The sequence below is a fragment of the Coleofasciculus sp. B1-GNL1-01 genome, from assembly GCF_040220235.1.
GTDB lineage: Bacteria > Cyanobacteriota > Cyanobacteriia > Cyanobacteriales > Coleofasciculaceae > Coleofasciculus.
In genome coordinates, this window is record NZ_JAVJTO010000163.1 from 1 (window position 1) to 57671 (window position 57671).

The 57671-nt window shown below is 45.7% G+C and carries 54 protein-coding genes (1 of these 54 running past the window's edge); 34 read left to right on the forward strand and 20 right to left on the reverse strand.

Annotated features, from left to right (window positions below; translation table 11 throughout):
* Nucleotides 1-231 precede the first annotated feature (231 nt).
* On the reverse strand, nucleotides 232-756 hold the full coding sequence (locus tag RID53_RS34710) for a hypothetical protein (protein WP_446392423.1): 525 nt from the start codon (nucleotides 754-756) through the stop codon (nucleotides 232-234).
* Complete coding sequence (locus tag RID53_RS34715; protein WP_446392424.1) at nucleotides 746-874, reverse strand: hypothetical protein; 129 nt, start codon at nucleotides 872-874, stop codon at nucleotides 746-748. Before RID53_RS34715 ends, RID53_RS34710 begins: the two co-directional genes overlap by 11 nt.
* Between RID53_RS34715 and RID53_RS34720 the strand changes: the two genes are divergently transcribed.
* A complete protein-coding gene (locus tag RID53_RS34720) occupies nucleotides 873-1760 on the forward strand; it encodes an alpha/beta fold hydrolase (protein WP_446392425.1) in 888 nt (295 codons plus the stop codon). The genes RID53_RS34715 and RID53_RS34720 overlap by 2 nt on opposite strands.
* A gap of 355 nt (nucleotides 1761-2115) precedes the next feature.
* Here RID53_RS34720 and RID53_RS34725 read toward each other — a convergent pair whose 3' ends face one another.
* On the reverse strand, nucleotides 2116-3504 hold the full coding sequence (locus tag RID53_RS34725) for a cation:proton antiporter (protein WP_446392426.1): 1389 nt from the start codon (nucleotides 3502-3504) through the stop codon (nucleotides 2116-2118).
* 488 nt (nucleotides 3505-3992) lie between these two features.
* Nucleotides 3993-5741, reverse strand: coding sequence for a bicarbonate transporter BicA (gene bicA / locus RID53_RS34730; protein WP_446392427.1), 1749 nt, complete (start codon nucleotides 5739-5741; stop codon nucleotides 3993-3995).
* Nucleotides 5742-6090: 349 nt separating this feature from the next.
* Here bicA and folB point away from each other — a divergent pair, with 349 nt between their 5' ends.
* Entirely contained in the window at nucleotides 6091-6453 is a 363-nt protein-coding gene (folB, locus tag RID53_RS34735) for a dihydroneopterin aldolase (protein WP_044208635.1), read from the forward strand.
* Nucleotides 6454-6549: 96 nt separating this feature from the next.
* Here folB and RID53_RS34740 read toward each other — a convergent pair whose 3' ends face one another.
* From RID53_RS34740 to RID53_RS34755, 4 genes are all read right to left on the reverse strand, one after another.
* Nucleotides 6550-6801 (reverse strand): hypothetical protein, encoded by a 252-nt coding sequence (locus RID53_RS34740; RefSeq protein WP_446392428.1) that lies wholly within the window; start codon nucleotides 6799-6801, stop codon nucleotides 6550-6552.
* A 154-nt stretch (nucleotides 6802-6955) separates the two neighbouring features.
* The gene (gene ftsY, locus RID53_RS34745) at nucleotides 6956-8710 is read right to left on the reverse strand and encodes a signal recognition particle-docking protein FtsY (protein ID WP_446392429.1); all 1755 of its coding nucleotides are present in this window, start codon (nucleotides 8708-8710) and stop codon (nucleotides 6956-6958) included.
* 127 nt (nucleotides 8711-8837) lie between these two features.
* Nucleotides 8838-9482: a transcription antitermination factor NusB gene (gene nusB / locus RID53_RS34750; protein WP_446392430.1), complete on the reverse strand. Its 645-nt coding sequence runs from the start codon at nucleotides 9480-9482 to the stop codon at nucleotides 8838-8840.
* A gap of 94 nt (nucleotides 9483-9576) precedes the next feature.
* On the reverse strand, nucleotides 9577-10308 hold the full coding sequence (locus tag RID53_RS34755) for a DUF502 domain-containing protein (protein WP_446380795.1): 732 nt from the start codon (nucleotides 10306-10308) through the stop codon (nucleotides 9577-9579).
* Between the two features lie 514 nt (nucleotides 10309-10822).
* Between RID53_RS34755 and RID53_RS34760 the strand changes: the two genes are divergently transcribed.
* From RID53_RS34760 to psbM, 4 genes are all read left to right on the forward strand, one after another.
* Nucleotides 10823-11689 carry an oxygenase MpaB family protein gene (locus tag RID53_RS34760; RefSeq protein ID WP_446392431.1) on the forward strand — a complete coding sequence of 289 codons (867 nt, stop codon included), beginning with the start codon at nucleotides 10823-10825 and terminating at the stop codon, nucleotides 11687-11689.
* 186 nt (nucleotides 11690-11875) lie between these two features.
* Nucleotides 11876-13342, forward strand: a complete 1467-nt coding sequence (locus tag RID53_RS34765) for a DASH family cryptochrome (protein ID WP_446392432.1) — start codon at nucleotides 11876-11878, stop codon at nucleotides 13340-13342.
* Between the two features lie 259 nt (nucleotides 13343-13601).
* Complete coding sequence (locus RID53_RS34770; RefSeq protein ID WP_446392433.1) at nucleotides 13602-13898, forward strand: 2Fe-2S iron-sulfur cluster-binding protein; 297 nt, start codon at nucleotides 13602-13604, stop codon at nucleotides 13896-13898.
* 174 nt (nucleotides 13899-14072) lie between these two features.
* Nucleotides 14073-14189 (forward strand): photosystem II reaction center protein PsbM, encoded by a 117-nt coding sequence (psbM, locus tag RID53_RS34775; RefSeq protein ID WP_446392434.1) that lies wholly within the window; start codon nucleotides 14073-14075, stop codon nucleotides 14187-14189.
* Between the two features lie 176 nt (nucleotides 14190-14365).
* Here the strand turns inward: psbM and RID53_RS34780 are convergent, their stop codons facing one another.
* On the reverse strand, nucleotides 14366-15214 hold the full coding sequence (locus tag RID53_RS34780) for a universal stress protein (RefSeq protein WP_446392435.1): 849 nt from the start codon (nucleotides 15212-15214) through the stop codon (nucleotides 14366-14368).
* Nucleotides 15215-15594: 380 nt separating this feature from the next.
* Here RID53_RS34780 and RID53_RS34785 point away from each other — a divergent pair, with 380 nt between their 5' ends.
* The 3 genes from RID53_RS34785 (at nucleotide 15595) to RID53_RS34795 (ending at nucleotide 17800) form a co-directional block, all read left to right on the forward strand.
* The gene (locus RID53_RS34785; protein ID WP_446392436.1) at nucleotides 15595-16158 is read left to right on the forward strand and encodes a tetratricopeptide repeat protein; all 564 of its coding nucleotides are present in this window, start codon (nucleotides 15595-15597) and stop codon (nucleotides 16156-16158) included.
* A gap of 329 nt (nucleotides 16159-16487) precedes the next feature.
* Nucleotides 16488-17084 (forward strand): SH3 domain-containing protein, encoded by a 597-nt coding sequence (locus RID53_RS34790; RefSeq protein ID WP_446392437.1) that lies wholly within the window; start codon nucleotides 16488-16490, stop codon nucleotides 17082-17084.
* Between the two features lie 32 nt (nucleotides 17085-17116).
* Nucleotides 17117-17800, forward strand: a complete 684-nt coding sequence (locus tag RID53_RS34795) for a Crp/Fnr family transcriptional regulator (protein WP_446392438.1) — start codon at nucleotides 17117-17119, stop codon at nucleotides 17798-17800.
* Nucleotides 17801-18196: 396 nt separating this feature from the next.
* On the opposite strand, the gene RID53_RS34800 is transcribed toward RID53_RS34795, so the two are convergent.
* Nucleotides 18197-20494, reverse strand: coding sequence for a GumC family protein (locus RID53_RS34800; protein ID WP_446392439.1), 2298 nt, complete (start codon nucleotides 20492-20494; stop codon nucleotides 18197-18199).
* Between the two features lie 607 nt (nucleotides 20495-21101).
* On the opposite strand from RID53_RS34800, the gene RID53_RS34805 reads away from it, so the two are divergent.
* Nucleotides 21102-22409 carry a glycosyltransferase family 4 protein gene (locus tag RID53_RS34805; protein ID WP_446392440.1) on the forward strand — a complete coding sequence of 436 codons (1308 nt, stop codon included), beginning with the start codon at nucleotides 21102-21104 and terminating at the stop codon, nucleotides 22407-22409.
* A 106-nt stretch (nucleotides 22410-22515) separates the two neighbouring features.
* Here RID53_RS34805 and fabG read toward each other — a convergent pair whose 3' ends face one another.
* Together fabG and RID53_RS34815 are read right to left on the reverse strand one after the other, a co-directional pair.
* A complete protein-coding gene (fabG, locus tag RID53_RS34810) occupies nucleotides 22516-23277 on the reverse strand; it encodes a 3-oxoacyl-[acyl-carrier-protein] reductase (RefSeq protein ID WP_446392441.1) in 762 nt (253 codons plus the stop codon).
* A 59-nt stretch (nucleotides 23278-23336) separates the two neighbouring features.
* Nucleotides 23337-24707 carry an RNA-guided endonuclease InsQ/TnpB family protein gene (locus tag RID53_RS34815; protein WP_446392442.1) on the reverse strand — a complete coding sequence of 457 codons (1371 nt, stop codon included), beginning with the start codon at nucleotides 24705-24707 and terminating at the stop codon, nucleotides 23337-23339.
* Nucleotides 24708-24889: 182 nt separating this feature from the next.
* Between RID53_RS34815 and trxA the strand changes: the two genes are divergently transcribed.
* Nucleotides 24890-25207: a thioredoxin gene (gene trxA, locus RID53_RS34820; RefSeq protein WP_446392443.1), complete on the forward strand. Its 318-nt coding sequence runs from the start codon at nucleotides 24890-24892 to the stop codon at nucleotides 25205-25207.
* 72 nt (nucleotides 25208-25279) lie between these two features.
* Here trxA and psb29 read toward each other — a convergent pair whose 3' ends face one another.
* Nucleotides 25280-26008: a photosystem II biogenesis protein Psp29 gene (gene psb29, locus RID53_RS34825; RefSeq protein ID WP_446392444.1), complete on the reverse strand. Its 729-nt coding sequence runs from the start codon at nucleotides 26006-26008 to the stop codon at nucleotides 25280-25282.
* Between the two features lie 178 nt (nucleotides 26009-26186).
* Here psb29 and RID53_RS34830 point away from each other — a divergent pair, with 178 nt between their 5' ends.
* Nucleotides 26187-26801 carry a CpcT/CpeT family chromophore lyase gene (locus RID53_RS34830; protein ID WP_446392445.1) on the forward strand — a complete coding sequence of 205 codons (615 nt, stop codon included), beginning with the start codon at nucleotides 26187-26189 and terminating at the stop codon, nucleotides 26799-26801.
* 95 nt (nucleotides 26802-26896) lie between these two features.
* On the opposite strand, the gene RID53_RS34835 is transcribed toward RID53_RS34830, so the two are convergent.
* The 3 genes from RID53_RS34835 to RID53_RS34845 all read right to left on the reverse strand — a co-directional run bounded on the left by RID53_RS34835 (nucleotide 26897) and on the right by RID53_RS34845 (nucleotide 28878).
* Nucleotides 26897-27265: an STAS domain-containing protein gene (locus RID53_RS34835; RefSeq protein WP_006101536.1), complete on the reverse strand. Its 369-nt coding sequence runs from the start codon at nucleotides 27263-27265 to the stop codon at nucleotides 26897-26899.
* Nucleotides 27266-27675: 410 nt separating this feature from the next.
* The gene (hemF, locus tag RID53_RS34840; protein WP_446392446.1) at nucleotides 27676-28704 is read right to left on the reverse strand and encodes an oxygen-dependent coproporphyrinogen oxidase; all 1029 of its coding nucleotides are present in this window, start codon (nucleotides 28702-28704) and stop codon (nucleotides 27676-27678) included.
* 45 nt (nucleotides 28705-28749) lie between these two features.
* The gene (locus RID53_RS34845) at nucleotides 28750-28878 is read right to left on the reverse strand and encodes a hypothetical protein (RefSeq protein WP_446392447.1); all 129 of its coding nucleotides are present in this window, start codon (nucleotides 28876-28878) and stop codon (nucleotides 28750-28752) included.
* A 29-nt stretch (nucleotides 28879-28907) separates the two neighbouring features.
* Between RID53_RS34845 and RID53_RS34850 the strand changes: the two genes are divergently transcribed.
* The 9 genes from RID53_RS34850 (at nucleotide 28908) to RID53_RS34890 (ending at nucleotide 36223) form a co-directional block, all read left to right on the forward strand.
* Nucleotides 28908-29390, forward strand: a complete 483-nt coding sequence (locus RID53_RS34850; RefSeq protein WP_446392448.1) for an SRPBCC family protein — start codon at nucleotides 28908-28910, stop codon at nucleotides 29388-29390.
* Nucleotides 29391-29590: 200 nt separating this feature from the next.
* The gene (locus RID53_RS34855) at nucleotides 29591-30658 is read left to right on the forward strand and encodes an Mrp/NBP35 family ATP-binding protein (RefSeq protein ID WP_446392449.1); all 1068 of its coding nucleotides are present in this window, start codon (nucleotides 29591-29593) and stop codon (nucleotides 30656-30658) included.
* 201 nt (nucleotides 30659-30859) lie between these two features.
* Complete coding sequence (rodA, locus tag RID53_RS34860; protein ID WP_446392450.1) at nucleotides 30860-32119, forward strand: rod shape-determining protein RodA; 1260 nt, start codon at nucleotides 30860-30862, stop codon at nucleotides 32117-32119.
* Nucleotides 32120-32346: 227 nt separating this feature from the next.
* Nucleotides 32347-32532: an NAD(P)H dehydrogenase subunit NdhS gene (locus RID53_RS34865; protein ID WP_006101398.1), complete on the forward strand. Its 186-nt coding sequence runs from the start codon at nucleotides 32347-32349 to the stop codon at nucleotides 32530-32532.
* A 256-nt stretch (nucleotides 32533-32788) separates the two neighbouring features.
* On the forward strand, nucleotides 32789-33457 hold the full coding sequence (locus RID53_RS34870) for an HAS-barrel domain-containing protein (RefSeq protein ID WP_446392451.1): 669 nt from the start codon (nucleotides 32789-32791) through the stop codon (nucleotides 33455-33457).
* A 173-nt stretch (nucleotides 33458-33630) separates the two neighbouring features.
* Nucleotides 33631-34707 (forward strand): hypothetical protein, encoded by a 1077-nt coding sequence (locus tag RID53_RS34875; protein ID WP_446392452.1) that lies wholly within the window; start codon nucleotides 33631-33633, stop codon nucleotides 34705-34707.
* 24 nt (nucleotides 34708-34731) lie between these two features.
* Nucleotides 34732-35322 carry a Uma2 family endonuclease gene (locus RID53_RS34880; protein ID WP_446392453.1) on the forward strand — a complete coding sequence of 197 codons (591 nt, stop codon included), beginning with the start codon at nucleotides 34732-34734 and terminating at the stop codon, nucleotides 35320-35322.
* Nucleotides 35309-35863, forward strand: coding sequence for a hypothetical protein (locus RID53_RS34885; RefSeq protein WP_446392454.1), 555 nt, complete (start codon nucleotides 35309-35311; stop codon nucleotides 35861-35863). The genes RID53_RS34880 and RID53_RS34885 overlap by 14 nt, the downstream gene beginning before the upstream one ends.
* A gap of 69 nt (nucleotides 35864-35932) precedes the next feature.
* Nucleotides 35933-36223: a DUF2470 domain-containing protein gene (locus RID53_RS34890; protein ID WP_446392455.1), complete on the forward strand. Its 291-nt coding sequence runs from the start codon at nucleotides 35933-35935 to the stop codon at nucleotides 36221-36223.
* On the opposite strand, the gene RID53_RS34895 is transcribed toward RID53_RS34890, so the two are convergent.
* Nucleotides 36210-36950 (reverse strand): DUF554 domain-containing protein, encoded by a 741-nt coding sequence (locus tag RID53_RS34895; RefSeq protein WP_446392477.1) that lies wholly within the window; start codon nucleotides 36948-36950, stop codon nucleotides 36210-36212. The two genes, RID53_RS34890 and RID53_RS34895, sit on opposite strands and share 14 nt — an antisense overlap.
* A 295-nt stretch (nucleotides 36951-37245) precedes the next feature.
* On the opposite strand from RID53_RS34895, the gene RID53_RS34900 reads away from it, so the two are divergent.
* On the forward strand, nucleotides 37246-38034 hold the full coding sequence (locus tag RID53_RS34900) for a DUF4058 family protein (protein WP_446392456.1): 789 nt from the start codon (nucleotides 37246-37248) through the stop codon (nucleotides 38032-38034).
* 718 nt (nucleotides 38035-38752) lie between these two features.
* Here RID53_RS34900 and RID53_RS34905 read toward each other — a convergent pair.
* From RID53_RS34905 to RID53_RS34915, 3 genes are all read right to left on the reverse strand, one after another.
* On the reverse strand, nucleotides 38753-39067 hold the full coding sequence (locus tag RID53_RS34905) for a YkvA family protein (protein WP_446372879.1): 315 nt from the start codon (nucleotides 39065-39067) through the stop codon (nucleotides 38753-38755).
* A 158-nt stretch (nucleotides 39068-39225) separates the two neighbouring features.
* The gene (locus tag RID53_RS34910; protein ID WP_446392457.1) at nucleotides 39226-39405 is read right to left on the reverse strand and encodes a hypothetical protein; all 180 of its coding nucleotides are present in this window, start codon (nucleotides 39403-39405) and stop codon (nucleotides 39226-39228) included.
* Nucleotides 39406-39624: 219 nt separating this feature from the next.
* Entirely contained in the window at nucleotides 39625-41109 is a 1485-nt protein-coding gene (locus tag RID53_RS34915; RefSeq protein WP_446392458.1) for an IS1380 family transposase, read from the reverse strand.
* Between the two features lie 512 nt (nucleotides 41110-41621).
* Here RID53_RS34915 and RID53_RS34920 point away from each other — a divergent pair.
* The 12 genes from RID53_RS34920 to RID53_RS34975 form a co-directional block, all read left to right on the forward strand.
* A complete protein-coding gene (locus RID53_RS34920) occupies nucleotides 41622-42575 on the forward strand; it encodes a MotA/TolQ/ExbB proton channel family protein (protein WP_446392478.1) in 954 nt (317 codons plus the stop codon).
* A 115-nt stretch (nucleotides 42576-42690) separates the two neighbouring features.
* Nucleotides 42691-43452: an ExbD/TolR family protein gene (locus RID53_RS34925; RefSeq protein WP_446392459.1), complete on the forward strand. Its 762-nt coding sequence runs from the start codon at nucleotides 42691-42693 to the stop codon at nucleotides 43450-43452.
* A 267-nt stretch (nucleotides 43453-43719) separates the two neighbouring features.
* Nucleotides 43720-46248: an alpha-L-rhamnosidase-related protein gene (locus RID53_RS34930; protein WP_446392460.1), complete on the forward strand. Its 2529-nt coding sequence runs from the start codon at nucleotides 43720-43722 to the stop codon at nucleotides 46246-46248.
* A gap of 208 nt (nucleotides 46249-46456) precedes the next feature.
* Entirely contained in the window at nucleotides 46457-47872 is a 1416-nt protein-coding gene (locus RID53_RS34935) for an aspartate ammonia-lyase (protein ID WP_446392461.1), read from the forward strand.
* A gap of 10 nt (nucleotides 47873-47882) precedes the next feature.
* Entirely contained in the window at nucleotides 47883-48188 is a 306-nt protein-coding gene (locus tag RID53_RS34940; RefSeq protein WP_446392462.1) for a hypothetical protein, read from the forward strand.
* 28 nt (nucleotides 48189-48216) lie between these two features.
* Entirely contained in the window at nucleotides 48217-49176 is a 960-nt protein-coding gene (locus RID53_RS34945) for a DUF362 domain-containing protein (protein ID WP_446392463.1), read from the forward strand.
* A 1304-nt stretch (nucleotides 49177-50480) separates the two neighbouring features.
* Nucleotides 50481-51002 carry an inorganic diphosphatase gene (locus RID53_RS34950; protein WP_446392464.1) on the forward strand — a complete coding sequence of 174 codons (522 nt, stop codon included), beginning with the start codon at nucleotides 50481-50483 and terminating at the stop codon, nucleotides 51000-51002.
* A 679-nt stretch (nucleotides 51003-51681) separates the two neighbouring features.
* Nucleotides 51682-52533, forward strand: coding sequence for an MBL fold metallo-hydrolase (locus RID53_RS34955; protein ID WP_446392465.1), 852 nt, complete (start codon nucleotides 51682-51684; stop codon nucleotides 52531-52533).
* A gap of 557 nt (nucleotides 52534-53090) precedes the next feature.
* Nucleotides 53091-55208, forward strand: a complete 2118-nt coding sequence (locus tag RID53_RS34960) for a ShlB/FhaC/HecB family hemolysin secretion/activation protein (RefSeq protein WP_446392466.1) — start codon at nucleotides 53091-53093, stop codon at nucleotides 55206-55208.
* A gap of 16 nt (nucleotides 55209-55224) precedes the next feature.
* Entirely contained in the window at nucleotides 55225-56046 is an 822-nt protein-coding gene (locus tag RID53_RS34965) for a sulfurtransferase (protein ID WP_446392467.1), read from the forward strand.
* Between the two features lie 637 nt (nucleotides 56047-56683).
* Entirely contained in the window at nucleotides 56684-57202 is a 519-nt protein-coding gene (locus tag RID53_RS34970) for a LabA-like NYN domain-containing protein (protein WP_006101490.1), read from the forward strand.
* A gap of 70 nt (nucleotides 57203-57272) precedes the next feature.
* Nucleotides 57273-57671 carry the beginning of a 2-isopropylmalate synthase gene (locus tag RID53_RS34975; protein WP_446392468.1) on the forward strand. It continues 1221 nt past the right edge of the window, so only the first 399 of its 1620 coding nucleotides appear in the window; its start codon is at nucleotides 57273-57275; its stop codon lies beyond the right edge, outside the window.

A 57671-nucleotide genomic window follows, 5' to 3' on the forward strand; every position in this document is an offset into this window, starting at 1 on the left:
GCAATTGATTTTAGTCGAACGACTCAAACCTAAATCATCCCAGTCACAGTCTAAGCCTCTATGGTTAGTATGGGTCGGTCAAGAAATGCCTGATTTGGGTCAGATTTGGCGAAAATATTTGCGCCGCTTCGCCGTTGACCAACGGTCGAAAAAAGCATCTTAAACTTTAATTTTTTAGGAATTTTCCTTCTTTCTCAGCATCGGGCTATAGCTGGGTTGATTTTTCGTAGTCTAAACTCCAGGATCCGCAAGCTGGAGAAAGCGCCAGATACGACCCGTGGTTACAGCACCATAGATGCTTTCAATCATTCGGTCTCTGGCTTGGTTAAACCGTTGTGCGGCTACCATCTCGGCAATACACTGTCCTAAACCGACATTAGTACTCTCATTTTTGGCTTCGACAATTGTCACCACTGGGGACTCGATTTCTAATGTAAACGGTGAGGCACTCAAAATATAGTCACAAAAACCATTGAGTCCTTGGCTGGCATCAACATTAAAATCTCGACCCGAAAATAAGCTAACTTTACCATTAAATATCTCTCTAACTTCTATCAACAACGGTGCAATAATCAACTCTGAACGAGCTTTTTCAGTATCGTTATCAAAAGCGACTTTCAAATTACGCTTCAGGGTCGTTTTAAGGTATTCGCTTGGTTCAAATCGTTCGCTTTGAGAAAACAGATTAATCAGATTAATAGTAAGATCGAACTTAGCTTTAACTTGATTGATGGTTTTAAAATCGCTATAAGCCATGACTCAACATTCCTTCTGCTGCTTGGCGCTTCCAGACCATCAAGAGTTGCGGTAAGCGCTGTTTTAATTCGGCAACTTCATTGTATTCCTGATTACTGCTTGACTGATTGAAGCCCATGAACCCAACCCCAGACTTTATTCTATTTGCCCAACATGGCTGGGCGGATACCCATCACGCGATCGCAGCCCTAGCGAACTCCTTAGCCACTCCCCAGTCTCACTTGGTTACACCCAATCTCGGTTGGTTAAAAACCTGGTGGCGAATTGAACCCTTAATTCTACAGGTCGAAGGAATAGCCACTGAAACCATTACCCAATATCCCGATACCCCTATCCGAATTATCGGTCATTCCATGGGCGGTTTAATTTGGTTAGAAATCCTTAATCAACATCCCGAATGGTGGTCTCAAATAGAATCGTTAGTCCTAGTTGCATCCCCCATTGGCGGGGCAGATTTAGCCCGATTAATTGACCCCTTGGGTGTAGGAATTGGGATTGCTGGTGCGCTAGGGATTAACCGCCGCCAGATTGCCCAATCTATCGCCCAAATGGTTCCTACGTTAGTCATTGCTGGCGATAGGGATAGGGGTAGCGACGGCACAATTACCGTTGAATCAACCAAGTTTTGCGGTGCCAAGTTTGTGAGTATCCCCAACTTAGCCCATGCCCAACTCAAAAATCATCCCACAGTCATCGGAATTATCCGGGAATTTTGGGCAAATCCGACAATAACTAACCCTTACCCCCTAGATTTTACCGCTCAGTTAATTGAACGCTTGCAGTCAGTACCTGGAATGACTGATGCTCATCCGCGAGACTTTCCCCGTAGCCAACCTTACATCACTTTAGCCAACGGATTCACGATTCGCATCTGGACAAGTCCGTTACACATTGACCATATTTTTGTTACTAATCCCGAAGGAGAATGTCTTTACAGCGGATTCGTGGGCTGGAGACATCGTGGGGTGTTACATCAAGCGTTAGCTGAAATTAGACATCTGTAAACTCGTTTTCCATAGCCGTAGTGTCGTGGCACACCTTATTTGATGAGTTAGAATTCCGCCCGGAAACTGTAGGGGCGCAAAGACTTGCGCCCGATTCAATGGTCAAATCTATTCCAAAATTTTAGCTGTGTCAGTCCAGTAGGGTGCGTTAGCAAAGCGTAACGCACCGAACCATCACATAAAGACACTTCTGTTATATTCCGCTTCCCTCTCCTTGTAGGAGAGGTTTGGGGAGGGGGAAAGGGGAGGGATCTGACCCCTCACCCCTCAGTTAATGACCAGCAGTATCCACCAGGGGAGAGTAGATTTTGGCTTAAGTTTACACAGATGGGCAGTACCATGCCCCTACAGTTCTCTATCCAAACAAATCTGCTTTTTCCAGAGCTTCTTTCGACTCTTCAACTTCCGCAGCTTCCGGGGAACCTTTAAATGCTACTCGCAAGAACGGTGGGGCTAAGAATGTCGTCAGAATTACCATAATGATAATCGCCGCTTCTAAAGGCTTACTCAAAACCCCACTAGCTGAACCAATCCCAGCAAATACCAATCCCACTTCACCACGAGGAATCATACCAACCCCAATCGCAAAGCGGTTAATTTGGGGTTGACCAATAAACGTCCAACCTGTAACCAATTTCCCGATAATCGCTACCCCAATTAAGAAAACAGCAATCACTAATCCTTCCCGATTTGCCGGAACCGCAGGATTGAGAACGCCTAAATCAGCTTGTGCCCCCACAGCGACGAAGAAAATGGGGACTAAAATATCGGCAATGGGAACAACTTGCTTATCCAGTTCTTTGCGCTTATCCGTTTCATCCAGAACTAATCCTGCTGCAAATGCCCCTAAAATTGCTTCTAATTGAATCACATTCGCTAAGAATGCCATTAAGAAGGCAAAGGTAAACGCCGGAATAACCAATTGTCCTCGCGTTTGTAACTTATCCGCGATCGCGACAAAAGAGCGGTTGAAAAACTTACCCAGGAAAATAGAACCGAGGAGGAAAACACTGGCACTAATAATCAGATAGATAACGTTGAAAACATCAACCTCACCAGTTTTCGCCAGACTCGCAACCACAGCTAAGACGATGATACCCAAAACATCATCAATAACCGCCGCCCCCACAATAATCTGACCTTCTTTTGATTTGAGACGTCCTAATTCCGAGAGAACTTTGGAGGTAATCCCAATACTGGTAGCGGTTAACGCTGCACCTGCAAAAATCGCTGGAATCGCGGCAACATTAAAGAAAAACATTAACCCGGCTGTACCCGCTACAAAAGGGGCGACGACTCCCACCACCGCCACAATTGCGGCTTGGTAACCGACTTCTTTGAGATCCCGTAAGTCTGATTCTAAGCCAATTTCAAATAAGAGGATAATCACCCCAATTTCAGCTAAAACCGAGACCACTTCACTCTGGGTTTCAAAGACATTGTTGACAGCCTCTGGGCTTAAATCACCAATCCATTGCAGTAATTTCATCAGTAGCGAATCAGCCGCAACTGCCCCACTTTCAGGGAAAACGAGCAGATGCAATGCTGAAACACCCACGACAACGCCGCCGACTAATTCACCTAAAACTGGCGGTAAATCAACTGCCCTGGATAACTCTCCACCCAGTTTACTGGCAAGATAAATGATAACTAAACTGAGCAACACACCAGCCAGAACAATAGACGAATTTTCTGGCGCTGTTGCTAATATGGGAATTGGTTGTATCAGGTCTGAAAAAATCATGGTCTGCATCTATGGTTTATCTTCGAGTCTGTGAGATTGATTGATAAGTTACTCTTGAGGTTTAGTGACATTAAAGTAAATTTAACCCCTCAAAGCCTATTCGTTCAAGCCGATATACTAAAACGGCTTCCTAAATCCATGAACATCTGAATCTAAGCGAATTTATGACCAGAGTGTGCTGAAATACAATGAGTATTCATTGCACAACCCTAACTTAATCAATCTATTGTCAGATCGTCTTGATTTGCTTTTTGGTACAGACCTATCCTTATCGGTCTGGACAACGGTTTGTCTTTAGTCAATTAGCCAAAACAAACCTGATTGTACTTCGTTTAATGCTTACTATAATTATACGTCTTTATGACAAAATTAATAAAATTTACAAATTTAATATTTATAATTAATTTTCCTAATAAAAAAAATTCCCCCTTCCCCGATTAGAAACAGGGGATTAGACATCAACCCTATCCTATATTGCTTTATTGAATTTAGTGGCTGATGGCAACATCATCGGATTGAGTGGGATAGGCAGTAGACAATGTACCATTTTCTGGGAGTTCATATCGCTTGACCACAGCAACAGCTTGGCGCAATGCTTCTGTGCGATCAACGTGTAAATTATGGGCAGGTAACATTGACAGAATGCCCAATTTTTGCAGGCGTCGTTCAATCTGACCCGTAGCACCAACAATGAAGACTTGACGACCTTTATCAATGGCTTCTTGGATGGAATTTTCAATCGCCAACGAAGAGGTAACACCCAAGTGAGGGACATCACTTAAGTCTACAATCAGGACATCATGATCTGCCATCGCATTTTGCTGACGGGAGATTGCCTTGGATACCCCAAAGATCATCGGTCCACTTAGGTGGAACAATAGGATGCGACCATCCGTTTGATCAATCAGTTCTTTCTCTTCATCAGTCATCTGGATAGCATCATCGGCATCGGTAATCGTCTTAACATCCTTAGCTTGAAGTTTGGAGAGACGTTCAATGGTCAAGAGATTAGCAACGAATACACCAACGCCAACAGCGACAATCAAATCAACAAATACAGTCAGGATGATCACACCATACATAATCATGGCGCCCTTAATCGAAACCTTATGCGCTCGCTTCAGGAAACCCCAGTCGATAATATCTATACCAACCTTGAGGGCAATTCCAGCCAGAACCGCCATCGGAATCCAAGCCGTTAGACTAGCAGCACCTAAAATGACGACTAGCAAGATTAAGGCACGAGTTAAACCTGATATGGCAGTTCTAGCACCAGTTTGGATATTCACCACGGTTCCCATGGTTGCACCAGCGCCAGCGATACCGCCACATAATCCGGATGCTAAGTTTCCTAACCCTTGACCAATTAATTCTTTGTTCGAGTTATGCTGACTACGAGTTAAGCTATCGGCAACAACGGAAGTGAGTAGAGCATCAATACAACCGAGCATCGCCAAAACCAAGGCATTAATGAGCATGGTTTGGAATTCTGCCGCGCTAAAAGTTGGAACCTGTAAATTAGGTAAAGCTTGAGGGATTTCACCAATGCGGCGAATACCGCCCATCTCAGGGAACATAACCAATGCTACTACCGTTCCGATCACCAGCGCGATTAACTGGGGCGGTGGGAAAAACTTTTTAAAATTAGGCGGCGCAGACTGCAATAACAATGGCTGTACTACCAGAATCGTAACCGTCAAAACCGCCAGAGCCGTTTCACCGGGCTGGATATCGCGTATAAGATCAGGTATGTCTTGGATTGTACCCAGGATGCCACCGGAAGGACTATCCTGTCCCAAAAATGGTGCAAGTTGCAGGATGACCAGGATAAATCCAATCCCAGACATAAATCCAGATACTACGGTGTAGGGCATCAGGGTAACGTATCGACCCAACCGCAATGTACCCATAATAATCTGGAATACCCCTGCCATCATGACTACGGTAAATGCCATAGCCATACCCTTTTCTGTACCCGCCGTCGCCGTCAGGTTAGCGATAACGGCAGTCATGACCACGGTCATTGGACCAGTGGGTTCAGAAATAAGAGTGGGTGTGCCACCAAACAGGGCAGCAAAGAAGCCAACTAAAACAGCACCCCAAAGACCAGCTACAGCGCCTGCACCGGAGGCAACACCGAAAGCCAGTGCCATGGGGAGGGCGATAATCGCAGCGGTGATCCCCCCAAATATGTCACCTTGCAGGTTTCTAAAATGTATACGATTAGCGATTCGCATTAAGCTTGGAGGAGTGAGAGAACGACAGTGTACTCAGAAGGGTTCAGTCTTGGCAACACTTTCTCATACTTTCCGGGAAGAGTTAAGATTTGTAACGCTTCCTAATATTTCTTCAATTAGATTAACTGACGATGCTCCATTCTTTGCATTTGGATTTCCAATAGAAAGCATAGAGAGAATGCTTATAGGGGATGAGGGGATGGTGCATTGGTGTCAACCTGAAGGGGTGACAAGCTCGCGTCAAAGGTAGGCAGGGTGTGGGGTGTGGGGTATGGGGTGTGGGGTGTGGGGTGTGGGGAAGCGGGATGGGGAAATAGATTGGGTATTAGTTGTTTAGTTGGTATTGTCAATGGATTGCATACAGGTCAATAAAATTCGGTCTTATGGCTATACAGGTTATCTGCCAGAAGAGCGGGTACTTGGACAATGGTTTGAAGTGGATCTCACGTTATGGTTAGATTTAGCTCCCGCCGGTGAGAGTGACGACATTAAAGACACTCTGGATTACCGCCAAGCTATTGACACGGTTAAGCAACTGATCGCCAACTCTAAGGTTTCCTTAGTGGAAAAATTAGCCAGCGCGATCGCAGATGCTCTATTAAAGCTCGATAGAGTCGAGCGAGTACAAGTGCGGCTGAGTAAACCTGCTGCTCCTATCCCTGACTTTGGCGGCACAATTACGATTGATATCACTAGACCGGGTGTGGGGTGACTGGGTGCGGGGTGTCGGGTGTCGGGTGTCGGGTGAGTAGCGGAAAATCCTTCGAGGTTGAGAAATCAGGACACCTCACCACGCCTCCTTTCAACGTTACGCGATCGCTAAATCCGTCTCAGTCGGCTTCCCTGGATGAACACCTTGCTCCACCTGCATCCATTCCTGAAACACGTCTTCAATAAATATTCGTGTCTTATTCCCACTCTCATTCACTACCTGTACTTCAACTTTGAGAGTGGGTAAATACACACCATCTACGATTTGATGCCCATAAGCTAAAACTTTACCCACGTTCCCAGTTGAACGATGATGGGCATAGTCGCCAATATTTAGCATGATATTCATAGTTCCAACAAGCATTCGCTAAATGGACAATGCATACCATAGCAATGGGTTCAAGTTATTGCAATATTTCTTAATCTTATGCAGCTATTGTTACATCACTACATATTTTTCTCATTTTTCATTGGTCATTGGTTATTAGTTCTTTAGGGGTAAATCATCCACTCAATAATGCTTCCACAAACTCATAACTTGAGAATGGACGTAAATCTTCAATCCCTTCCCCAGCACCAATAAACCGAATCGGCAATCCCAGTTGCTGTACAATCGCCAAAGCCACACCGCCTTTAGCCGTACCATCCAACTTAGTCAACACCACACCACTGAGTTTTGCCGCTTCCGAGAACACCTCAGCTTGACGCAAACCATTTTGACCGAGGGTAGCATCCAATACCAGCAACGATTCCACCTTCGCCTCAGGTGCTTTTTTGTCAATGATCCGGCGAATTTTTGACAATTCCTCCATCAGATTTTTCTTATTTTGCAAACGCCCTGCGGTATCTACCAAAAGCAATTCTGTATTTCGGGCTTGAGCGGCTGTGATTGAATCGAATACCACAGCGGCTGGATCAGTATTCTTGCCCGGATTAGCAATCACCTCTGTGCTACTGCGTTCTCCCCAAATCTTCACCTGTTCCACCGCCGCCGCCCGGAAGGTATCGGCAGCCCCAATTAAACACTTGTAACCGGATTTATTGGCTAAATGAGCCAGTTTACCAATTGTGGTGGTTTTTCCTGCACCATTTACCCCAGTCATCAACCAAATATTCAGGATGTCTTTTTCCGGGAAAAAGGTGGAACCGTAAGACTCTTGACAGGGTTTATCCAGTAAATCCCGAAGAATTTGTTTCAAATAGGCGATCGCTTGTTCCGGAGGCAAGACTTCCTGGCGCATTTTCGCTTGCAGGGTTTCAATAATGTAATCCGTTGCCTCGATACCCACATCCGCTTGCAACAACAACGCCTCAATTTCCATCACGGCGTCTTGGTTCAACGGACCCTGACCGACAATAGACTTGAGTTGATTGACTAAGCCACGACGAGTTTTGCCCAGTCCAGAGCGAAGCTGTTTGAGCCAGCTAATTTCCTCAGCGGAGACATCCTCAGGGGTACGCCCTTGATCGGCTAAGACTTTGGCTGACCATAAAAATTCTTCATCCAAGGCGACATCCGCCTCGGCTTCGGGTGGGGTTGTGGGTGGCGTTACAGATTCCGGTTCTGGCGTCTCAATTGCCGTTGCTTCGAGCCGTTTAAGTCGTTCTTCCCGTTCAGATTTCCTTGCCCAAATTGGCACAGTTGCTGATTCTTCAGCCGCCCCAGGTTCGGGTTCCTCTGTGTCAGTTTCCACGTCGGCTATGGTATCTGAAGCCGTTGGAGCCTCCGTTTCTTCAGGTTCTACTTGTTCGGTGTCGGTTTCTGCCTCAGTTACAACCGGAGATTCTGGGGAGGTGGCTGTACTACTCTGATCAACTCTAACTTCTGCTTCCTCTGCTTCCTCTGCTCCCCCGGCTTCCTCTGCTTCCTCTGCTCCCCCGGCTTCCTCTGCTTCCTCTGCTCCCCCGGCTTCCTCTGCTTCCTCTGCTCCCACCGTTTCCGGGGCAGTTTCTGTGGCTTCTGTACTCTCTGTTAGTTCAGCCTGGGCAGATTCAGCCGTGTCAGGTTGTACCTCTGGCGCTTCAGTTTCAGCTTCTGAGGGTGCTGACTCCTGCTTTTGCAGGTTTGTATAAGCAGCTTTTGCCCAACTCAGATAATCGTCAGCAACTGTTGATGATTGCTCCTGAGTAGCAGACTCACTCTCCGATTTCGGCGATTCAACCGGGGGAGTGGCTGACTGCTGTTCTTGCTTCTCTTCTTTCTCCTCGGAAGAAGCAGTACTTTTACCAACTTGGCGGCGGAACCAATTAAATACCATTGCACCTAATTAGAAATAGTTGTGAGTTGTCAGTTTTGAGCTTGCTTTTCAAGGGAAGCGAGTATGACAAAGGACAAAGGACAAAGGACGAATGACGATCCTCGTTCACCTGGGCTAACCGACTTACTTATATGAACTTTTCTAGAGCTGGAGACTCTGGCTCATTTATGCAGGTAGTGACGCGACGCAACACGCCATTCACAAATCGATGCCCTTCTTGATCGCTGTAGCGTTTAGCCAGTTCTATGGCTTCGTTAATAGCCACCCGATCAGGAATCCCTAAAAATGCCATTTCTGCCACCGCTATTCGCAAAATATCGCGGTCAATGCGGGGTAAGCGATTGATTTGCCAATCTTTAAGCGATTTAACCAGTATTTCGTCAATTTCGACTTGCCTACGACGAATCGCCTGTAGAATTTCTATCGCATAAGTCCGCACGTCGGCTTGATTAGCAAGCTGAATCATTTCCGGGATTTCTACCGCGACACCGATACGGTTTATCGCCTTCTGAGTTAGTTCAATGGCTTCAGCAACCATCGTTTTGGAACTTCGCACATCGATCGCACGGGTTTCACTACCGAGGAGGCGATCGCTTCCGCGTTTGAGTTCGGCTGAGGCTGTTTCTAAAGCTTCGTTAATTTCATCGGTTAGAGTCCTCACGGCGACTAATACCATCTGGCTCAGTTGTTTTTCATCAAGCTGTTCCGGTTCACGAGACATCTGAGAGAGACCTAAAAGTGCCAGTTCACGAGCAATTCTGCGGGGTTGCATTGTTTTGTCCTTTGTCCTTTGTCCTTTGTTCTACTGGCTCCCGAAAAGAAGCTAGCTATGTCCATCAATAACCCTCTTCCCCAATCCCTAATCGCTAGGAACTTTCTTCTGTGGGTAACATCTGCTGTTGGAGCATATCTGATAGAGGTTGCTCTCGCTTCGTCTTGCCGTATGGCATCTGGAGGGGTACACCCATGGATTCACTCGGTCCCACAATTCCACCAGAGATTAATACCTTAAAGGCATCTTCGATCGACATAGAAAGATTAATCACTTCAGTTTCCGGCACAATAGCATACCATCCGGTGGTCGGATTCGGAGTGGTGGGGATAAAAATATTCAACATGGTGTCGTTGAGTTTGCCTTGAATTTCACCCGTTGCTGTCCCCGTGACGAAGGCGATCGCCCACATTCCCTGACGCGGATACTCTACCAAAATCACCCGCCGAAATTTACTGCTGGAATCCTTAAGCAAGGTTTCCAATAACTGTTTGAGTGTTTTATAGACTGATCCAGCCAGGGGAATTGCCTGCAACACTCGTTCTCCTAAATCCAGCAACCACCGCCCGACAATATTACGTGCCATTAAGCCAATCAGTAGAATGCACAGGAGGGGCACCGTTAGCCCTACCAGTAAATTCAAGAGATTGACCAAAATGGGGTGGAGGTTATTATAGGGGTTGAGTTGCTTAGGGATACGGGTAAGAAAATTGATCACCCAATTGGCGATGGTAATCGTCAGCCAGATTGTGGTAGCGAGGGGAATCACTACCAGAAGACCGGCGATTAGGTCGTTTTTTAAGTCCTGCTTGAAGCGTTGGATCACAGAGTATTGACTCTCCTTACAATGGCTCTTAAACGTCTGTCATTGCTCCCTCAATTACTGGTATAAGCTGTTGAAACCTTGACCTGATCACGGCAATCACCGCCAGCTTTCCCAGCCGTTGAGGGGGATGAACTCCTGCTCAACCCCCTTTTGCTGCTCCAGTGAAGCAGTACTCCTGGTCGAGGGTTCTATCTTTAGTTGTAAAGCTTGTTAAGAATTGTTGCAAGTATTGATATCTCTATTTAAGCTTGTTCAAGGGAGGTGTACGGTTTAACTATCTTAAAAAACTTGTATCACACCTTACAGTTTATCAGAGAGAGACTCAAGGGTCAGAAGCTGTAACCAATAATTGGGAGATAGACGCCAGTTAGGTGGGGAAGTGCCTGTGGACTGGTTGACCCTGAGCGAAGCCGAAGGGTGAGTGCCGACACCACCAGAATGAAGCAGGAAGTAAGGATCAAGACGCTTATTTGACTACGGTTGATCAGTTTTGAGTAGGTCTTATGTAACGGTTATGACTGTTTGGAATCGCAACCAACGTCTTCAGTATATTCAGCAACTCAACCCCATTACTGACCATAGTTTAATTTGTCGCCTCGTCGCTGGCTACGAATTTCCGTGGGATATCACCCGTGCGTTGGAATTAGCCATGCTGAAAACGTTCTGCATTCCCAGTATTTCTCGACTGCTTACTCGCACCGGAGAATTTCATCACCATACCCAAAAGCGCTACGATGATACAGGTTTACTCATTGCCGAGATTCTCCAATGGGGTTACGACAGTGAACGGGGTGCAGCATCGATTCGGAGGATGAATGCGATTCATGGGCATTATCCGATTAGTAATGACGATTTTCTCTATGTGCTTTCAACCTTCATCTATGAGCCAATTCGCTGGAATGAACACTTTGGGTGGCGGTTATTTTGTGAACAGGAAAAGCTAGCGATATTTTATTTTTGGCAAGCGGTAGGGGAAAGAATGCAAATTCGAGATATACCCTCCACTTATGATGAATTTGCCCACTATAACCAGAAGTACGAACAAGACAATTTTGTGTATTCCGATAGTAATCGTGGTGTAGGAGAATCAACGATTAATTTATTCCTAAGCTGGTTTCCGGCTTTGAGTCATCCTCTGCTGAAACCAGCTATGTATAGTTTATTCGATGAGCGAATGCTAGCGGCGTTTGGTTTTGCCAAGCCTTCTAGGTTTATGGTAACTGTTGCCCAAAATAGTCTCAAGTTGCGGGGATACTTCCAGCGCTGGCTTTTACCGAGAAGAAGGTCAGATTTCTTTACGGAGAGTCAGTTGAAAAGTTATCCTCGTGGGTATCAGTTAAGGGATATTGGTCCGAGTTGGATGCTGGATAAACTTGAGTGAAATTGTAGGGGATTTAGGCTGGCATTCAAAGATTATTGGTTTATTCTTATACCATTTCTATTAGAGTTTAGTCCGTGTAGGCGGACTTAGTTTGTGTAGCTGCGATTTTAATCGCCATAGTTACTCAGAGCCAGAGTTTTTCGGGTAATCTGAATAAAGGACAATTACACGTTCCATCAACCAACTGTGAGTGAAAAACGAATTCTTCTCTGGTATCGCAATGACTTGCGCTTGCATGATCACGAACCCCTACACCAGGCGCTTCAGACAAAGGCGCAGGTGATTCCCCTCTACTGCTTTGACGATCGCCTTTTTCACACCACATCCTTTGGATTCCCTAAAACTGGGGCATTCCGCGCTAAATTCCTAGTGGAAAGTGTAGCTGATTTGCGAGAGGTTTTGCGATCGCGGGGAAGTGATTTACTGGTGCGTCGGGGTTTACCGGAGAAGGTGATTCCCGCTTTAGCCAACAAACTGGGTATCACTGAGGTTTATTTTCACCAAGAAGTTACCGCCGAAGAAGTCGCCGTAGAAGCTGCACTCAAACAAGCATTATCTGAGATTGGCATCACCGTACAAACCTTCTGGGGAAGTACCCTCTACCATCCTGATAATTTACCCTTCAATCTCTCAAAAATTCCCGAACTTTTTACCAATTTTCGTAAGCAGGTGGAGAAAAAATCCACAATTTATCCCATCTTTCCCACCCCAAAACGTTTACCGTCTCTTCCCTCTATCGATGTTAGTGAATTGCCTCTACTCGCTGATTTTGGACTAGAACCCCCTATATTTGACCAACGGGCAGTATTACAATTCCAAGGGGGAGAAACCGCCGGATTAGCCAGACTCGAAGACTATTTCTGGAAAAAAGACTGTCTCAAAATTTACAAACAAACCCGCAATGGTATGTTGGGGGCAGATTACTCCTCTAAATTTTCTCCCTGGCTAGCCTTGGGGTGTTTATCGCCACGTTTTATTTATGAACAGGTTCAGCAATACGAACAGGAACGAGTCAAAAATGATTCAACCTATTGGTTAGTGTTTGAGTTAATTTGGCGAGACTTTTTCCGATTTATTTGTGCCAAGCATGGGAACCGCATCTTTCGCCAATCGGGGTTACAGGGTGTACCCATTCCCTGGAAAGAAGACTGGCAACCATTTACCCTTTGGCAGCAAGGAAAAACAGGTTTTCCCTTAGTTGACGCCAACATGCGGGAACTCGCCGCCACTGGATTCATGTCCAATCGGGGACGGCAAAATGTTGCCAGTTTTCTCACCAAAAACCTAGGAATTAACTGGCAAATCGGCGCGGAGTGGTTTGAATCGGTACTGATTGACTACGATGTTTGTAGCAATTGGGGGAACTGGAACTATACGGCGGGAGTGGGCAACGATGCTCGTGGGTTTCGCTATTTCAATATTCAAAAACAGTCGAAAGAGTATGATCCCCAAGGTTACTATGTCAAACATTGGCTACCCGAACTGGATTCTTTACCCGCCGCTAAAGTACACCAACCTTGGACATTAACCCCAGCCGAGCAAAAACAGTTTAGGGTGAGACTTGGGGTAGATTATCCCCATCCGGTTGTAGACTTGATGCAGTCGGTGAAAGCAAACGAGAACGTTTATAATGCCGCCTTGAACCGTCGATAACATTGGTGATTGGGAAAGAGGTGATGGGGGAACAGGACAAGTGTTGCATGTCGCCGTCTGTACATAAAGAATTATCCTGTCATAAAGCTTAGGACAGGTGGAATGGCTGAAATGACACCTCCTGCATCCCTACAACCCTACGACCATCTTTATAATTCGTTAGCCTAGAAGAAGGTCAAGTCAATGTGAATCAGAGGATTCAGTATCCTGAGTGCAAATTCTTCTAGGATATATCAGGAGTGACATAGCGGAGAACTAGATGGCTAATATCAAATTTGTCAAGGAAGACCAGGAAGTCATTGCAGCAGATGGGGCGAACTTACGGGAGAAAGCCCTGCAAAACAAGATTGACCTGTATACCTTGAAAGGAAAATTGATGAACTGTGGAGGCTATGGTCAATGTGGCACCTGCGTTGTCGAGGTTGTCGAAGGGATGGAAAATCTCTCACCTCGAACTGAGGTAGAACAGCGTAAACTGAAGAAAAAACCGGAGAGTTACCGATTAGCCTGCCAAACCTTGGTCAATGGACCAGTCAGCGTGAAAACTAAACCCTGAAGCGGCGAGGAGTAGGGAGAACAGGGGAAGCAATACAGAGACGTGCCATGGTGCGTCTGGGAGCAGAGGAAATAATGTAGCTGATCAATATTTGCTCTCAAGCTGCACTATTGGCAGAAGCCAATGATATTCTAAGAAGAGCGGTTCAAAACCAATTGTAGAGGCACTAGTTCAATGCAAGTTAATGATTTAGGGTTCGTTGCCAGTCTTCTGTTTGTGCTGGTTCCCACAGTTTTTTTGTTGATTCTGTATATCCAGACAGCTAGCCGAGAAAGCAATCGAAATTCTTAGCATTGGCTGTCTACCCTTCGCCCATGAGATCCCCGACTTCTTCGAGAAGTCGGGGATCTAGCACTCAATCCGGTGTGCGGGCTAACAACACGGGACAATTCGCATACACCCGCCCATAGTCCGACAGTGAGTAGGGTGGGCATTGCCCACCAACCTTAAGGAGCGTGCCATTTTACTCAATCCGGTGTACGGGTTAATAGCACAGGGCAATTCGCATACACCCGCACATAGTCCGACAGGGAAGTCCCCAGCAATCGGTCTAAATCAGGGAGAGACTTAGCAATAGTGGGACGGCGTTCCGGAGAACCGAGGACTAACAAGTCCACATTCATTTCATCTGCCAAGCGGCAAATCTCTCGTCCAGCCTGACCTTGACTATTGATACATTTATAGGCAACGCCTTGTTTTTTCGCTTCCGCCGCCGCCGATGCCAAAACGGGATCGGTTTCAGGCGTGGTTATCGGTTCACCCGATGGCGTTTTTTGGTCAGGGTTGATGTGAACTAAATACAGTTGACCGCCTTTGACATCCCGAATCAGAGACAGTGCCAAATCCAAGCCTTGCTTAGCACTCTCGGATTTATTCATAGACACCATGACTCGTTTGATCCGTTTGACGTAGATCTCGTCTTTCACCAATAACATGGGACGAGAGGACAATTGGAAAACATATTGGCTAACGGAGTTTTCCAAGATAGATTCCAATCGTTTGAGTCCTCTTGACCCCATAATCACCAGGTCAGATTGCTCTTCCTCAGCCACTTGCAGCACTACGTCTTTGGGATCTCCCTGTTTGAGTCGGGGTGTGATTTTGTTGGGATCGATTTTGAGAGACTTGATGGCGTCTGCCAAAATCTTACCTCCCTCTTCTAGCTTGGCTGACATGGCGTCAGCACTAACTTGGGGTGTGACCACATGGAGAACCGTAACCGATGCCTGTTGCATGATTGGGATTTCGGTCAACATATTAAACATTTCTTCACATAATCCCCGACCAGCAACAGCGAGCAAAATTTTTTCAATCATGGTTTCAATCGTTGTGAGTGATTACGATGAGACTTTCGCCATTGCAGGAGAGTCGGAGGCATATTGGGGTAAATTCCGCAAGCCCCAGAAGTAGTAGTTGTTTCCCTGACAATGCATCAGTCCTGAACGTTATCGTATTTGCGTCTTCTAAAACTAAGGATACTGGGAATCGGGGTTTCAAAATTTGACAATTTATGAAAGCGTCAACGACTGGAGGTTTCGGGGGAGATGGGGAAGATGGGGAAGATCGGGAAGATGGGGGAGATCGGGAAGATAGGGGAGATGGGGGAGATTAAGACTTCTTGGCGGATGGTTAACAAAGTTTCTCGGTCAACGTTAACATTCGTTAGGGTAGAACAGTCTATTGAGAATATATTTCCATGAACCTTTCAAGACTCTGGCAGGTAATTATTACAGTAGTATTAGTGCTGGGACTCTATATGCCCCCGGTGACGGCGGCTGAAACCCTTTCCCCTAGAACTGATACATTTAATGCTTTGGTGCAGGAATGTCTGGAACTCCAAGGAGAGACATCTCTGAGTGCTTGTGATCAAGCCATTGAACTGCATCCGGATGACGTGATTCCTTGGTATGGGCGTTCTCGCGTGTTATCGGCTTTAGGACAACAAGAAGAAGCCAATCAGTCTTATGCGCGGGTGCGGGTGATTCAAGCGTACTACAATGCGATCGCGCAACTGCTTGCCCAACGAGAACAGATTGAGTCGTTGATGCAAAATGACGAGCAATTCTCTCAACTCGAAGCCGCGATTGATAGTGAGGATGTGGAGGAAGAGCAGTTGGAACAACTGCAACAGCTTAAACAACAGATTCTCACACTCCGAGAAAATCCTAGCCTCCTTGATGAAGAAATAGCGGATGCGATGCTTCAGGTACGCGATCGCTTGGCTGATATTATTGGACAAATTTCCGCCACCGCCTCATAAGTAGGAGGTGCTGAAGTAGGAGGTGCTGAATCAGGATGGTGGTGAGGGAGATAGGCATTGGTGTCAACTTAAGCGCCAACAGCAGAGGAAGCAGGGGGAGCAGGGGAAGCGGAGGGAGTAGGGGAAGCAGGGGAAGCCATGGTACATTTTTCCTGTAATCCATTAAAGATGCAGTTAATTAGTACTTCTTTCCTATTCCCCATTTCTTATTACCTTCAATTAATTCTTAGGATTTATTTGGATATTCGACTTGAGATAGATGAGATAACGGGCAATTTTCTAGACACTAGAGAGTTGTATAGAAGAATTATAAGGATAAAGTCGCTCTAATGAACTATCTCAACAAGACGTGGCAACTCCTAGGATTTACCACCATCTATTCACTGGCACTAACCATTTTGCCCAAGGTAGCCAATGCAAATCAACCCCCATCTGTACAGGGTTCTGATGAGTATCAGATTGCTCAAGCAACCAATTGCCGAGAGGTTGATGTCAATACCATGCTGAATATCCGCCAACAACCTTATGGACAGGTTATCGGAGCTTTAGAAAATGAACAAACCGTCACTATTATCGGTGAACCTGAAGATGGATGGGTACAGATTGACGCCCCGATGGATGGTTATGTGGCAGCCAGATATTTAGAATATTGTACGGGTGCAGTTCCCCCGTCCGAACCCACCGGTCAAACACCGCCAACTACCCCCGGAAATGAGCAGGTTTCCACTGTACCCGGTGATAACTGTCGTCAGGTAGTTTCGCCAAATATATCAGTGCGATCGCAACCGAATGGCGAAGTAATTGGTACGCTAGAAAAAAATCGGACAGTTTATATCGCCAACGAGGGAAACAATGGTTGGGTGCCGATTGAAAGACCAATAGACGGCTATGTGAATGCGGCAAATCTGGGCTACTGTTATCAGTAAACTGTTTTAAGCCAAATAACACATTTTGCACCGTGAGTCAACCCTCTCAACAGCGAGACTTTCTCGCCAATACCCAACTCTGGCGAGGTTTGCCGGATGAGCAGTTAGACGCGATCGCAATGGTTGCGATCGCCAAATCCTATCATAAAGGTGAGGTAATTTTTGTTGAAGGGGAGGACGGTAGGGGATTCTTTGTCGTGAAATCCGGTCGAGTCAAAGTATTTAAGTTATCAGCGGAAGGGAAAGAACAAATATTAAAATTTTTTGAGGTGGGAGAACATTTTGCCGAAGTCCCCGCTTTTGATGGCGAATGCTTTCCCGCATCGGCTACAGCTTTAGAGAAAACTGAATTGTTATTTTTTGGGCGCGATGCTTTCTTAGAATTGTTGGAGCAACAGCCAAAGATAGCGATTAATATGTTAGCCGTTTTTGCGCGGCATTTGCGACATTTTGCCCGATTAATTGAAGATTTATCGTTAAAGGAAGTACCCGGACGGTTAGCGGCTTATTTGCTCTATTTAAGCGAACGGTCTGATCATCCCAATCACGTAAAATTAGATATAACCAAGACTCAGTTAGCCTCTTTATTAGGAACGATTCCTGAAACATTATCACGGGTATTTGCCAAATTGAGTCAGGAAGAATTGATTTCAATTCAAGGGTCGAGAATTCAGATATTAAATCCAGAAATATTACGGATTTTATCGGAACGATAACTACGCCCATAAAAGGAGAAATTGTTGGAATTCGTAGGGTGGGTTAGGCGGGGACTTAATCAACACCAATAACTATTTAATGGACTATCCGCCGTAACCCACCAAAACCAGCGTTGTAGGAGACGTTTGAATTTATATAGCAATAAAATCGCTCAATCCCTTGTAAGGTAAGAGTTTTTCTTCACTATTGCCTATTGCCCATTGCCCAGCGCGTAGCGCTATATTAAAAGTACTGCCACACTCACTGGGGAAGGGCGGGTTTTGTTGAGAGGTTAACGGTCAGGTCATCTAACTGAGTGGCTAAACCCGCCCCTACAATTTCTATTGTCTTCATTGTACACTAAGAAATATTTCACCTTAAAAAGGACATATAGCAAATGACGATCCTCACCTACTCTACACCGTCGTTTCCTGAGGCACTTTCGCATAATAGCGATGATAATAATCATAAGAACTCGTGGTGTAATTCTTAACCCCATTCGCCACCACTCCCAACACTCTGGCATGAGAGGTTTTCAATCCAGATAACACCTGCATCAATACCGTTCGATCTGTTCTTCCTAATCCCACCACCATAACAATTCCATCGGTATGCGCCGCCAATAACCGCGCATCAGCTAAACCTAACATCGGTGGTGTATCAAAAATAACTAAATCAAACATTTCTTCAAACGACTCAACTAAATGCTGCATCTTTTGAGAACAGAGGAGTCGAGTCGGATCAGGCGGAATTTGCCCAGCAGTTAACACAAACAAATTCTCCTCCAATGGTGATGGCTGAATTACATCTTTCACATTAATGTCACTGGAAATAACATGACTCAATCCCCAAACATTAGGTAAATCCGTTCTCGCATGGAGCTGCGGACGCCGCAAATCGGCATCCACCAATAATACCCGTTGTCCCATGGCGGCGGCGGCTTGTGCCATAAACGTCGCTATAGTGGATTTGCCATCAGCAGGAACCGCTGAACTAATTACTACTGAACGAACGGGTTCATCGGGACTAATAAACTGAAAATTAGTCTGAAGCGAACGAAATGCTTCCAAAAATGGAGAAGTATGATAGCGATAAGCAGGTTGATTTATAGAAGATGCCAACAACGGAGTTTTTGATTTATTGGCTGTTTTCGTCAGTTTATTTTGTTTCTTCAAGGGTTTGTGAAAGGGAATCGTTCCCAAAACTGCTAACCCTGTCCCTTCCTTCAACTCCTCAGCCGAGTGAAACACCTTATCCAACTTTTCGGCAACAAACCCCGCCCCTGCACCTGCCAGTAATCCAGCCACTGCCCCTAAGACTAAACCACGAGGTACATTGGGAGAAGTTGGTGTTTGGGGTTGTTGGGGTTCGGCAATTAACTGCCAAGGTAATGTCTTTTGGGCAGCTTCAATTTGTAGCGTCTCTCGCACTGCCAAAAATCGGTTCAAACTCTCGGTGGCGACTTTCAACTCTCGCTGTAAATCCGTATACTGACGGGCAACCACTGCCAAATTCTTAAGCTGCTGACTCATCAACCGTTCGGCTTTAGCGATCGCACCTGCCCGCACTTCTAGCATATTAATTTGATTCGTTGTCTCTACAAGCTGTTGAGTCAGTGCCAAACGCAGGGAACTAGGCGACGCCAGAGATTCCGGATTTTCCGGTACAGCACTAGCATTTGCCCCCAAAACAGTTCCGGCTTCCTGACTCAGCAGAGGAAGTAAATTTTGTTGCTTCTCTCGTAGCGCCTGAATCGTGGGACTCTGTTCGGTAAACCGCGCCGATTCACTAGCAATTTTACTTTCAATCTCCGTTAACTGATTCAGCAACTGCTGATAACGCGGGGCTTCGGAGAGGGCGGAAGCCGCGATCGCTTGTTTGGGAGATAGTCCTAATTCTCCTAACTGACTTTGAAGTTGCACCGCCAGGGTGCGGGCTTCATCCAGTTTAGTTTGGGTATCTTGACGTTCTTGGACAATGGTGCTAACTCGACTGGTCAATACTTGACCCTGACTATCCGGATCAACCAGATTATACTCTTGGCGAAATCGCTGTAGTTTTTGCTGGAGACTATCCACCCGCCCTTGAAGTTTTGGCAGTTGCTCTTCGACAAACTCAATCCCCTGTCGCGTACTCGTCTGTTGTTCAGAGAGCGAGTAGTTTACATACCCTGTCGCAATTTGCTCTAGAATAAACTGAATTTTTTCCGGGTCAGAATCTTGGTAACGTACTTCTAAAATTTTCGTTTGTTGCAGCCGATAAATCGCCAGTTTGCTGCGAAGCGTATTATAGTCAAGTTCTGGATAGCGAGACTGAATTTGTTCCACAATCGGAGCCATCACTTGAGGACTCCACAGCACCTGAATCTGGGTTTCGTAGTCTAAACTGTTGCCTTGACTCCCACCCCCTTGATTCAGGGATTCACTAATCTGCTCTAACTGATCTTCACCGGAAACTGACCCCACCAATAACTGAAACTTACCTTCGTAGTTGGGCGTCTGCTGCAAGACTTTCGTGACAATTGCCGAAGTGACGGTAATCGCCACTCCAGCGATAACCAACGCCCGCCGCCGCGCGATCGCGAGAATCTGACGCAAGTCCAGCTTGTCGTCTTCTGTCTCAGCAAACCCATGCAGGGGCAGAGGAGACAATTGTGATGGTCGTTGTCCATTACGATTGGATAGTAACGACTGATACTCTCCATTTGAACCCATAATTCAGTTAAACGTTGGCGTTTCTAACACTGAGGCTAAAAGTTAGCGGTTAGATCCCTTGTTCCAGAGGAAGTTGGGATACACGATGATTTAAAAAAGCAGGGAGAACTCCTGACGACAGGAGGAGAACAATTTTTTTAGATGTTCTGGTGTACGCTAGTCATGATGAATACTTAAAGATACAGCGCTGGTGCGCTCAATCAGGACAATCCTTACAAGGGTCAGGGTGCAGGCACTTTTAGCTGATTCACCTCGTCTATTGCTGCGGTAGATGGGGAAGCCGATGCAGACGAATATCTGAAATCTATCCGAGACGACTCGCAATTTGCGTCAAAATGTGTTTATGCTCCAATGACCACGATTACCTAGTTGAGATTAACGACTAGTGACTAACTTTGATCTCAACTCAATTTATGCTAGGTGATAAAATTGAAATTTATGCTTTTAACAATTAAAATACTTATAAATAGCTTTTAAGTATAAGCAATCAGCCTAGAATTAATTTTAAATCTTTAGATCCAATAAAATCCGGATATAGGCAAATGAATGTGTAAATTCGAGCGTAGTTCGATATCCGTCTAAGATCCCCAGTCAGTAACACAGTAACATGAGCAATAATGAGACTCTCCCACGGCATAGTAAACCCCTGCGATTGTCGATTGTGACTCAGTTTTATCCCCCTGATTATGCCGCAACCGGACAGCTTATTGAAGAACTTGCTGTTGAATTGGGAAAACAGGGTTTGTTGGTGCGAGTGTTTACTGGACAACCTGGTTATGCATTTCACAGCCAGTCAGCACCAGCGAGGGAGTATTTCCAGCGACTGATAATTCAGCGATCGCGAGCGACTCGGATTTGGTCGAAACGTATTCGCGGCAAAGCCCTCAATGGGCTACTCTTTTGTCTGCGAGCTGGACTTCATTTACTTAAAACCAGTAGTCATGGAGACATACTTCTGTTAACTACTGCTCCTCCTTTTTTACCCATTCTCGGATACTTAGCCAAAAAGTTATTTGGACTCCCCTATGTTTGTTTAGTCTACGATTTATATCCAGATGTTGCTGTCGAACTCAACGTTGTTCCCCATCGCCACTGGTTAGTTCGACTCTGGAATACAGTGAACTGCCATATATGGAAACAAGCCCAACAAATTATTGTTTTGAGTCCTTCGATGAAGAATCGAGTCGTTAGCAAATGTCCCCAACTTAAGGATAAAATTACTGTTATTCATAATTGGGCAGATGCCAATTGGATTGTACCAATTGCCAAACAGGATAATTGGTTTGCCCAGACGTTCAATCTAGTTGATAGGTTTACCGTACTCTATTCCGGAAACATGGGTCGCTGTCATGATATGGAGACTATTCTAGAAACCGCTAAATTGTTACAAGATGATCCAATCCTATTTGTTTTTATTGGCAATGGCGCTAAACGTGAAGCCTTTGAAGCCAAAATTCATCAGCTTGGCTTAACGAATTGCCGCTTTTTACCCTATCAAGATAAACAAAACCTACCCTATTCACTCACCGCAGGAGACTTATCGTTAGTCAGTATCAGTCCAGGGATGGAAGGCTTAGTCGCCCCCAGCAAACTTTACGCCGCCTTAGCTGCAGGGCGTCCAATCGCCGCAATTTGCGAACCCCAGTCTTATTTGCAAGGGATTGTGACTGAGGCGCAATGCGGTGCAGCGTTCAGTAACGGCGATGCAGGGGGTTTGGCAGAGTTTATTCGAGGCTTGTCTACGGATGAACCATTAGTTAAGCGTATGGGTGAAGCTGGTCGTCGTTATTTACAATCCAATTTTACCCCTGATTTGATTGCACAAGAATACTCAAAGTTATTGCATCAATCTGTATTTAAGGGTTGGGAATCATCAGAAGTTTCCGTTCAGTATTCCAGCATTCGGTGGAAATAATCAGCCAAACCGGGGGAGCCAAACTGTAGGGGCAGGTTTTACCAATAATGTTTTGGCACTAACTGATAACTGAACTGAACCCGCCCTTCTAGGAACCTATAGCCGCTCACGCCATCACCATACCGCCATCGACATTGAACACCTGCCCGGTGATATAAGCAGCAGCCGGATCAGCGGCTAGAAATCGCACCATGCCCGCAATTTCCTCTGGCTTGCCATAGCGACCCAAGGGAATATATTTGATGATATCCTCAGATTTAATATCTTTGGTCATATCGGTTTCAATAAATCCCGGTGCTACGGCATTCACGGTAATCCCACGAGGCGCGACTTCCTTCGCCACGGTTTTGGTAAACCCAATCACTCCGGCTTTGGCGGCGCTATAATTTGCCTGACCTGGATTGCCCATTTGTCCGGCAACGGAGGCAATATTAATAATCCGACCCGATTTTTGCTTGAGCATGATTTTACTGGCTGCCCGCGTGCATAAAAAGACGCCCGTCAGATTCAGGTCAATCACCGCCTGCCAATCGTCGGGTTTCATCCGCATCAAGAGGGTGTCGCGGGTAATCCCAGCATTATTCACCAGTACGTCTAGGCGACCAAATTTGTCTTTGGTTTCCTTGATCAGAGTCTCCACCTCTTCCAGTTTGGAGACATCTGCCTGAAGCGCCATCGCCTCTCCCCCTGCTTCGGTAATTTTGGCGACAACCTCATCAGCCGCGCCACTGGAACTGGCGTAGTTAACCACTACCTTTGCCCCCTCTGCGGCTAATGCCAATGCTACAGCGCGACCAATTCCCCGTGACGCCCCGGTGACAATCGCCACGCGATCGCGGAGTTGGGCAGATGTCTGTGATGTTTCCATAAAAAATCTCTCTCTCCATTAACTGAAGTCAGCTCTTAGCATTTTGCAGTGACATCCTCCTACACTGACCTTATAGGTATAGTGTAAGCTTCCTTTGTCGCCGTCTTACGAGGGCGCCTCCGGCGTTTTCTAGTTGGGAATATGCCCAGCCCAACTCTCTTGATATTGATCGCCGCATTCCAATCTCTATCCAATACAAATCCACATAAACATTCGTGGATTCTAACTGATAAATCTTTTTGGTGGTAGCGGTTACAACAAGAGCATACTTGGCTTGTGTCATGGGGTTTTACCTTCACCACTGTCTTACCAGCTTTCGCAGCTTTGTAAACAAGAATTGACAGGAATTGACCCCAGCCAGCATCATTAATTGATTTATTTAAACCTGACTTTGCACTCTGCCCATTTGGTATATACCTTCCTTGTTCATCCTGTTTTGGTCTATTTTTTCGGGATAGATTCCCTGGTTTGATATCCTCTACAAAGAACACTTTTTCATCCCGGTAACCCAAGCGCGTCGCCGATTCATAATGGAATTGCTTTCGCTGTCTCGCCGGCTTTTGGTGATGCTTGGATATCTTTTTGGCAAGTTTCCGCCGTGGCGCCGACTTATGCGGCTTTCCATCCTTACGTTTGGCAAGCCGCGCCAGCTTCTGTTCACTTCGGCGGTAATGCTGAACAATCGGCTCGACTTCCCCATCCGATGCTGTCCAGAATTTTTCGAGTCCTACGTCCAATCCAAGGGAATTCTCCTCTGTTGCTTCTATCTCTGGTAACTTCAAATTGGGAACGCTTTTGTCTTCCAACGTCAAACACACGTACCAGCCATCTGCCCGACGCGAGATCAGCGCCGCCTTAATCGTAAACCCGTCTGGGATTGGACGATGATAGATCACTTTTACCTGACCCACTTTGGGTAAGTTGATATAGGCAATATCCCGCCGACGTTCCCCGTTCTTGCGCCGATACGGGTTAACAATCACACTCAGGCAATCTGACTTCAATTGCGGCATACAAAACGTCCGGTATCGCCGCACTGATTTAAACCGAGGTTTGCCGCTCCGTTTCCCTTTTAAATCCCCCTTGATGTACCGATTAAACGTATCTTCTACCCGTTTAATCGCCTCCTGAATAACTTGGGAGTGGATTCCTTTATATAGTTTGCCGTGGGACTCCCGCGACCAATGGTTTGCTCGTTTTTGTGAATAGTATGAAGGTGGGTCTTTCAGTTCCGGTAAATGAGTGACGAAAATTGGGCAAGCATTGACAGGTGAGCGATTGCACGCCCACCATTTAAACCGTTCTGAAAGCATCAAATTGTGGATATGACATAGTTTGTATAGCCATTCCTTTAGCTGGCTTAACTGTTGCTTGTTTGGCACAATCCGATACTGATAGTTCAGTTTAAATGTATCTTTGCTTCGCTTCAATTATTGTCACCTCCTTTGTGGTAGTTATTATACTATGCTTGTGGCAAGTATTCAGGACAAAAAGGAAACAAGTTTCCTCTCGCTGTCGATTCATCTCACGCTCTATCGAAGATTAGAGCGCGAGATGAATCGCCAGATAAGCTAAAATCGAGCCAAACCACCAATCACCATGATGTTTTGTTATGGCAGTTAAAAAACAGTTTGCCAGTTTTCAGGAACTCCTCTCTGGATCGGATGTACCCGTATTGGTCGATTTTTACGCGACCTGGTGTGGTCCATGTCAGATGATCGCACCGACCCTCGAGCAAGTCGGTCTTCAGCTCAAGGGTAAGCTACAAGTGGTCAAAATTGATACAGACAAATACCCCCAGATTGCCTCTGAGCATCATATTGAAGCCCTGCCCACCTTGGTACTCTTTAAAGATGGCAAAGCGGTGGAACGGATTGAGGGGGTTGTCTCCGACAAGCAGCTTATGGAACGACTACAACCTTTACTTTAAACAACCACAGAGACGTTCCGCCGGAACGTCTCTACCCAGGCGGAACTTGGTCTCAATATCCCTTGATCAACTTCAGGATGCTGTCGTCGATTCTGGGGAATCACTGGGCGGAGTCGTGGCTTTATTCTTTTTCTCCTGTTCCCGTTGTTCCCGTTTTTTGCGATCGGCTTTAATCGCGTCTTCAAGGACAATCTGGGCTTGAGCCATTTTTTCCAGGTTGCTGCGATACAACTCCAAGTCTTTCTGTAATTTCTCTTGGGGAAGATGCAACGTTTGACCGATTTGCTGGAGCATTTCCATCGACTTTTTCGCGTCTTGAACTAGCTCCGGTTCTGCCTGTTCCAGAAGGGTATACAAGCCAATGGCAAACAGACGAGAGTATTTAAACTTAGGATTATCTGCGATCGCGGCAACCGTGGTATGAATATCCTCAGCCCCCTCTAGGGGTGTTGGTGAACCAAACCAGTCAACCAATTCTTGCGCCGATAAACGCCCCAATGCCGCTTTCAGTTTTTCAGCATCATCCTGATACTGTTGCGGATGACCTCCCACTGCCTGACAAAGGGCGTTAAAAATGGATTCTTTATCGCGTTCCGGTCGATAGCCTTGCATGAAACGATTAAAGGATGCAACCACACCTAAGGCATAGATGGGATCATACTTAAAATCCACATTGACCGCCAGCAAATGCATCTCGACCATCAATTCTTCTACCACCCGTCGGTAAATCGAGTTGATTGGACGGGTGTGATAGTTATAAAAATCCCGTTTTGTATCCGAGACGGTGCGAACGTTACTCACAGAGCAAAATATAAAGGATATTTTTTACCATTGTCTCGCTTGAGTTTCACTCTAGGGGATAGAGTCTCAATCGAGTCATTCCTTCCATCTTACCAGTTTATTTCCACCAGCCCACTTAGTATAATGTTTCTTGGCTTGACCTAACTCAATTTAGTTTGTTGATGTTAATCCTCGACTCATGACTCTACCGCCAGAACTGATCACCCTGGCAAGCTATATGGCTGGTAAATTTGACAACCAACAACAGGCGTTGGCTGAACCCGTCTGGTATGTTCACTTACACCTCTGGCAACGACCGATTCCTTTGTTTAGCGACGATAGCCTCACCCTCTTTGCCGAACAAGCGCCGATTACTAACCTCGATCGCCCCTACCGTCAACGGATTCTGCGGCTGTGTCAAAGTGACCAATCCTCCACGGGGTTACAGGTACAGTATTATCAGATCAAAAATCCAGACGCCGTTCGCGGTGCAGGTTGCCATCCCGAATTGTTGCAGCAGCTTACCCGCGAAGATATTATAGGTTTACCCGATTGCCGTCTGAACGTGCAGATGCAGCAAATTGGTTTCAATAATTATGAATTTACGACCACTTCAGCCAGCGATCGCCCTTGTCGCTTTAGTTATCAGGGCAATACTTACCAAGTCTCTCTCGGCTTTGAAGTAACAGCCGATGAATTTCGCAGCTACGATAAAGGCATCGACCCTAGTACCGGAAAAGCCACTTGGGGAGCCTTACTCGGTCCATTTCGATTTACCAAACGCCAAGACTTCGCTGGGGAACTGCCACTATAATCGGTTAAGTTGCTGACTTGATCGGGACTGTTCTCCTGTACAGGTTGTTTGGGAGTGAACGACCTACATCAAAACTTGGGTATGAATCCCTTGCGTCAGGTTGCCATACTCCGAGGTACACCTTCTAAAGCTTCTTGCTCTGTTTCAAAAATTTCAAACACGGAGTCCATCATCGTGACTTCAAACACCAGTTTGGCTTCGGGATGGACATTACAGATGCGAAAGCTACCTTTAACCTTATCCGCATCGCGCATACCCGCGACTAGAGAGGTTAAACCCGAACTGTCAATAAAGTTAACCTGACTGAGATTAACCACCACATGGCGGCTGAGTTTGGAAATACATTCTTGTAATTTCAGGCGAAATTGCCAAGCTGTGGTAATGTCCAGACGTCCAATTGGCGCTAAGACAATAACCGTTGTACCATCTTTGGTCGTGTGTGTTTTTTGATCAATATGAATCATTAAAGACCTCCTTGAGCAGCAGTAGCTCCCCTTGACATCACAAGAGGAGCCATACAGGGTTTGGGTATCAATTCCGTTACTTTGGCGTTGGGTGAATTGTTGAAACAACAAGTAACTTAATCGGGCAACCTACGCTACTTAATCCATTACAAAAGACTTACCCAAAGTTCCCCAAAACTGGACATCCTTGGGAGTACAGGCTTGGTTACCAAGCCCCTACGGTTCCTGCTTCATCCTAGCAGTGATGGCACTTAACCAGTCCACAGGCTTAACATCGGGTGTAACTCACCCTAGAAGGATTGCCAGGGTGGTTTTTGCGTTAGCAATCTCTTCTGTATTGTACATATTCCCAAGTGAGGTCAGGACAAAGTGGACGCTATTTTTGTGCCAAATTTTGGTAAAGATGACTCTCAATGAGTCCAGTTTGTCCAATCTTGAGGTTTGAGGAACGTTTCGTACAGTTCAGCCTCTGGTGTATTCGGTTCGGGTTGGTAGCCATATTCCCAACGCACTAAGGGAGGGAGAGACATGAGAATCGATTCGGTACGCCCGTTCGTTTGCAAGCCAAAGATCGTTCCTCTGTCATACACCAAGTTAAACTCGACATACCGACCCCGACGATAAAGCTGGAAATTGCGTTCGCGATCGCCATACTCCATTCCCCGCCGCCGCTCGACAATTGGCAAATACGCTGGCAAAAACGAATGACCGCACTCCTGTACCCAGGCAAACAGTTGTTCCCAGGTTCGGGGTTCTACCGCCCCCAGTTCCTTGCTGTAGAGGGCTGCTGCTTTTTCTGGGTGGGGACCTTTATACAATTCCCCGGTTCCGTCTTGATAGTCAAAAAACAGTCCGCCAACGCCTCGTGTTTCTTTACGGTGTTTGAGATAGAAATATTCATCACACCAGCGCTTGAATACGGGATAGTACTCGGAGTGATGATTGTCACAGGCGGCTTTTAGGGTTTTATGGAAATGAGCCGCATCTTCGGCAAAGGGGTAGTATGGGGTTAAATCGGCTCCTCCACCAAACCACCAAACCGGTCCCGCCTCAAAGTAACGATAATTTAAGTGAACCGTGGGAATATAGGGACTGCGCGGATGTAGCACCATAGATGTACCCGTGGCATAGAATCCATGACCTGCGGCTTCTGGACGTTGGGTTAAAATCGAGGGCGGCAGCTGAGTCCCCCATACTTCAGAAAAATTAACACCCCCCTGTTCAAAGACAGCGCCATCCCGGATTACACGAGAACGACCCCCGCCTCCTTCTTCCCGCTGCCAAGAATCTTCCTGGAACTGACCCGCACCATCAAGTTCTGCCAAGGATTCACAAATAGTGTCTTGGATCTGTTGCATGAACTGCTTCACTCTATCCCTAGAGTCAGGAGCAGGTAAGGAACGATTAGGATTTGTGGTCGGTGTCTGAGCTGCGGTCATAATTTCAATAGTAGTAATACAGTAGGCATTTTAAGGGTTCCAGGCTTATATTTTACAGGTTTGTGCTGAGTTGGGGACTTGATTGTGCCATCCACCACAATTGTGCCAACAGGGAAAGGCGTCATTGGTTTTATATTCATCAGAACCGTGGCTTGCCGAATGTAAGATAAACATTGCTGAAGCGTCGCGACAGGAGGCGTGTTGTGATCCTAAATTTTTCTTTTAAGTTAATTGCTGGTCAAGAGGGGCTTTGGTTCAAATTTTCCCTCTTTCGGACTTATCGCGCCCTCAGTAATGCTCCGGTGGATGTTCTTTGGCAAAAATTAATCAATTTGGCAGATGTTTCCTGGAATCCTTTGCTCTGTAGTACCAATGCCCCTAGAGGCTTAATCCCGAAACCTGGCTTGATTTACCAGGTGGTAACGCGCTTGATTCCGATTCCAGTGCGAGTTTTTGTCGAACGGGTATTGCCGGGTGAATTAATCAGCGTCCGAATGTTGGCAATTCCGGGGGTGGAAAATCGAGTGACGTATCGAGTGGAGTCAGGTTTGTGCGGGACGTATGTATCCTTTTCGGTGACAATGCGGGGATGGCTATCTCCTTTACTATGGTGGTTTATTCGTCCCTACGCTGCCCGTGTCGCGGCTGAATTAGCTCAAGCGGCAGAACAGGGAGTGGTTATTTAGAGGGTGATGGGAAGCTGGGGGAGTTGGGGAAGCAATGTAGAGACGTGCCATGGCACGTCTGGAAGCTGGGGGAGTTGGCGAAGATAGGAAGCGAATAAATGACGAATGACAAATAACGAATGAGCAATCAGCCGTAACCTATTAAGATTGATGAAGATGTTTGTCCCAGCACATTGTCACCCTAGGAACTTGTCCTAATTATGGTTGATACCCATTCAGTTTTAGACGTACTACGCCCCGTGCAAGACCCTGAACTCCAAAAGAGTTTGGTGGAATTGAATATGATCCGCAACGTGAAAATCGACGGCGGGACGGTTAGCTTTACACTGGTGTTAACCACACCAGCCTGTCCGTTGCGAGAGTTTATTGTGGAGGATTGCCAAAAGGCGGTGAAGCAGCTTCCGGATGTGGAAGAGGTTGTGGTGGATGTGACAGCAGAGACACCGCAGCAGCAATCGTTACCCGATCGCCAAGGGATTGATGGCGTGAAAAATCTAGTCGCGATTTCCAGTGGGAAGGGCGGTGTGGGCAAAAGTACCGTGGCGGTGAATGTGGCAGTTGCCCTCGCCCAGACGGGAGCCAAGGTGGGTCTGATTGATGCTGATATTTATGGACCTAATACCGCCGCGATGCTTGGATTAGCGGATGCCAAGGTGATGGTGCAACAGGGTTCTCAAGGAGAGGTACTCGAACCTGCCTTTAACCATGGCATTAAATTGGTGTCGATGGCATTTCTGATTGATCCCGATCAGCCCGTAATTTGGCGCGGACCAATGTTAAATGGTATTATTCGCCAGTTTCTGTACCAGGTGAATTGGGGAGAACTGGATTATCTGATTGTGGATATGCCACCGGGAACCGGAGATGCTCAGTTGACTTTAGCCCAAGCTGTACCTATGGCGGGGGCGATTATTGTGACAACGCCGCAAAATGTAGCTCTCTTGGACTCCCGGCGCGGTTTGAAGATGTTCCAGCAATTAGGAGTTCCGGTATTGGGCATTGTTGAAAACATGAGTTATTTTATTCCACCGGATCTGCCTGATCGCCAGTATGATCTGTTCGGGTCGGGTGGCGGTGAAAAAACCGCTCAGGAATTAGAGATACCTTTGCTGGGATGTATTCCCCTAGAAATTAACCTGCGGCAAGGGGGCGATCGCGGTTTACCCATTGTTGTGGCTGAACCGGAGTCGGCATCAGCTCAAGCGCTGATCGCGATCGCCAAGGCGATTGCGGCAAAAGTGTCTGTTGCTGCCCTAAGCCGCCATTGAATGCTGATTAGAAACCCTAGGAGAAGACGGGGAAAAAGGAATTATAGGGTTAAACTATAATACATTCTTCCCTATCCATCCTTATTTTAAACTAGCCTAGGATTTGATCAGGGATTATCCAAAATAGTTTGGAAAAATTCCTGAACAGGGCATCTTCAGAGCGCTAATTGCTAGAAACGTCAATCGCATTCCCCAACGATTATGTTCCAAAAGTCATTGTCCCGTACCCAAATGCGCTGGCTTATGTTCCTGAGCCGATGGCAGGAACTAGACTGGCAGCTATTATTTGTTACCATAAGTCTCACCTTCCTCGGTGGCGTAATGATTCGCAGCGCCGAAATGAATGAGGGGCTAACTGATTGGTGGTGGCACTGGATCATTGGGGGTATTGGTTTAACGCTGTGTCTACTCATTGCGCGATCGCGTTATGAAATTTTACTCCAATGGCATTGGATGGTTTATGCGGTGACGAATATCGCGTTGTTTGCGGTGATGATTATGGGGACGACGGCAAATGGCGCACAACGATGGCTGAATATCCTAGGTTTTCACGTTCAACCCTCGGAATTTGCCAAAATTGGCTTGATTATCACCCTCGCCGCGATTATCCACTGGCAACCAGCTTCAACGTTAAATGCGGTATTTCGCGTCTTAGCCATTGCGGCAGTTCCCTGGCTATTTGTATTTTTAGAGCCAAACTTGGGAACTTCATTGGTGTTTGGTGCGATTACGATGGGAATGCTCTATTGGGGAAATGCTAATCCCGGATGGCTCATCCTATTCGTGTCTCCCATCGTTTCCGCGATCATGTTCAATGTATTTTTGCCCGGATGGTTTGTCTGGGTAGGAGCGATGATGCTGATTGGTTGGCGGACTTTACCGTGGTCTTTCTTTGGTGGGATTGGAGCATTGGTTGCCAATGTGATTTCGGGGGGATTAGGAAACTTGCTGTGGGGATTACTTCAAGATTATCAAAAAGATCGATTGCTTCTTTTTTTAGATCCGGATAAAGATCCCTTAGGCGGCGGATATCACTTGATTCAGTCTCGAATTGCCATTGGCGCAGGTCAACTCACGGGAAGAGGACTGTATCAGGGGACGCAAACTCAACTCCACTTTATTCCGGAACAGCATACCGACTTTATCTTTTCTGCCATTGGCGAAGAACTCGGATTTATTGGTTGTTTGCTTGTCCTATTTACCTTTTGGCTATTTTGTTTACGGTTAGTGATTATTGCCCAAAATGCTAAGGATAACTTTGGCTCACTATTGGCAATTGGTGTCCTATCGATGATTGTGTTTCAAACGGTGATCAACATCGGCATGAATATTGGTTTAGCCCCGATTACCGGGATTCCACTACCGTTGTTAAGTTACGGGCGATCGGCATTACTAGCAAATTTTTTAGCGATTGGATTAGTGGAATCGGTTGCCAATCACCGACACCGATTGAAGTTTTAGTCATGGGTCATGGGTCATTGGTCATTGGTCATTGGTCATTTGTCATTTGTCCTTTGTAAGGGTAGGACTTAGGCAAATGCTCTATATGTAGGGTGTGTTAGCGTAGCGTAACGCACCTTGCTCAATATATAGGGTTTAGCTGCGTAAGGTTTGAGGACAAATTAGCTAAACTATCAACTAGCACATTATAGTAAGCTGAAGAGATAGAGATTTAGGGGTAAAAATTGATGATTCTTCCTGGCTCAATTGTGCGCGTTATCAACGGCGATGACACTTACTACAAATTTGAAGGGATAGTCCAGCGTATCGGTGATGGAAAAGCAGGTGTGCTGTTTGAAGGCGGCAACTGGGATAAAATTGTCACGTTCAATTTATCGGAACTCGAAGAAGTGAACCCTAAAGGCAAAAAATAAACAGGACTTGTAACCTGTGACCAGTTAGAGCGAACCGAAATGATTCGTGAACCAGAATAGATTATTTTAAACACGGGAAAAAGACGGTTTTTATTATCTCTGTTTCCTGTCTAATCTTCTTGTCTGTTCACGTTTCATTAAATCTATCTATAAAAGAAATAGCCAATACAGCAGCAGATTTTGTAACAAATGACAAATGACGAATGACGAATGACAAATGACGAATGACAAATGACGAATGACAAAGGACTAAACTATGCGTCTTCCTTTACCCCAGTTTACGGCTGGAGAACGCCCTGATAATCACATTGCGGAAGTCATAGAAACGGCAACGACAGAATTTCTGGCACAATGCCTAGAGCCAGAAGATTTGAGTTTTCCTGTCATGCCACCTTTTGGCAGTTGGGTCAAATCCGTTGATGAAGAATCGGGAAATCAGGTTATGGCAGTTGTTTACCATGCCACAACTAGCCCGATTGATTCAGTTCACCGGGCTGTCGCGTTGGGATTGTCACTGGCAGAATTGCGAGAGCAACAACCGCAGATTTTTGCCATGCTGAAAACGGAGTTTCGGGCGGCGATTGTTGGGTTTATACCGCCTGGGGAGGGACATAATGGTGACCAACCCCCTAGAGGACGAGCTTATCAATATTTGCCTCCTCGTCCGCCGCAAATTCATCAAGCTGTCTATCAATGTCAACCCGACGAGATTGTTCATTTTAGTGAACAATTGGATTTTTTACGCACCCTTCTCTTAGTGACTGGAGCGCCAGTGGAAGCGTTAACGGCGGCAGCAATCCGAGAAATCTATCAAATCCGTAAGGGCGATCGCGACTGGTTAGTGCAAGCAGGGCGAACCTTAAGTGTTTTACTCAAGGATGATTATGACCGTTTACGGTATATTTTGAGTCAACTGCATTGGTAAGTAGTGGCGTGGCACAGCTAAAATGGTGGATTAGCATTGTAGGGGCGCACGTCGGTCATCCGTGTCAACTTAAGCTCAACCCCTCACCCCCAGCCCCTCTCCCACGCCGGGGAGAGGGGAGTAAGAGATTCTGGACGCTAGATTGAAACTGTCTTGACTTTTAACCGCTCCAGATGATTCATCGCATTACATTTTCGTTGCTCAGTACAGTTCTTTTGTTGTCTTGCTCAACAAATCCTCAACCCGTTTCTACTCCGGCTAATAGCCCAGACACGACAACAGTAGCAGAAACTCCTGATCAGCCATTGCCAGACACTATTAGTAATCAAGTCCAAGTTGCCCTTGCCGATCGCCTGAATGTTACTGTTGATCAACTAGAAATTGGTCGCCACAGCCGCGAAACCTGGTCAGACGGCTGCTTAGGGCTAGGGGGACCGGCTGAATCATGCCTAGCTGCGCTAACAGAAGGTTGGCAAGTTGAGGTGATTGATACTCAAAGCGACAAACGTTATTTTTATCGAACCGATTTGTCAGGCGATCAGATTCGCCTCTCTACCCTGGAAAACAATTTGCCGCCGTCAATCCGCGATCGCATCTTTGAAACCGCCCGATCCAGTGGATTGAAACCCTCTGAAAGTTTAGGAATTATCGATGCTGATCCCCAAACTTGGAATGGCTGCTATGGACTTGCTGATCCCAATCAACTCTGTACTGAGATTGCTATTCTAGGCTGGCGTGCTGTCATCAGTGACGGTGTTCAATATTGGATTTATCACACGGATAACTCTGGTAATACGATTCGCCTCAATGAAACCGCCAGTAGTCGTGGTGCCGTTCCCAGGTTCATTCCCATGGTGAATCCCCGTATGCTGGGCGACGAAACAGTCTTCCAAAGCATGATCAGCCACGAGTCGGGTGAGCGAGAAACATTGATGTTGGAGAATGATGAACGCTTGATTTATATTCAAGAGCGTGATGGCGAGGTGATGAATCAGGAAACTAAAACGGTTCGTCAATCGCAAATGCAAGCGCTGTTGCGTCAGCTTGAGAAGTCCAACTTTTCCCATTTCGACGGGATTCGCTATCAGCCACCCGTGTCAGATGATGATGAAGCGCCCAGGGTTACATTCACCGCCCGTTATGGCACTGTTGAGTATATCCAGTCTAATGTTGAAACATTGCCCACTGAACTACAAGCTGTGATTCAACAATGGACTGATGTTGTGGGAAAGATGGATAAAGCAGAATAAAGACAAGGGATTAGGTTACGAACGATGACAGTTGCTGTAGAGATTCGACGCTTAAGCGTGCAGGATTACCACCGCATGGTGGAGACAGGTATTCTGACACCGGATGAACAGGTAGAGTTAATTGAAGGACAGCTTTATCAAATGGCGGCTAAGGGTACGTTTCATAGTGCGGCAATTACCCGGATTAAACGACTACTGGAGAGACGGTTGGGAAATCAGGTGTTGCTGCGGTTTCAAGACCCAGTACGGTTGAGCGATGATTCAGAACCCGAACCTGATGTGGCGGTGGTGCAACCTGATCCATTAGATTATGAAGACCATCATCCCACACCGGAGGAAATTTATCTATTAATTGAAGTTTCTGACCGCACATTGAAACGCGACAGGGAATTAAAAGCACCAGCTTATGCGCGATCAGGTGTAAGAGAGTATTGGATTTTGGATGTTAATTCTCGGCAATTATACGTGTTTCGGGAGCCAGGGATGGAGAGTTATAGAAACCAGGTGGTGTTGGCTGAGTCGGATTTAATTGCTCCTTTGGCATTTCCCGATTGTCAGGTGTCTGTTCAGGATTTGCTTAGGAGGAGTTCAGAGTTAATAGATGGGGACAATTAAAGTTACAGCTTTGATTCAATGTATTCTCGCCCTGCTTTTAGCCATTTGGGGCGTTAAGCTACTATTGCCAGACCGCAATGTATGGGGCAATCCTCAATTTGAAACATTAATGATGCAATGTCAAATTCCATCGACAGAAGCAATCATTCGTTTATATCAGGGAAATGGAGGTGCAACGGTTGCTTATTGGTACTCCGTTACTTTTGATTATGGTAAATTTCTTGGAGAAAAACAGATTTTTTATGCTTATGCCTACCCCTCTATTCAATCCATTGATTGTCGTGCTGATGAAGTGACAGTGTTAGCCGATGAGCAATCCTGGACATTTAGCCTTAAAGAAATAAAAAATCAATTAATCAATCAACCCATAGGATTCTATAAGGGAGAAACCCAACAAAAATCTATTCAACCGCTACGGATACTAACGTTGAGTTTTGGAGTATTATTAGAATTAATCAGCGTCTGGATTTTGAGCAGGAGTTTCAAACAATTTCGTGCTTCCCGACATCCTGGACATCCCCGCAATTCTCGGACTTCGTGAAATGTCCCAATTGCAGCAACACCCAAGTTTGAGAAACAATACAACTATCCCGTATTACAAGTAGGAGTTATGTCTGAACAGTTTACCCAACAAGTCAGCGATCGCATCTGTAAGCACATGAACGAGGATCATGCTGACGCGATCGCGCTTTACGCCCGTACCTTCGGGAACTCTCCCGATACTGAGTCGGCTCAAATGCAGTCCATTGATGCGACAGGAATGAATTTAATCGCCCAACATCAGGGTGAGTCGGTTCCCTTACGCATTGAATTTGATCACACCCTCAAAGACTCTGAAGACGCCCATCACACGTTAATTGACATGGTGAAGCAAGCCAGAGGTGCAGCTAAATCAACCTAGCGACGTGATAAATTAACGGAGCGGCTATCAACGCGGGTAAAAAGGACGCAACACGGATGTGGGTCAACTGTAACAGGTTGATTCCCGTCCCCAAAATCATTAATCCCCCCACTCCGGTAATCAAGAGAATGCGGGGATCAGTGGCGGGATCAGGGATTGCTTGCGCCAAGACTCCCGCCACCAGAGAAATTCCGCCCTGATAGACGAGAATCACAATAATCGAAAAACCGACACCAATCCCAAAACTACTCGAAAGTGCGATCGCGGCGATTCCATCCATCACGGCTTTGAGTGTCAGCAAGGTATCGTCACCCGTCAAACCATTATTCAGACTCCCTAGCAACGTCATTGGACCGACACAAAATAATAAGCTAGCCGCCACAAATCCTTCCGTGAACGCACCACTTCCGCGAAATCGAGTCTTCAGCCAATGTCCCACCGATTGCAATCTAGCTTCAATTTGCCACCATTCTCCCAGTAATCCGCCCAACACAATACTAATCAGCGCCAACACCACACCATCAATGCGCCCTGCTTGCACCTGAGTCATACTCGCCGCCATGGTAACACCCAGAAATAGGGTAAGAAGTCCTACTCCTTGGGTGATAATTTGTTGCATGGGTTTAGGTAAACGGTGCTTCAGTAACAACCCGATTGTTGTACCAATCGCTACCGTTATCACATTAATCCAAGTGCCGCTTGTCTTAGCAAAGAAATCAGTCAGCAAAACATTAACTGTCAACGTTAATAATGGCGTGTGATAGTTCCCCTTCTCCCTTCAAGGGAGAAGGGGTTAGGGGATGAGGGTGAAATGCTCCCCCTGTATTGGTTTTCACCTTAAGTTGGCACCAATGACCAACATGCGTCCGATTCAATGGTAAGGTCAATTCCATCATTGTAGCGGTTAACAACTTGAACGCTGACAACAAACGCACAAGTTAATCAATCTCAAGGCTAAGGTTCCCTTACTACAAACCTAATCTAATATAGTATTTAATCCATCTTGGCTCAAGGACTGTTCTATGGCTTCTCCCTTTCCCGGCATGAATCCTTATTTAGAAAATCCGGCATTTTGGCCAGAAGTACATAATCGCTTAATCGTCAACCTTGCCGACTCCTTAGCCTCGCAAATTCCGCCACAATATCGGGTGGCAATTGAGCAGCGCACCTATTTAAGTGATGCGTCAGATTCAGTTTTGGTAGGACTTCCTGATGTGTCTGTATTTTCTCAACAGAAGAATACTAAACCAACGGCATCAACAGTAACCTTTTCCTCGACATCTGAAGCTGTAACGGTGACAATGCCTGTACCCGAGCCTATCAAAGAAAGTTATTTAGAAATTCGCGAAATCGCCACCAATTATGTTGTGACAGTGATTGAACTTCTATCGCCTAAGAATAAACGTGCAGGTGAGGGGAGAAAAGCTTACGAACGGAAGCGCAAAAAAGTATTAGCGACGACTGCTCATCTCGTCGAAATTGATTTACTTCGAGGAGGAAAGCCGATGGTATTTTTAGGCGAAGTCCCTCTTTCAGATTATCGAATTGTGGTGAGTCGAGGCGATTGCCGCCCTCTGGCTCAATTGTATGCTTTTAGCGTGCGAGATGTGATTCCCTCGTTTCGATTACCGTTACAGTCAGAGGATACAGAACCTCTGGTGGATTTACAAACGTTATTGAATGGTGTATATGAACGTGCCAGATATAATTTAGCGATCGCTTATAATCAAGAACCCGTTCCATCATTGCCGGAAAACGATGCGGTTTGGGCAGATAGACTCTTGCGAGAAACAGGGCATCGAAATAACTAGGGGTTGCTGAATAAGTCTTGTAGTGGGGTAGGGAGCAGGGGAAGCCGGGGAAGCCGGGGGAGCAGGGGGAGCAATGATACATTTTCCCTGATAGTGGTGCAAGGGTATGAAAGGGTTTTACCTTATGTTCTTGAAGATGAGCCAATGTCCATGCTACTCAAAGCCTTGATAGATAAGGGTTTTGGAGTTTTGCAGCAAGCCCTATAGCGCTACGCGCTAGGCAATAGGCAATAGGCAATAGGCAATAGTGAAGACAAAAGCTTACCTGAAAAGGGATTGAGCGATTTTAATTTTTCTTGATTTTGTCCTAACGTGTGTGCGTAGTGCTATAACTAAAAATTAGGACTTGCTACGAGAATATACAGCAGATTTGGTGGTTGATGAGGTACAGTCTCTAAGCAAAATCCCCTACTTCTTCAAGAAGTCGGGGATCTGTCTGTGTAAGCTGTTCGGCATTTAAACCTTAATATCAATAACGGCGAAAGCCTTGTAGTGCGTTTAGCGAAGCCATGCCGAAGGCTTTGCATCTTGCTCGCTACTAATACCCAATTTAAATGCATGACAGCTTACCTCACTTACTTGAAAAGCGCTGTATCATACCAAATCCCGGTTGGCTACCCCCTCTATAACCCAGTCCGCGCAGGCGGACTTTGTTTGTGTAGCTGCGATTTCAATCGCCCTGGCAAAAGGGGGTTCCTACTACAAGCCGGACACGTCTCTACAGAATTGGCTCTTCGACAGAGACAGATTTCACATCCACCGTCGCTTCCGGTGCGGTACTGGTTTCTTCCGTGACGACTCCCGCTTGGCGAGATTTAGCCAAATCAATCAACCACTGCGACATCTCAGACACCAGCAGTGTCAGCACGACAACATCATCAATTTGCCCGACAATCGGAATCAAATCTGGGGCGATATCAATGGGACTAAACACGTAAAGGATAGTACCTAAAACTATCCACCAACGGTATTTAGGATTGCGAACCGCGTTACGATACCAGTTATATATGGATTGGATTGAAAAATTATTCATCAGTATTCCCCGACAGCTACTTTTCATCTTGCCAAATTCATCCCGGAATCACTGGGGGGATAACCCACCTGTTCAGGTGCAGAACTTACACCTATTGACGTGAGGGGGAGAGTTTGATGCGACTGGGATTTGCTGGGGATGAGGGGAATCGCGCTTGGTTACTGTTTAACCTCATCACACAAAGCCTGATCACTCTCTGGGGCGTTGTATTCTAGATAATCCTCAACCCAAGCACAAGCCTCCTGCATGAGTGCATCTAGCGTTAAATCCTCTAAATTCCACAACCTCACTGTTTTATCCCCACTAGCAGAAGCAATCGTGTTTCCCGCATTTCTCACCAACTAATTCTATAAGTCAATTTGCCGCTTAAAAGTTGAGCTTTTTAAAGAAGAATGTAAAAATTCCAATTTATCAAACAAAATTATCCTTAAATTGCCAATCCTTACCTGTTTTTTCCACTAAAATTAAGTTGCTGACGCCAAGTTTCCACGACAAAACCGACTGAAAAAAGATTCAGTCACCTCAAAAATCATTGAGTTGTTATGGAAGCCGAAAAATTAAGAAGTATTGGGAATAGCTTGAATTCTGGAATGAGCAATAGCTAAAATCTCTTGATAAGGACAAGAACTGGATATGGTAATAACAATCCTTCTCACACTAACCGTAATTCTCGCTCCTAATTTAATAAAATTGAGGCGAATTGTTCCGACAGTTGCTTTGGACAAAGGAGTTTTTCTCAAACCGTGATAACGAAAAGCTTGCATCAAAACATAAGCTATTGAAGATAACCACAGGCGGAGTTGATTACTTTGAAAGGTCTGAGTGGAAGTTCGGTCAGCAAATAAGTCTAACTGTTGTTCTTTAATCCGATTTTCCATTTCCCCTCTCGGACAATATTGTTTAGTATAAAGTTGAGAAGGCGTAATTTGAGAAGGAGGTAAAGATGTGACGACATGACGAAACTCTAACCCTTCACTCCCATAAACCACTTTTGTTACCACTCGTCTTTGACGACTCCATGACTTTTCAGTTTGATAGTAGATAGAGCGAAACCAAGTCGCGTTGGGAACTAACTTTCTCACCTCTTCTAAGTCTTCATCCTTAGAGAAAAGACTATCCATCAATTTAGTGACTGGCAATAACTTCTCTTCGTATTCGTTCTTTGCTTTTTCAATAAGATTCGTTGCTCGTAACTTCAATTGGCTATTTGTTGCCATTGCTATCACATAATTTCCCCCTTCTTTCTCTTCACAAAAGTTCATAATTTTTTCACGAGCATAAGCACTATCGCCTCGCACTATTATCTGCGTATTATGCCATTTCTCTCGAATTAAACTAATGATTCTCTGTAGTTCTTCCAATGCTCCTTCGGCTGGGTCTACATTAGAAGGACGTAATCGTGCCACTAATAAATGATGCCCACAGAAGATATATAAAGGTGCATAGCAAACTCCTTTATAATAAGCATTAAAAAATGCTCCCTCTTGATGTCCATGCACTTGGTCATCAGTCACATCCATGTCTAAAATGATTTGTTGAGGAGGGGTTTGATAAGACTCTAAAAAAATGTCTACGAAGGCTTTCTTGATTTCTTCCGGGTTAGCTTCAATGCGATGATAGCGGGACTCTTGTTGTTGAAGGATTGTTTCCGGACAATATTCAAGCCGATTTAAGGTACTCTTCCCAGCTAAAATGGCTGATGGTGAGTCATAAAAATTGAGCTTTTCTAAAGCTATTGCCAAGGCAGGGTCATAGCGTAATTGGTCATGGTCATTGACATCTTCATAACCTAAAGCAATGCCATAAACTCTTTGAGCGAGTAATTGATGAACTGAATAATTTAAATAAGATAAATGCCGATGGTCTTGAAAACATCCTGCAAATCTTGCTGTAATTCTTAGTTTTTTATCTAACTCTGCTAACCAAACTATTCCTGCATCGGAGCTGATTTGACCCCCGTTAAAGTTAGCCAGGATTTCTTTCCCTTTCTTTTTCCCAAAGTTGAGCGGATGGTCATTCCTTTGAGATAAGTTAGCAATCATAAATCAAACTATTTGGCTTTCTCTATAACTAAATTATATCAGGTTTTATGAATTTTATTCTCAATTTAATTGTTCAAATCCTATTTGAGTTCATCAAGAAAAATTAATTAGCGTAAACTTTACGCTAATTAGGCTAAAACGCACTTAAATTGTGTATTCCCTGTTGCCTGTTTTCTGTTGCCTTTCAAGGTTTTAGGTGTCCCAATTTAAATGCCGAACAGCTTAATTCTTTTTACTAAAGCTATATTCCAAAAATATGAGCATCAATTTGCTTTTTTTATTAGGTTGAGGAGCATGATTATTCAGAGGCTTGAAGGTGCAACACACTGTTGTGTGCGGCTGGGGGGAATAAATGGGCTTAAATCCTTGTCTGGCAAGGTTTTTGTGATTTGCGATCGCGCTTCTTGTGAGAAATGCGGGTTTGCAAGCGGCGAGAAATCCCTAGAATTGGAGTGGCTTGCATTTTAGCAGGGACTACTATACTAAGCAATCAAGGGAGGTTGAGAATGGATATGGATATTGTTGCGATTATTGAAAAGGGCGGAATCGCTATATGGCCCCTGTTAGGACTTTCGATCCTGGCTGTGGGGACAATTTTTGAACGCCTGTGGTTTTGGGGGGGAATTCTATTGAAACAAGAGGAAGTCGTCAATCGGGTGCTGGATGCAGCCACTCAAAACTGGCAGGTGGCTAGAGAAATCGCGCTGAAATCACGGCGACAACCCGTGGGACGATATTTATATGCTCCCTTACGCCTGATTAGCCCCGAACCGGAATTATTCCGCTTGGCTTTAGAGGGGGCGGCTGATGATGAGTTAGCGGCGATGCGGCGCGGCGATAAACTATTAGAAGCCGTGATTGCCTTGTCTCCGCTGTTAGGGTTACTGGGGACGGTACTCGGTTTAATCAACTCCTTAGGCTCTATTACTATTGATCAACTGGGTACAGCTTCCACCGCTGGGGTAACGTTGGGAATCGGGGAAGCCCTGATTAGTACGGCGACAGGACTGATTATTGCAATTACCAGTTTGGCATTTTATCGACTGTTTCAAGCCTTTTGGTTTAACCAAGTCAAAATATTCCGCAAAGCGGGGACAGAGTTGGAATTGCTGTATCGCCAAGATTGGTTACAGGCTGAGGATAGTGATCAAATGCTGAACGATACCCTCCCAGAGAATCACGTTAACGTTTACCCAGAGAGTTTTGAAGCTCCCAAACACGATCGCACTCCACCCCCAAAACCTCAATCCCAGCCAAAGCCGGACGATCGCACTCCCGTCACCAAGGCTAAGGCTACCCTAGACAATAACGTGGCTTCAGACCAGTCTCCAGTTCAAGAAACTGATCGCACTCCTGTCGCCAATACTAAAACCAACCCAGATGATAACGTTGACCCAGATCAGTCTCAAGTCTCGGAAAGCGATCGCACGGCTGTCCCCAACCCCCCAGGAAAGCCAGAAAATTAAAACTCTGATTGTCTTGATATCCTGAGTGCAGCTTGGCAATCAATGCCCATTTCTCACAGATACCAAAGCAGACATCATCAACCCGTACAGTTTGCCCGATTTTGACCTTTAAATAATGACAACACTACGCCAGTCACCCCAGCCGCGAACCAAAAAACAACGCGCCGCTTTTGTTCCCCCATTACCCCGCCCCTTAAACTTGCGGATGGATTCCCCCACGGAAGAAGTTCGCATCGAGATCGTACCGCTCATTGATGTTATCTTCTGTATCTTGACCTTCTTTATCCTGGCAGCCGTGGGGCTATCGCGCCAACAAGCCATTAATGTGGATTTACCCAAAGCCAGTACCGGAACCGCCCAGGGACGACAAATTCTGATGATCAGTCTAAATGAATTGGGGCAAGTGTATGTGGAAAAAGAGGAGATGATCACTCAAGAGAAGTTTATTCAACAACTCCAAGCTTACAAGCAACAAAACCCCAGTGGCGTGTTTGTCCTCTACGCTTCCCCCAACGCCATGTATAACGAAGTTGTGCAAGTCTTAGATTTGCTGCGGGAAGTCGGGGGCGATCGCGTGGCGCTAGCTAATTCACCCGGACAATCGCCGCAATTTCCGGGAACGAATCCCATGTCTCCGCCAACTGGAGTCCCCGAATTTAACCCCAATCCTGGACAACTGCCAATGAATCCTGATGGCACATTTAATCCTAATTTGCCGCCTCCATTTCCAGGGATTCCGGGTCAATCTCAATTTGGATTACCCCAACCGAATCCAGGGGGTTTATCCCCGTCTCCGGGACAATTCCCCATCAATCCTGGTGGTTCTGTTCCACCCAATTCTGGCGCACCCACGTCACCGCAGCCGCAAGGGGAATAATTGTTTAAGTTGGTAGGGACAATAAACGTTAACGGCTGAGATCGTCATTTGTCATTTGTCCTTAGTTTTATGTAAGGGTTTGAGGGTTATGTACAGAATTTACAGCCGATTTGGTAGGTTGATGAGGTACATAAGCGAGATCCCCGACAACTCCCAAGAAGTCGGGGATCTGTCTGTGGTAATAGAGGTAGGTTTATTTCCACCAACCTACTTAATCTGAAGTCCCTCCTGTAGAAGACTACAACTCCGCTAATAAGGTTTTATGAGATGAAAAATCTGTCACTTTTATTGTCTAAAGGAACTGATAGACTAGAAGTATTAGGAGAAAAAAATAGTTCTTATAAAGCAATATTTACAGTTGCTTATACAGGAAAAACAAGAGCATTTTATATACAAACAAATGCTCCATTACAAACTAAATTTAATGATAATGATCAACGTCGAAGTTATCAAGACTATTTAGTCAACCCCAGGCAAATTGTCGAATCAAAGGATTATCCTACCCTACATAGCAATCATACCTGGTTTGATGCACTTTACGCTCTAGCCATAGAAGAAGTTCGTCAATGTTCAGTGTCTGAGATTAAAGATAGTGCCTATTGTAATGGACAAGAGATTCCTGCACCTGAAGGCGGCTATTTTGAGACAGGCTTATTCTGGACTTATATTTGGACACGAGATATTTCCTATGCGGTGCATCTGAGTTTAGCTACGATTGATCCCATTCGCTGTTTAAATTCGTTGGACTTTAAACTCTCTGAAATTCGAGCAGGGGGTAATCAGCAAATTATACAAGATACGGGTACAGGAGGTAGTTATCCCATATCAAGCGATCGCGTGGTTTGGTCGTTTGGTTGTCAGGCTTTATTGCAACAACTTCAAAGTAAGACACGGAAAGACTTTGCCCGTTGTGCTTATGAAGCACTCAAAAATACAATTGAACAGGATCGCCACGTCATTTTTGATTGCCAAGATGGGCTTTATCGCGGAGAACAGTCATTCTTAGATTGGCGAGAACAAAGTTATCCTGGCTGGGTGGCTGAAGATCCGGTAAAAATTGGTATGTCCAAAGCCCTTTCGACGAATTGCTGTCACTTTAATGCCTTACAGTTGGCGGCGTCTCTGGCTGGAGAATTTGGTCATAATTCTGAACAAATAAAATACAGCCAATGGGCGCAGGATTTAGGTCAAGCCATCCGCACTCACCTCTATTTACCAGACTCCAAACTCTATTCTACCTTTATCACGACAACCTTTGCTCCAGGTGCTGCTCATCAATATGATTTATTAGGCAATGCTTTGGCTATTTTACTGGATATCGCTGAGGACACGCAAGCCGCTCAAATTGTTTCTAATTATCCCCATTTCCCCAAAGGGGCTGCGGTTATTTTTCCGCAACAAAAGGATACGCTCATTTATCATAACCAAGCCATTTGGCCCTTTGTTACTGCCTATTGGCTGAGGGCAGCTAAAAAGGTCGGCAATGCTCAAGTTGTCACTCTGGGAATGAGTTCCTTAATTCGCGGTGCAGCTTTGAGTTTATCGAACATGGAAAACTTTGATGCTGTAAGTGGAAGGGTTGAACTAGAGACTGAACCCAAAGAACCTCCCGTAAATTCACCCCGCCAATTATGGTCAGTAGCCGGTTATCTGTCGATGATCCATGACATTATTTTTGGACTCTCTTGGACAGATTCAGGGATACATATTGCTCCTTATATCACCCGTGAATTTCGTAACTCTCTTTTACCTAAGTCAACTAAGTTAGTTCTCAATGAGTTTGCCTATAAATCCCATAAACTGAATATTACTGTTAATTTACCCCCTGTGAATGAACAGATGGAGGGTGCTTATCCAGTTGGAGAGATTCGTCTCAATGGACAAATAGTAACCTCTGAAATTACGGATGCAATGCTTGATAAAAGTAATGTCATCGAGGTGGATTTAGTCGCAGCATATTCAAAACATCATCCGATTAATATCATTAGTAACCTAGAAGATTATAGATATAGGTTTGCACCTCGATTCCCGATCATTGAATCTATCACGGCTATAGAGAACCAATTAGAGATTAAATTTAATCTGAATGGCGAAAATCCAGATGAAGTTACGGTTAATATTTATCGAGATGGACAATTAGTGGCTAGGGGACTCTCCGGTCATCTGACAACTTGGCGAGATCAAAATAGTGAGGGAAGGCGATCGCCTAGCTATTGTTATAATCTGGAAACGATTTACACCAACACAGGCACAATATCTCAACGTTCTCATCCCTGCTGTTATTGGGGGGCTAATAATCATCGTATTTATTCTATTAACGCTGACCAATTTTCCGCGATCGGGGGTCAACTTTCTGAACGCCATGGTAGACAACATTTTGAAAATTGGGGCGAACCTGAACATCAGATTACGGTTCAGATTAAAGCTCAGTTTAGTGGCGCTCACGCGATTCAGGTGGTTGCCGGAAATGGCGCCGGCTCGATCAATACAGGGATCACTTGTGGGGTTAAACATTTGCAAATGACGAATTTACAAACTAATCAAGTGGTGGCAGATGGTTATCTAATCATGCCCCATCTTGGCAGTTGGGATCGTTGGTTAGAGTCTTCTGTCATTTTTACTCAAGTAGACTTAATCGCTAACCAGAATTACGAAATCAAGATTTTTGGCGATGAGCAAGCCATTAACATGTCAAGTTTTGCCCATAATGCCAACTATACAGGAGGTAATGGGGGACATTCAGGAACTTACAATTATGTGAATATCGCTCAAATTAAATTAGCGGCGTTATCGTGAGGTACATAGACAGATCCCCGACTTCTTGGAGAAGTCGGGGATCTTGCTTAGGCACTTGTTCAGTCGAAAATGCCTGAAAGTATTGTCTGGTATACCTTATATATTCATTCAGCCCGCCCTAAGTAGGGGCAGGAATAGGAAATTAATGATAAAGTTTTCTCAAAACCCACCCCGCCTACGTGAGAGAGTGTTCAGTTTTGAGTGACTTATGAGCGATCAATCCAGTGCCGGATATCGAATCGAACAGGATTCTATGGGGGAACGCGAAATCCCCAGCGACGCCTACTACGGGATTCAAACCCTACGGGCAATTGAAAACTTTCCGATCAGCGGGATTAAACCCTTACCCACCTACATAGACGCCTGTGTGCTGATCAAAAAAGCCACCGCGATCGCGAATGGTAATCTAGGCTGTATTCCCCAAGAGATTAGCCAAGCGATTGTCCAAGCGGCGGACGAAATCCTCAAAGGGCAATGGCGGGATCAATTTGTCGTCGATGTTTACCAAGCGGGTGCTGGCACATCCCACCACATGAATATTAACGAGGTGCTGGCAAATCGGGCATTGGAAATCCTGGGCGATGAGAAGGGAAACTATAAACGGGTTAGTCCCAATGATCACGTCAACTATGGACAATCCACCAATGATGTCATCCCCACAGCGATTAGAATCGGGGCGCTGTTGGCGTTAGAACATACCTTGTATCCAGCCCTATCCGATGCGATTACCGCCCTGGATAATAAAGGCGATGAATTCCAAGATGTAGTTAAATCCGGCAGAACCCATCTCCAAGACGCCGTACCTGTGCGCCTAGGGGAAGACTTTCGGGCGTGGGCGCAAATTCTCACCGATCATACCACTCGGATTGAACGAGCCTCAGAAGACTTAATGGTACTGGGATTAGGCGGAAGTGCAACGGGAACGGGATTAAACACCCATCCCGACTATCGCCATCAGGTTGCCCAAATTCTTGCCCAACTGGTGGATCAACCCCTCAAATCTGCCCCCCATCTCATGGCGGCGATGCAGAGTATGGCACCATTTGTGAATGTATCGGGCAGTTTACGCAATTTGGCACAGGATTTGGTCAAAATTTCCCATGACTTGCGGCTAATGGATTCGGGACCCAAAACCGGATTCAAGGAAATTCAACTTCCCCCCGTGCAACCGGGATCATCGATTATGCCAGGAAAATATAATCCGGTGATGGCGGAAATGACCTCTATGGTATGCTTTCAGGTGATGGGGTATGACAGCGCGATCGCTCTAGCGGCTCAAGCGGGTCAATTGGAGTTGAATGTGATGATGCCGCTGATTGCCTATAATCTGATTCACAGTATTGAAATTCTTGGCAATACCCTATCTGCCTTAACCCAAAAATGTATCACGGGAATCACAGCCCGACGCGATCGCTGTTTAAACTACGCCGAAGGAAGTCTAGCATTAGTCACCGCCCTGAATCCCCACATCGGTTATCTCAACGCGGCGGCTGTCGCCAAGGAATCTCTGGAAACAGGCAAATCGCTACGAGAAATCGTACTCGATAAAGGATTGATGAGTGCTGAGGACTTAGCCAAGGTACTCGATCTTGATAAAATGAGTGCCTTGTCGTCTAACGAATGACAAAGGACGAATGACGAATGACAAAGGACTAACCATGCAAAGTCAAGATAGTTTTACCCAAATCACCTTGCATTACATCAATGGCGAAACCGAATCCTTTGATATTCCGGTGACACCAGAAGCCTTTAGCGAACAACTTGCCAATTTCCTCAGTCAACCTTTGTTAACCCTGCATCTGTTCGATCAAACGGTGACGATTCTGACGGCTCAAATTGTCAAAATTGAAATAACACCCCAGCTTTCTCAACTGGAAGGGGATGGGGTTTTCTTCGATTGTCAACGAGTCACAGCTTTGTCCCGTGGTGCGAAAGTCTAAGATAAACTAAAGCTATTTCACAATACCTATGTCTAGCGTTAGTTTAATTCGGGCAGAGTCCTATAACCGACAGCCATTGAGAACCGCCGTAGAAACCTTGCTGGAACCGTTGGGCGGGATTAGGGCATTTGTCAAAGCAGGCGATCGCGTCCTCCTCAAGCCTAATCTGCTGACGGCTGGACGTCCGGGAAAAGAATGCATTACTCGCCCCGAACTGGTTTATACTGTCGCCCAATTGGTCAAGGAAGCGGGGGGTCAACCGTTTCTGGGTGATAGTCCCGCCTTTGGTACAGCTAAAGGGGTAGCACAGGCGAATGGCTATTTGCCGATGATAGACCAACTGAATATTCCCATTGTCGAATTCCATGGTCAGCGTTATCAAACGGTTAGCCATACCTTTAACCACCTGCGCCTGTGTAAAGAAGCGATGGATGCGGATGTGGTGATTAATTTACCCAAGCTGAAGTCTCACACTCAGTTAACCTTGACGCTGGGGGTTAAGAACCTATTTGGCTGTGTTCCTGGTAAAATGAAAGCCTGGTGGCACGCTGAAGCAGGTAAAGATGCCCTACGGTTTGGGGAAATGTTAGTGGAAACGGCGCGGGCAATTGATCCCAGCTTGACGATTTTGGATGCGATCATCGCTCATGAGGGAAATGGTCCGAGTGGGGGTGAACCCCGGCGCTTGGATACCCTAGCGGCGTCGGCGGATGTCTTTGCGTTGGATTGTGCGATCGCGAATTTACTCAATGTCGATCCGACTCAAGTCCCCACTCTAGCCGCCGCGATGAACTTAGGGTTAAATCCAACTCTGGATACCCTGGATTTTCCTCACCTGCACCCAGCCGATACCAATGTACTCGATTGGAAGCTACCGGATCGGTTAATGCCAATTGATTTTGGAATGCCTCGCCTGATTCGCTCTACATTTAAGCATTTTTACATCCGGTGGATCAAAGAGCCAATGGGCGTGTATGCTCATCGCTAATGTGATAATTGTCATATCATTTTTGAGCAAAATTTAACATTTAAAACTCAAAAAGGAATTATTTGGTAAACATTGTTACAGTCCCCCAAGAAGGAAAGAACGTAATCTAATACTACCCTCCGATTGCTTAATTCCACCGCCTAGTGTTAGAGGCGGTTTTTTGTATTTTTTTACCTAAAATTAGAAGAGGTTGGGTTGTTACGTTAGGGTCAGAAACTTCGGCTAGGATTCACGAGGACTCCCGTCAATCTGTCTAAAGTCAGTTGTTTGGAGCCGATAGATGTCCTAATTAATAAAGTATAAGCTGTTTGGCATTTAAACCTTATTGTCAATAATGGCGAAATCCTTGTGGTACAACCATCTTGGTCACTGCCTATAGCACTTCTCAATTGGGTGCAATACATACTGGTAGAGGCAGGGTGTGGGGTGTAGGGTGTAGGGTGTAGTGCTTTCAAATGAGAACCGCTATATTCCCAATTTAAATGCATAACAGCTTACCTTATTGCTTATTGCCTATTGCCTATTGCGTAGCGCTATAAGTAGCTGGACATAAATTATGTCCGCTATCCTAAGAAATGTTAACAAGCCGCTCAATCCTTACTGTTCCCTGTTCCTTGCTTATCGCAACCGTTAAGTTTAATTATGTCCGCCTACTGAGGGTAAGATTTTAGGAAAATTGTTTAGTGGAAAACAATTCTTGAGAAAAAAACTTGTTAAAATAGACAAGGTATGGTCTATAGTATAGCCCATCAGATAAATTCTCAATTGACTCAAGTTCTGATCACAACCTAATTTATGGAATCCAGCGGCTCGTCTGCCAAGACTTCTGAACCCCATCCTCATAGGTGGGCAGAAATTATAGGTGCGGTAATGGCTTTTTTAACTCTGACCTTACCTTTCTTAGCCATTGCTTATTACTCGTCTGGCAGCTTGGATGTTTTGCCGACAACACCCTACTCACTGCCAAGGTCAGAAATAAACAATTGGCAAAATTCTTAAATAACAAAATAACGATGAAATAATTAACAAACAAGGAATGGCGGATACCAAATCCGAGTTGGTGGGATAAATCCGATCATGTCCACCTAAAGCATCATCTGAGATTTTGGCGCACGGCTAATAGATACCAAATATCCCCTGTGGTACTTGGTATCACGGAAGGTTTGGGACAGTCCCAGCAACGTTGTATAACAGAAAAGGCACAGGTCAAAAATCAAAGCGAACCGCTACCTGTGCTGGCTTGACCTTGACAATCTTGGATAGTTAGGTCATCCCATCTGCTGTGTCGCTTACACGATTTAGTCATGGATTTATCACGCATTGTAAGTCAACCCAAACCGGGACTGATCAACGTTTTAATTGAAATCCCAGCCGGGAGTAAAAACAAGTACGAGTACGACAAAGATTTACAGGCTTTTGCCCTTGATCGAGTCTTATATTCCTCGGTGCAATATCCTTATGATTACGGCTTTATCCCAAACACCTTAGCTGATGACGGCGACCCCCTTGATGGTATGGTGATGATGGATCAGCCAACGTTTCCAGGTTGTGTGATTACCGCCCGTCCCATTGGTATGCTGGAGATGATTGACTCAGGCGATCGCGACGAGAAAATCCTCTGTGTTCCTGACAAAGATCCACGCTATGCTCAAGTGAAATCCCTGAAAGATGTTGCCGAGCATCGGTTGGATGAAATTTCTGAATTTTTCAGGACGTACAAAAATCTGGAGAAAAAAGTCACGGAAATTCTAGGCTGGAAGGATATCAAGGAGGTTATGCCACTGGTTGAGAAGTGTGTCGCCGCCGGGGAGAAGACTGGCAGATAGTCCAGTAGCCTCAGTAGGGGTTTGGTAACCCAACCCCTACTCCTGAAGGGGTGACAAGCTCGCGTCGAAGGTAGGCAGGGTATGGGGTGTGGGGTATGGGGTGTGGGGAAAATCGGTAAGAAACACAAAAGCCCATAACATAACATAAGAGGAGATAGGGTAAGGAGCAAGCGCTCTCCAGGCGAGCCAACGAATAAACAATAGAGTTTTTGGTGACTCCCTGAGTAAAGTTCAATTTTTCCCGACACCCTAAACCCGACACCCGACACCCGACACCCAGTAGTACCCTCAAGTCCCTTGTCACCCCCTCAGCTCCTACTTATTGCTTTTTGTGACAGAACTCACAAGTCAAGTCCACCAAGCACGCTAAAATTAACAGACTTGAGAGAAACTTCCTGATCGGAATCAGGGTGCTAGAAAATTCAACCTAGGGGAAAGCTATAAATTCATCCTTGTTTTTGACAAGCTCTCCCAACCAAATTTCCTTTAAAAATACCTACTTTGCCCTCTTGGACACAAAAGCCTTAGCGACTATCTCACCGAAAGTACCCTTATCTGAGTATCATATAGTGGAAATTGCTTGGTGTGAAGCTTGGCTAAGGGCAGCTCACTTAATTGAACGATGCCAGATTCTGATCCAGCGTCACCCAGTCCCCGCACATCTAATGTTATAGCCAACATGGTAACTGGCCCTACCGTCAATTTTGTTGTCCAATTTTGGGGCGTTCGAGGTAAAGTTTCGGCTCCAGGAAAAGAAACGGTACGCTATGGTGGCAATACCTCCTGTGTAGAAATGCGTGTCGGTTCCAAACGCCTAATTTTTGATGGGGGGAGTGGTTTGCGACTTCTCGGCAACCATTTACTCCGTCAAATGCCCCTAGAAGCTTACCTCTTCTTCACCCACTGCCACTGGGACAGCATTCAAGGTTTTCCATTTTTTACACCTGCCTTTATTCCCGGCAATTGTTTCCACATCTATGGTGCAAGGGCGACTAACGGAGACTCAATCGAAAAGCGCTTAGGGCGACAAATGTTAGCGCCGAATTTCCCCGTTCCCCTCCAGGTCATGCAATCGGAGCTAAAATTTTACGAACTGGGTTCGGGGGATAAAATCACCGTGGATGATTTGGTCGTTGAAGCCGTCTTACTGAACGCTGCATCCCACTCAATGGGCTACCGAGTCACCTGGAACGGTCATTCTGCCGTCTACGCGATCGCTCACTCCCAATCGCCGGATCAACTGGATCAAAATTTGTTGCACTTAGCCCGCCATGCTGACTTGCTCATTTTGGATGCTCCCTGTAATATTCGTGCAGATGATTCTCTAAAACCTTCGCCTTTAGACTGGCAAGACCAACTCTGGCAAACCGGTTTAGCTACAGCTAAAGCCGCAGGAGTTAAACGAATTGTGATGTCTCACTACCATCCTGACCATGATGATGAGTTTCTTGACTGGATGGAATCCCAAGTGAAATCGGTCTTTCCCAATGACGTACTGGCTCGTGAGGGTATGGTTATACCAGTCTGTTAATCGGAGAGGTTTTGACATATTACCTAAAGTAATTTATATTAACATAATTTATTGGGATTTGAGGCAGGACGCACTCACTCAAATCTCCCATTGGTGTTATCACCAAACAAGATAAGAAAATTAAAGCGTACTGAAAAAGTAACGGAGTAGTTCACGAATCAAACGCTTCATCACATCAGGGGCTTAACAGTAAATAGTAGGCTGATATCGCCAAGCGAGTCGCTTTAGATCAGTAAGTTGGTGGAAATAACCCCAACGGGGTTAACGTTTGTAAACATTCCTCAAATCCTTACATAACGTAGCTTGCTTCTCGCTCAAGCGAGTATGACTATCGCCGCCGTTAACTTTGATTTTTCCCACCTACTTAGTCGTACCACTCCGCTAAAGTCGTCAGTCTCCTAGGGTGTTACGACAGGAGCGAGACGATTAATGAAAATAGGTGTAGAATCTTTGCCATGCCTGACTACTCGTGGTCGATCAAAAAGATGACTATATTCATGATCAGCGATAATTGTCTCACCCTGGTTCTCGATAATTAGCCTCTTTATTTTTGATAAATGAACAAGATGATTGGTGTTAATTCCAACGGGCAAATTCTATTCACTTCTATAGCAGCATTGTGGGCGGCGTTTTGGCTAACTCCCTCGGTAAAGGCTCAAAGTCTACCTATCCTCACAAACACTAAGTCTTCAGCCGATCAGGGCTTGTCTCTGACAAAGGCAGAAGATTCGATCAAGGCAGAAGGTAGGGAACAGAGGGCAGCAGGTAAGCAGCCAGGTAGCAAGGTCGAAGGACATGATAACTGTTTAGGCGAACATGAGATCACCCATTCAACCCTCAGTCAGGGCGGGTTTTGCCCAAACGTTACTATCCATAGCCAAACGACAGTCCCTAAACCCGCCCCTACAAACCAGGTTTCCGATGTACCTAGGGTTGGGTCAATACTCAACACCCAACACTCAACATTCAACGCTCAAGTTCCCGATCGCACCACTCCCCGTGACAGTCCCTCAATTCCGGAACTCCCTCCACCTCAAGACATTGAGCCACCGCCTCCCTCACGGCAACCAGAAGCCATACCCTCTCCCACACTTCCTCCCCCCGAACAGCTTCTCGAACCCCCTGAATTTACCCCAACCACGCCCGAAACACCTGAGACGCCGGAGGGGGCGACTCAAGAGCAAATTACGGTAAACCAATTTGAATTCATCGGTAACACTGCCTTTAGTGATGAAGAGTTAGCCGAAGTAACGGCGGAGTTCACGAATCGCCCCATTACCTTTGCTGAACTCCTCAATGCCAGAACTGCTGTCACCCAGTTGTACGTGGACAACGGCTATGCCACATCGGGTGCCTTCATTCCGCCTCAACCCCTAACCCAAGACACCGTAACCATTGAAATTGTCGAAGGTGGAATTGAAGAGATTCAGGTGAATGGGCTGCGCCGTCTGCGTCCCAACTATGTGCGATCGCGGATTGCCGTTGCTAATCCCAAACCCCTGAATGTACCACATTTACTAGAATCCCTGCGTCTTTTGCAACTCGATCCCCTGATCGAAAATATCTCGGCTGAACTCTCAACGGGTTCTGGACCTGGTACCAGTTTACTCATTGTTGATGTTATTGAAGCAAACACTTGGAGTTACCAACTGTTTGCTAACAATGGGCGTTCCCCTAGTGTGGGTAGCTTCCGGCGCGGGGCGTCCATCACCCAAGCCAACTTACTCGGATTCGGTGATGGCGCAACACTCAGCTATACAAATACCGATGGTAGCGACGAGATTGAATTTAACTACACCCTACCCGTTAATCCGCGTAATGGCACGGTTAGCTTTAGCTTTAGCAATACCTCCAGCGAGATTATTGAAGAGCCGTTTAACTTTCTCGATATCCAATCCGACTCCACCAGTTTTGACCTGACGTTTCGTCAACCCCTCCTGGAAACGCCAACCCAGGAATTGGCAGTGGGTTTAACCGCGTCCCGACGCAATACAGAAACCGTTTTCTTAGAAGACAGACTTGGCTTTCGACTTGGCTTTCCCTCACTAGGGGCTGATGAGGATGGACGGATTCGCGTTTCAGCCCTACGATTCTTTCAAGAGTGGACTCAACGAGGGGCAAGTGAAGTCTTTGCCCTACGCTCTCAGTTTAATTTGGGTCTGGGTATCTTTGATGCCACAGTCAACGATGATGAGCCGGATAGTCGCTTCTTTACCTGGCGGGGTCAAGCCCAGTGGGTGAGACTCTTAGCCCCGGATACGTTACTCGTTCTTCAGGGTGATATTCAACTGGCGGCTCAAGATTTGTTACCCGTTGAGCAAATTGGGTTAGGGGGTCTAGGAAGTGTGCGCGGCTATCGCCAAGATATTCGACTCACCGATAATGGAGCCTTTGCCTCAGCTGAGGTGCGGCTGCCCATTTTACGCATTCCTGAGTGGGACGGTATTTTGCAGGTTACTCCCTTTGTGGATGTTGGCACAACCTGGAATAACGGCGAGATCGATGATCCGGACCCCAGTAGTTTGGCATCATTAGGGTTGGGACTACAATGGCAACAAGGCGATCGCATTACCGCTCGCTTAGATTGGGGGATTCCCTTGATTTCAGTTGATTCTGAGGATGATACTTGGCAAGAAAATGGCGTATATTTTTCAATAACGATTAATCCGTTTTAACGGAATTCTTATAGTAATGATTGATCATCCTTTTATTATTTCGACTCAATTTCTAAAAGAACACCTCGATGATCCGCAAGTGGTCGTCATTGATTGTCGTTTTGCCCTTGCTGATCCGCAACAGGGATATCACCAGTATCAGACGAGTCACATTCCGGGAGCGTATTACTTGGATTTGAACCAAGATCTGTCTGCCCCTGTGGAACGTCATGGTGGGCGTCATCCCTTACCTAATCCCAACCGAATTGCTCAAAAACTTGCCGCGATTGGGGTCAGATTCGGTGAAACCTTAGTCGTGGCTTATGATGATTCCCGTTTTGCGTTTGCGGCGCGTCTGTGGTGGTTACTGCGTTACCTGGGACACGATCGCGTTGCGGTACTGGATGGTGGCTGGGGCGCATGGCAATCTCAAGGGTATCCAGTAACCGATACGATACCGGAACCTCAACCGGGGCAGTTCGTGCCGCAAGTGCGCTCTGACTGGGTGGTTGATATCAACGGGGTCAAAACCCGGAAAGACTTACCCAATGTGGCTTTAGTGGATTCACGGGCACGCGATCGCTATTTAGGAGAGCATGAACCGATTGACCCCGTTGCGGGGCATATCCCTGGGGCGATGAATTACCCGTGGCAAGAGGTAACGAATGCTCAAGGTTATCTCCACTCCCCCGATCAGCAAAAACAGCGATGGCAGGATATCCAGGATAAATCAGACATCATTGTCTATTGTGGCTCTGGAGTCACCGCCTGCGTGAATCTCTTATCCCTGGAATTAGCTGGAACGGGAAGGGGTAAGCTTTATGCTGGAAGTTGGAGCGACTGGTGTTCTTACTTATAATACTCCGGGGATACATTAAGACATCAGTTGCTCCCAAGAGGGAATAGGGAATAGGGAACACCTCGACTTACCTCGATGGTCAGTGAGCCTAGTCGAACTGCGCTCGGTAACACGCTCGGTGTGTCACAGGGAACAGGGAACAGAGAACACTCAAGAATGTCCTAGGCGTGACTTTCCTGATACCCCACGGTAGAATTATGCTTATATCAGTATATTCATAAAAAACAATGTAATATTATCACACTTGTTGACTTAAATGCAAGCAAACTTGCTATTACTGGCGATTCATCCTCCACTAACTCTGATCGGGTATAGTTGGGGATGAATCGCCGAATTCGATAAAGTACATCTACAGCTAATGGGTTGGTGTTATTCTCAAGCCTGAGAATAGCTTGAAGATAGCCCCCTGTCTACATCCTATAGAGTTGCTAAGGTTTTCTAAAGCAGAGAGAAATCTAGCGACAGGAGTTTCTTTGCCAGGAGATTGAACTTGGAGGTGAGAGAGTAAGACAATTTAGATAGCGCTAAAACGCTTAGGAATTACGCCGATAGACTAACTATCAGCCAATATTTAGATTAAAATTGCTAAAATAAGAAGTTCACTTAAATTTCCCAAAACTATTAGGTCTGAGTTTATATGCCTTGCTCGATGAACCGTATTTCTATTTTTGTTGATGGGAATAATATGTTCTATGCTCAACAAAAAAATGGCTGGTTCTTTGATCCAAAGCGGGTCTTAGAATATTTTAGAAAAGAACCCCATATTGTTCTGGTTAATGCATTTTGGTACACCGGATTAAAAGATCCCCAAGATCAGCGCGGATTTAGAGATGCCCTAATTAGCCTAGGTTACACAGTCCGAACTAAAATTTTAAAAGAGTATTATGATGATAGTTCGGGTCGCTATTCCCAAAAAGCTAATCTTGATATAGAAATTGTTGTTGATATGTTTAATACGGTAGAACAGTATGACCGAGTTATTCTGTTTAGTGGAGATGGTGATTTTGAACGGGCAATCGAGTTACTGCGTTCAAAAAATACTCATATTACAGTCGTATCAACGGAAGGAATGATTGCTAGAGAATTAAGAAATGCTACAGATCGGTATATCGACTTAAATGATATACGTGATTATATCGAGAAAACGGATTCTTGATTAATCACACAAACTAGCCCTTATGATTTAACTCATTGAAGATTAACGAGTTCTGACTGGAGACAATCAAATGAACACACAACCCAATCGAATTATTATTTTTGATACCACGCTGCGCGATGGCGAACAGTGTCCTGGAGCCACATTAAATGTAGAGGAGAAACTAACGATCGCACGGCAATTGGCACGACTCGGTGTAGATGTGATTGAAGCGGGGTTCCCCTATGCCAGTGTCGGTGACTTTGAGGCGGTGCAAAAGATTGCTCAAGCTGTCGGTGGCGAGTCGGGACTAACAATTTGTGGGTTAGCCCGAGCCACTCGTCAGGATATCGAAGCCGCCGCCAAAGCCCTGAAACCCGCTGCCCATGGGCGAATTCATACATTTATCGCCACATCTGATATTCATCTCAAATACAAACTGAAAAAGACTCGACAAGACGTATTGGCGATCGCGGAGGAAATGGTAGCG

Bases quoted from the DNA above. Each gene is read 5' to 3' on its own strand.
- RID53_RS34710 (WP_446392423.1), bottom strand. From the start codon at position 756: ATGGCTTATAGCGATTTTAAAACCATCAATCAAGTTAAAGCTAAGTTC.
- RID53_RS34720 (WP_446392425.1), top strand. From the start codon at position 873: ATGAACCCAACCCCAGACTTTATTCTATTTGCCCAACATGGCTGGGCG.
- RID53_RS34715 (WP_446392424.1), bottom strand. From the start codon at position 874: ATGGGCTTCAATCAGTCAAGCAGTAATCAGGAATACAATGAAGTTGCC.
- RID53_RS34725 (WP_446392426.1), bottom strand. From the start codon at position 3,504: ATGATTTTTTCAGACCTGATACAACCAATTCCCATATTAGCAACAGCG.
- bicA (WP_446392427.1), bottom strand. From the start codon at position 5,741: ATGCGAATCGCTAATCGTATACATTTTAGAAACCTGCAAGGTGACATA.
- folB (WP_044208635.1), top strand. From the start codon at position 6,091: ATGGATTGCATACAGGTCAATAAAATTCGGTCTTATGGCTATACAGGT.
- RID53_RS34740 (WP_446392428.1), bottom strand. From the start codon at position 6,801: ATGAATATCATGCTAAATATTGGCGACTATGCCCATCATCGTTCAACT.
- ftsY (WP_446392429.1), bottom strand. From the start codon at position 8,710: ATGGTATTTAATTGGTTCCGCCGCCAAGTTGGTAAAAGTACTGCTTCT.
- nusB (WP_446392430.1), bottom strand. From the start codon at position 9,482: ATGCAACCCCGCAGAATTGCTCGTGAACTGGCACTTTTAGGTCTCTCT.
- RID53_RS34760 (WP_446392431.1), top strand. From the start codon at position 10,823: ATGACTGTTTGGAATCGCAACCAACGTCTTCAGTATATTCAGCAACTC.
- RID53_RS34770 (WP_446392433.1), top strand. From the start codon at position 13,602: ATGGCTAATATCAAATTTGTCAAGGAAGACCAGGAAGTCATTGCAGCA.
- psbM (WP_446392434.1), top strand. From the start codon at position 14,073: ATGCAAGTTAATGATTTAGGGTTCGTTGCCAGTCTTCTGTTTGTGCTG.
- RID53_RS34780 (WP_446392435.1), bottom strand. From the start codon at position 15,214: ATGATTGAAAAAATTTTGCTCGCTGTTGCTGGTCGGGGATTATGTGAA.
- RID53_RS34785 (WP_446392436.1), top strand. From the start codon at position 15,595: ATGAACCTTTCAAGACTCTGGCAGGTAATTATTACAGTAGTATTAGTG.
- RID53_RS34790 (WP_446392437.1), top strand. From the start codon at position 16,488: ATGAACTATCTCAACAAGACGTGGCAACTCCTAGGATTTACCACCATC.
- RID53_RS34800 (WP_446392439.1), bottom strand. From the start codon at position 20,494: ATGGGTTCAAATGGAGAGTATCAGTCGTTACTATCCAATCGTAATGGA.
- RID53_RS34805 (WP_446392440.1), top strand. From the start codon at position 21,102: ATGAGCAATAATGAGACTCTCCCACGGCATAGTAAACCCCTGCGATTG.
- fabG (WP_446392441.1), bottom strand. From the start codon at position 23,277: ATGGAAACATCACAGACATCTGCCCAACTCCGCGATCGCGTGGCGATT.
- trxA (WP_446392443.1), top strand. From the start codon at position 24,890: ATGGCAGTTAAAAAACAGTTTGCCAGTTTTCAGGAACTCCTCTCTGGA.
- RID53_RS34830 (WP_446392445.1), top strand. From the start codon at position 26,187: ATGACTCTACCGCCAGAACTGATCACCCTGGCAAGCTATATGGCTGGT.
- RID53_RS34835 (WP_006101536.1), bottom strand. From the start codon at position 27,265: ATGATTCATATTGATCAAAAAACACACACGACCAAAGATGGTACAACG.
- hemF (WP_446392446.1), bottom strand. From the start codon at position 28,704: ATGACCGCAGCTCAGACACCGACCACAAATCCTAATCGTTCCTTACCT.
- RID53_RS34845 (WP_446392447.1), bottom strand. From the start codon at position 28,878: ATGTTTATCTTACATTCGGCAAGCCACGGTTCTGATGAATATAAAACC.
- RID53_RS34855 (WP_446392449.1), top strand. From the start codon at position 29,591: ATGGTTGATACCCATTCAGTTTTAGACGTACTACGCCCCGTGCAAGAC.
- rodA (WP_446392450.1), top strand. From the start codon at position 30,860: ATGTTCCAAAAGTCATTGTCCCGTACCCAAATGCGCTGGCTTATGTTC.
- RID53_RS34865 (WP_006101398.1), top strand. From the start codon at position 32,347: ATGATTCTTCCTGGCTCAATTGTGCGCGTTATCAACGGCGATGACACT.
- RID53_RS34870 (WP_446392451.1), top strand. From the start codon at position 32,789: ATGCGTCTTCCTTTACCCCAGTTTACGGCTGGAGAACGCCCTGATAAT.
- RID53_RS34875 (WP_446392452.1), top strand. From the start codon at position 33,631: ATGATTCATCGCATTACATTTTCGTTGCTCAGTACAGTTCTTTTGTTG.
- RID53_RS34880 (WP_446392453.1), top strand. From the start codon at position 34,732: ATGACAGTTGCTGTAGAGATTCGACGCTTAAGCGTGCAGGATTACCAC.
- RID53_RS34885 (WP_446392454.1), top strand. From the start codon at position 35,309: ATGGGGACAATTAAAGTTACAGCTTTGATTCAATGTATTCTCGCCCTG.
- RID53_RS34890 (WP_446392455.1), top strand. From the start codon at position 35,933: ATGTCTGAACAGTTTACCCAACAAGTCAGCGATCGCATCTGTAAGCAC.
- RID53_RS34900 (WP_446392456.1), top strand. From the start codon at position 37,246: ATGGCTTCTCCCTTTCCCGGCATGAATCCTTATTTAGAAAATCCGGCA.
- RID53_RS34905 (WP_446372879.1), bottom strand. From the start codon at position 39,067: ATGAATAATTTTTCAATCCAATCCATATATAACTGGTATCGTAACGCG.
- RID53_RS34915 (WP_446392458.1), bottom strand. From the start codon at position 41,109: ATGATTGCTAACTTATCTCAAAGGAATGACCATCCGCTCAACTTTGGG.
- RID53_RS34920 (WP_446392478.1), top strand. From the start codon at position 41,622: ATGGATATTGTTGCGATTATTGAAAAGGGCGGAATCGCTATATGGCCC.
- RID53_RS34925 (WP_446392459.1), top strand. From the start codon at position 42,691: ATGACAACACTACGCCAGTCACCCCAGCCGCGAACCAAAAAACAACGC.
- RID53_RS34930 (WP_446392460.1), top strand. From the start codon at position 43,720: ATGAAAAATCTGTCACTTTTATTGTCTAAAGGAACTGATAGACTAGAA.
- RID53_RS34935 (WP_446392461.1), top strand. From the start codon at position 46,457: ATGAGCGATCAATCCAGTGCCGGATATCGAATCGAACAGGATTCTATG.
- RID53_RS34940 (WP_446392462.1), top strand. From the start codon at position 47,883: ATGACGAATGACAAAGGACTAACCATGCAAAGTCAAGATAGTTTTACC.
- RID53_RS34945 (WP_446392463.1), top strand. From the start codon at position 48,217: ATGTCTAGCGTTAGTTTAATTCGGGCAGAGTCCTATAACCGACAGCCA.
- RID53_RS34950 (WP_446392464.1), top strand. From the start codon at position 50,481: ATGGATTTATCACGCATTGTAAGTCAACCCAAACCGGGACTGATCAAC.
- RID53_RS34955 (WP_446392465.1), top strand. From the start codon at position 51,682: ATGGTAACTGGCCCTACCGTCAATTTTGTTGTCCAATTTTGGGGCGTT.
- RID53_RS34960 (WP_446392466.1), top strand. From the start codon at position 53,091: ATGAACAAGATGATTGGTGTTAATTCCAACGGGCAAATTCTATTCACT.
- RID53_RS34965 (WP_446392467.1), top strand. From the start codon at position 55,225: ATGATTGATCATCCTTTTATTATTTCGACTCAATTTCTAAAAGAACAC.
- RID53_RS34970 (WP_006101490.1), top strand. From the start codon at position 56,684: ATGCCTTGCTCGATGAACCGTATTTCTATTTTTGTTGATGGGAATAAT.